Below are 57671 nucleotides of genomic sequence, written 5' to 3' on the forward strand. Positions count from 1 at the left end.
CGAAGCCACGGGAAAGCTCTGGATGCTCGCGCAGAAAACCCGCCGCGCCACGGCCCTGCGGTGGGCGATGGGCCATCTCCTGGAAAAATAACGCCGGCCACGCCCTTGAAAGCGTGGCCGGCGAACAAAAGCCGAAGCGAATTCGGGACGAAACGCACTTCGCGCGCGCCCAGACAGGACGAATCGTCGCATACTCCAGGCCGCCGCAACGCAGGCGAGGGCGAGCGCGGCGAGTGCAGTCGGCGTGAAAGACCGAGGAAGCGTACTTCGGTACGCGACCAGACGGGACGAATCGCGAGATGTTCCAGGTCGCCGCAACGCAGCGAAAAGCCGCCTGGTGCCTTGGATCGGCCCGACTGGCGCAGGGAGCGTGCTTCGCACGTGACCGGAGCACGGAGGGTCGAGACAGGGCGCCCGGCGGCTTTGCAGCGTCGACTCGTTGCGTCGGCCGGAAGGCCGACGCAACTACTAAGCGTACTTCATCATGATCGAGCGCATGATATCGGAAGCGCGCTCGCAGGTATCGGCCGTGTTCTCCATGCGCTGGAACAGCTTGTCCCAGATGAACACGTCGACGGCCTCTTCGCGCACATCATGTGGATCGGCCGACGGAGAAGCATCCTTGCGGGCGCTCGTGTACAGGTCGTGCATGACCGTGAAGAACAGGTCGTCGGCCTCTTCCTCGACGTCGCCCACTTCCACGATGAGCGGCTTGAGCTTCTTGGCGTTCTTGAAGTTTTTGAACTCGCACGTGGCGGCCTTCAGCGCCTCGCAGCCCTTCAGCAGCAGCTTCGCGAAATCGATCGCGCGCGGATGCATGCCCTGCACGTCGAACATATAGAAGCGTTGGATGGTGGCCTCCATGTAGTCGAGGATGTCATCCATGCTCTGCGTGAGCGAGATGATGTCCTCTCGGTCGATCGGCGTGATGAAATCGGCGCTGACGGCGTCGAAGATATCGTGGCACACCATATCGGCCTCGTGCTCGATTTCATGCGCGCGCTTGATATCGTCCAGAAGCGCTTCGGACGTACGGAAGTTCTCGATGATCTCGATCAGCAGCTCTGCCTCGCGGCATGCCAAATCGGCCTGCTTCTCGAACGCGTCGAAATAGTTGAATTTCTGCTTGAGACTCATCGTGGGCCTTTCTCATGTGGCAAACAGCGGCGCATGTGCGCGCCGACGCGCGGTGCGGCGCGCATTTATACGAAGAGAAGGAATAGCTCGGCCGTCAAGAAGCCTATGAGGCCGCATCCGGGGAAGGTGAGCACCCAGGTTTTCACCATGTCGATGGCGACCTGCCACTTCACGGCGCTCTTGCGCTTGGCGGCGCCGACGCCCATGATGGCCGTCGTTTTCACATGCGTCGTGGAAACGGGCATGCCGGTGAACGTGGCGATCATGAGGCACAGCGTGGCGGAAGCGCTTGCTGCGAAGCCCTGGTACACCTCGAGCTTGACCATGTTCATGGCGACGTTTTTGATGATGCGCTCGCCGCCGATAGCGGTGCCCAGGCCCATATTCACGGCGCACAGCACCATGAGCCACACGGGCAAGGCGAGCTGGGCGGGCTGGCCGAGGCCCGAAGCCAGGGCAATGCCCAGCATGAAGATGCTCATGAACTTCTGGCCGTCCTGGGCGCCGTGCATGAACGCAACGCCCGCGCCGGCGATGATCTGGCCCCAATGAAACACCTGGTTGGCCCTGGCGCGCTGCACGTTGCGACACAGCCGCGCGATGACCTTCGACGTCAGCCATCCCATACCGAATCCGAGGAAGGTCGACAACAAGATGCCGTAGATGACCTTCATCCATTCGCCCCAGTTGATGGCGTCGAAACTGCCCACCGCGGCGATCGCGGCGCCCGTCAGGCCCGCGATCAGCGAATGGCTCTGCGACGTGGGTATGCCGAAGAACCAGGCTGCGGCGCCCCAGACGATGATGGCCACCATGGCCGCCGCCAGGGCCGCGAGCGCGGCTTGGTTATCGCCGCCGAAATCGACCATCTTGAAGATGGTGTTGGCGACGGCGCTCGTGAACACCGAAACGACGAGCAGTCCTAGAAAATTGCAAAGCGCCGCCATGATGATCGCGGGGCGCGGCTTCATAGAGCGCGTCGACACCACGGTCGCGATGGCATTGGGCGCATCGGTCGCGCCGTTGACGACGATGACGGCAACGTTGAGCAGCGTGACGGCAAGCATGAGCGGGTCGGACATGACCCCCATCATGAAGGTTCCGAATTCGACGGTCACTTAGATCCTCCGATCGATCGCGTGCGCCTCGGCGCCGCTCCGCTAAAACGCCTCGATGACGCGACGACGCTCCATGCCGATGGTCGTCAGACCCTCGTGGCCGGGATACACGATCGTCGCATCGGGCAGAGCGCTCAGCTTGTTGCGCAGGCTCGCGCGCATCTCGCGCGCGCTGCCGCCTTCGAAATCGACGCGGCCGGTTGCGCCGCGGAACAGCGTGTCGCCCGAGAACAGCAAGCCGGGCTTGCCGTCGAATCCGGGAAGATACAGGCAGATGCCGCCTTTGGTGTGGCCAGGAGTGTGCAGGACCTTGAACTCGAGCGATCCGAGCTTGATCGAGTCGCCGTCTTTGACCTTGCGGTCCACATGCACGGGGGCCACGGCGTCCCAATCGCCGAAATAGCCGGGCTGGCCGGATTCGATGATCTTCGAATCGAGCGGATGGGCGACCACCTTGGCGCCCGTCGCCTTCTGCAGCGCGGGCAGCGCGACCAGGTGGTCGTTATGGTCATGGGTGCAGACGATGTATTTCAGGTCGAGCCAACCGAGCGCCTTCAAAATGGCGTCGGCATCGCCCGCAGGGTCGACCACCAACGCGGGGGCGCCTTCTTCGCGGCCCGCCGACACGATAAAACAGTTGTTGTCCATCATGCCGATGGTCAGGATGGACACAGGAACGCAGCCGTTGGCGTCGGTGACGACGCGTTTGCGATCCGCACGCATCAATATTCCTTTCGATTCCCCCTCGGCCTTGCGCCGAGAGGCTCTTACGCGAAAACACCGCGCAAGCGGACCCCTTCGCGCCAAAGGTCCCGAGCCCGAAAGCGCAGGACCTTTCCCCTTGTTCTATTTCCTTCGATGCACCGCATCGCCCGGAAGCATGCGGCGGGCATCGAACACGCCGTCGATCTTGCGCAACGACTCCAGGATGTTCTCGATGTTGGAAACCTGCGACACCTGGAACAGATACCTCATTTCCACGATGCCGTCTGAATGGCTTGCCGTATTGGAAGTGAGCACGTTGACGCCCGTATCGGACAACGTGTTGATAATATCACGCAAAAGGTTCATGCGGTCGGGCGCTTCAATGAACACCTCAACCTGATACGAACTTGTATTCTCCGCGGTTTCCTCCCACGACACGCCGATGAGACGCCCCTGGTCGCGCATCAGGTCTTTCGCGTTGGGGCAATCGGCCCGATGCACCGAAACGCCGCGGCCGCGCGTGACGAAGCCGATTATCTTGTCGCCCGGGACGGGGTTGCAGCATCGCGAAAGGCGCACCGGCGCGCTGTCGAGGCCCGCCACGACGACGCCGTTGGACGAATGGGCGCGGCGCGGAAGCGGGCGCTTGACCGACGTGATCATGGGCGGCATGACCCCGCTGCTCATCATAGGAATGGCGGGGGTGTCGTCGAGGGGCTCGGGATGCAAGACCTTGAGCAGACGGTTCGCCACGTGCATCACGGTTTCCTTGCCCGCGCCGATCGCCACCAGCATGTCTTCGACGTCTTTGTAGCCCATCTGCTCGGCGATCTGCTTCTGCGCGCGCACCGAGGACGTGGACCCCAGGCCCAGGCCGTGCTTCTTCATTTCGCGGCCGAGCTTCTCGCGGCCCAGGGCAAGGTCGTCGCTGCGGCTCACCTTGGAAAAATAGCTGCGGATCTTGCTGCGCGCCGAAGGCGTCTTGACCATCTTGATCCAGTCGCGCGACGGCGTGGCGCTTTTCTGCGTGAGGATTTCGACGCGGTCGCCCATCTGCAGCTCGTAGGACAGCGGCACGATGGCGCCGTTGACCTTGGCGCCGACGCAGTGATTGCCCACTTCGGAGTGCACGTTGTATGCGAAATCGACCGGCGTCGAACCGCTGCGCAGGCTCATGACCTCGCCCGCGGGCGTGAACACGAACACCTCGGTGGGCGCGAGGTCCACCTTGAGCTCGCTGAGGAACTCGCGCGAGTCCTTGGTCTCCTCCTGCCAGTCGACCATCTGGCGCAGCCAGGCGATCTGGCGGTCGAAGGCGGCGTCGGCCTTGCTTCCCTTTTCCTTATAGCGCCAATGCGCGGCCACGCCGTATTCGCTCATACGATGCATTTCCTCGGTGCGGATCTGCACCTCGAGCGGACGGCCCGACGGACCGATCACCGTGGTGTGAAGGCTCTGATACATATTGAGCTTGGGCATGGCGATGTAGTCTTTGAAGCGACCGGGCATAGGATGCCACAGCGAATGCACCGCACCGAGCACCGAGTAGCAATCCTTCACCGACTTCACGATAACACGCACGGCGATCAGGTCATAGATCTCGGAGAAACCTTTTCCGCGCTTGGTCATTTTCTGGTAGATGGAGTACAGGTGCTTAGGGCGGCCTGCGATATGGCCCTTGATGCCCACCTTGTCCAGCTCGCCCGTCAAAAGATCGATCACGTCGGCCAGGTAGCGTTCGCGCTCCATGCGGCTTTCAGCCACCATGCGGCTGATCTGGCCGAACTTGACCGGGTCGAGGTAATAAAACGACAGGTCTTCGAGCTCCCATTTGATCGAGCCGATGCCCAGGCGGTGCGCGATGGGCGCATAGATTTCAAGCGTCTCGCGCGCTTTGAAAATGCGGCGGTCTTCGCGCAGCGCCGAGAGCGTGCGCATGTTATGCAGCCTGTCGGCGAGCTTGATCACAATGACGCGAATGTCTTTGCTCATGGCGACGAACATCTTGCGGATCGTGGCCGCCTGCTCGTCGGTCAGGCTTTCCACCTCGATGCGCGTGATCTTGGTGACGCCCTGCACGAGCTGGGCCACCTGCGGGTTGAACAGCTCGGACACCTGTTCGACCGTCGTCGGGGTGTCTTCCACCGTGTCGTGCAGAAGGGCCGCGCACAGCGTGTCCGCGTCCATGCGCAGATCGGTCAGGATCAGCGCCACCTCGATAGGATGCGCGACGAAAGGCTCGCCGCTTTTACGCTTCTGGCCGGCATGGACCTCGGAAGCGAAGCGATACGCCTTCTCGAGCATCGCGCAGTCTTCTTCGGGCAAATAGCCCGACGCGATCCTTTTCAGCTTCGCGAAGCGCACTTCGGGCGACTTCGCCTCGGACGGATTGGCCGAGGGGGCGATGCCGCCGCCGAAAAATTCGCCGATCGGCTCGCCGACGGCATTGGCGAGCATCGGCTCGACCTGCATGGCGTCGCGACCTTCCACCTTCGCATCATCGGGCATGGCTATCCCCTTCCCCCGAAACGCCCGCGGGCGCGATCGGTCTGATGATCCTGTCGCGCAGAACGGACGCCGGCGTACGCATCACCCACTCGGTAAAGCGGGCGAACGATTCCGACTCGTCGAGGCCTTCGCGGTAGCGAACGCTATCGGTCAGCTCGACCTTGCCTCCGAAGGCGCAGACATGCACCTCCCGGGTCGGCCCGCCCTGCATCGAGCCCGCGCGCGTGCGCACGAGTCCGAGCTCTTCGAACACCGCCATGCCGCTGGCGCACACATCGGGCGTCACGGAAAAGCGCGGCGTGCGGGCGTTGCAGACGCGAGCCAGCTCTTCGTCGGACATTGTAAAGAAAATATCCTCGCCGCGCACGGATTCGGCGCAGGCGGCGGCACGCGATTCGGCGTCGCGCTGCAGGCAGCGCAACTCGCGATACACCTGGCCCAGCGCATCGTGCTCGGGAGCAGCCTGGCGCAAGACGTCCTGATTGGCGGCGGCGTCGCGGCTGCCGAACAGCAGATGGATGCACGCCTCGCGCCCGTTGCGGCCGGCACGGCCGCTCATCTGGTTGAATTCCACCTCGGAAAACGGCATGCCGTAGAGTACTACGTGACGCACGTCGGGAATGTCGACGCCTTCGCCGAAAGCGGACGTGCACACGAGCACACGCAAGACGTTTTCCCTGAACAGACGCTCGATGCGCGTACGTTCCTCGCGCGAGAGGCCCGCGTTGTAGAAGCCGATCTGCATGGCGATCTGAGGAACCATGCGGCGCAGGCTGCGCGTCAAGTCGACCGACCCCATGCGCGAGTTCACGTACACGATGGTCTTTTCGCCCGACGCGACGATCGACGCCAGGTAGCTGTCTTTATCGCGCAGGCTGCGGCGGTCGTCCACCTGCAGATTGCCGCGGTCGGCGGCGTCGTAGACCACCTCGTCGATGCCGAGCACGTCGGAAATGCACGAGGCGGCCTCGTCGGGGGCGGTGGCGGTGGCGGCCAGCACGACAGGGCCGCCCATCAGAGCCGCGATGTCGCGCAGGCGGTCGTATGCCGCGCGCTTGCCCGAGCCCGCCTGGGCCATATGATGCGCCTCGTCGACCGCGAGAAATCCGATGCGCCCGCAGGCCGCGATGTCGTTCGCATGCCACGCCAGGTATTCGGGAGTGGTGAGCAGCACGTCGATCGAGCCGTCGGCCAGGCCGCCGTACACGTCGACGCGCTCGTCGAAGGAAGTCTCGCCCGTCAGCACGGCGGCGGTCAGGCCGAAGTTCGAAAACAGCGTGGCCAGGTGATACGCCTGGTCGGAAATGAGCGCGCGCAGCGGATACACGAACACGCTGACAAGGCCCGCGGCCAAAGCGCAGCGGGCGGCGTGCACGTGGAAGACGAGCGATTTGCCGCGGCCGGTTCCCATGACCGCGAGCGTATTCTTGCCTCGGGCCAAGCAATCGAGCGCACGGCGCTGCGCATCATGCAGCGAACCCACGCCGATGACGGCTTCGACCAAAGCGTCCGTCAGGCCCTCGGGGTCGTTTGCGGCAAGCGTCTCCCAATGCTCGCGGCGCTCGCGCTTCTGGGCCTCGCAGCAGCACGGGCCGTCGACGCAAGGCTCCCTGTCTTCGCAGCACAAATCGTCGATGAATTCCATGTCTTCGACAGGCAGGCACGCCTTGAGCGCCGGGCAGGCGCTGGCGGGCTCCACCACGTCGAGCATGCACTTCACCGTGCGGCGGCCGCGCCATTCGTCCACCTGGACCTGGAACGCCGCGTCCACCACGCTGCCGCATGCCATGAATTCGCCGATGCCGTCGCAGTGGAACATGATCGCATCGACCGACGACGCGCCGTCGGTGAGCGTGCAGGCCAGATGGTTCTTGCCCGCGCCCACCGCGCGGCAGTTCGACAGACGGATGTTACGCGCCAGGTAGCGCGGCGTGAGGTTCTCCTGGCCGAACGGCGCCAGAGAAGCGAGCGCGTCGACGTTTTCGAGCGTCAGCTCGCCCAAATCGACCAGCGAATCGACCTCGATGAGCGGATGGAAGCTGTCTTCGGGCAGCGTGTCCATGTAGGCGCAAAGACGCTCGGCGAATTCGGGCAGCTTATCGGCGGGCAGCGTCACGCCCACGGCGGCTTCGTGTCCGCCGAAACGCGTGAGGATGTCCGAAGCCGATTCGACCGCCTTGAACAGATTGACCCGGCCGACGCTTCGGCCCGAACCGCGGGCCTCGCCGTCTTCGATCGTGAACAGAAGCGACGGAACGCCGTATGCGTTCACCAGGCGCGACGCCACGATGCCCTTCACGCCCTCGTGCCAGCCCTCGCCCGCCACCACGAGCGCGCGCTGGCCCGTATAGATTTCGTCGGCCTTGCCCTTGGCCTCTTCGGCAAGGTCGGCTTCGATCGCGCGGCGCGCGTCGTTGACCAGGTCGAGCTCCGTCGCCTTGACCTGGGCGGTTTCGAAATCGTCGGCCATCAGCAGCTCGAGGGCCAGATCGGCGTTGCCCATGCGGCCCGCCGCGTTGAGGCGCGGGATGAGCGAAAACGACAGATTGGTGGAGGAAAGCGGCTTGCCCGCCACGTTGCACACGCCGATCAACGCCGCGATGCACGGGCGCGGATTCGCGTTCATGCGGGCGATGCCGTCGGCCACGAGCGCGCGGTTCTCGCCGCGCAGCGGCATGAGGTCGGCCACCGTGCCCAACGTGGCGAAATCGGTGTATTCGCGCCACAGGTGCGGCTGGCCCAGACGGCCGCCGAGCGCCTGCACCATTTTGAGCGCCACGCCGACGCCCGCGAGAATAGAGCTTTCGCATGCAGGATCGCATTTGGGGTCGGCCACGGGAACGCCTTCGGGCACCGATGCGCCCGGCTCGTGGTGGTCGGTGACCACCACGTCGATGCCGTCGGCGAGCACCGCGTTCACTTCGTCTTTGCACGAGATGCCGCAGTCCACCGTGACGATCAGCGACGGCTCGTGGCTTTCGGCGCGGGCGATAGAGGCGGCCGTGAGGCCGTAGCCTTCCTCGAAGCGCTTCGGGATGAGCGGAACCGCATCGGCGCCGAGCGCGCGCAGGCCGCGCGTGAGCACGGTGGTCGCCGAAATGCCGTCGAGGTCGAAATCGCCGAACACGAGAATGCGGCGGCCTTCGCGAATCGCTGCCTCGATGCGGTCGGCCGCTTCTTTCATGTCAGGGATCTCGTAGGGATTGCGCCAGTCGCGCTCCAGGTCGGGCGCGAGAAACGCGCGCGCCTCCTCGACGCTGGAAATGCCATGGGCCGCCATGGTTCGCGCGACGAACCGCGGGAGGCCGAATTCTTGCTGAAAAGCGGATACAAGCGTCGGGTCAGCCGACGCCACATGGAATTGCGCTGCCATAATGTCACGTGCCTTACGTCATACCTTCTTTTTCACGTGCCATTGTCGCATATTTATCCCGATTTCGACGCGCGATCGGCCCGCTCGGCACGGCCGTTGCCGAAACGCGATCGGCGCGACGCGATGCCCACCCGGCATACGCCGGCCGAAGACCGCGGCGAACGCCGTCAGGAAAAGCGGATCGGGAAAACGGCGGGGGCCATACGCCCGCCCCGCGACGTGCGCCGCGGCCGCGCAACGAAAAGGCCGGCTCCCGCGGAACCGGCCTTCGGCGTCAGTTGAATTTCTGCTGGGTCTTTTCGAGCCCGTTATCGAGAAGCGACAGCACCGCTTCGGCCGCGCGATGCGTGGCCTGGTCGAAATCGTCGCGCGCTTCCTTCTTCGGCAGGCTCAACACCCAATCGGCCACCGGCATGCGTCCCGGCGGACGGCCGATGCCGGCGCGCACGCGCGTCCAATCTTTAGTCTGCAGCTTGTCGGCGATCGACTTGAGGCCGTTATGGCCCGCCAGGCCGCCGCCGAATTTCACGCGCACCGTGCCGGGGTCGATATCGAGCTCGTCGTGAATGACCACCAGATCGGCGGGCGCCACCTTGTACGTGGAGCACAGCTGCTTCACCGGGCCGCCCGAAACGTTCATATAGCTTTGCGGCTTCGCCAGAATAAGCTCCTCGCCGCGATATTTCACCTTGGCGGTCAGCGCGCCGCATTCGGTTTTCCAATACGTCGCCCTGAGCTGTTCGGCCAGATCGTCGACGGCGTCGAAGCCGGCGTTATGGCGCGTATGGGCGTATTCGTCGCCGGGATTTCCCAGACCCACGATCAAACGCATGCGTTCCTCCTTGCATTCTTCTGGCCGAAATTGTGCCATGCGGCGCGCAAGGCCGCCCTGAAATGCATAAAACGCGCAAGACGAGGCCGCTATTTCGCCAAATCCGCCTGCCCGCGCCAGGCGCGATGCGCCGCCTCTTCGGCAAGGTCGCCGATCGCGGCCGTCAGGACGGCGCGCGTTTCTTCGTCGCTGTTCTTCGCGGCGTCGCGCAGCAGGCCGAGGGTCTTCGGGCCGAATTTGAGGAACTCCGAGAAATCCTGCGCGCCCGACGCCTTCATGGCCTCGAACAGCGCGTCCACGATTTCGCGCGCCTGCCGTTCGTCGTAGCGCGCCAGCCAACGCTCGATCACGTCGTGGGCGAACTGGGCGGACGACGCCAGCCCGCTGCACCGTTCGAAATCGAAGCCGTCGATCCCCCACGAAAACGGGTCGTGCTGCCACGCGCCCGATTCGCTCGACTGCACCACGGAATACGGCGCGGGGTATTCCATCAGCATGCCGATCAGCGATTCGCGCGGCACGTAGCGGTCGAGCAGATGCGCCAGCGCGGCGCTTTGGGCCGCGTCGAACATGCCGCGGCGAAATCCCGGCGCGTCGAACGAGAACACGCGCGCGATGCGGGCGCGCACCTTCGGGTCGCACTTCGCCGCGGCATACATGGCAAGGTTGCCGCCCTTGGAATGGCCGCCCACGAACAGGCGCTTCGGCAAGCGGGGCGCCGCCGCGTCCAAGTAGCGCACCGCGCTTTCCTGCGCGGGCACGAGGTCCATGTAGGCCATATCGAAATCTTCGCGCCAGCCCGTGAACGAGCAGTCCGTGCCGCGAAACCCCACGAAGGCGAACTCGTTTCTATACGAGAACGAAAGCGCCGCGAACTGCGTGCACGCCCCCTCGTCGAACACGCTCGCGCACTCTTCCATGCGCATGTCGCGAAAGCGCGGGCTGGCCGCGAGGGCGAACATGAGCTCTTTGATCTTTTCGGGAACCAACCCCGTGAACATGTCGGAGAAATGCTCGGCCATCAGGGCGTCTTTGAAGCAGACCCCCCTCTTTCCGGGAAGCAGGGCCTTCAGGCGCGCGGCGGCGCGGCCGCCGATCGTGCTTTCTTCCTTCATGGCGGGCAGGATGCATTCCATGCGCACCATGCAGAACTCGGAAAGCACGAGCGCGTCGACGGCGCAAAACGGCACCTCGTCGAACGTGGCGAACTCCGTCGCCAGGTAGTCCATGATGTTGCGCATCGAGCGCCCTCCCTTTTCGCCGAAGCGAAGGCGCGCGGCGGCGCCTTCCGTACGCGCTACACCTTCTCATACGAACGAACCTCGTGCGGGCCTGGGCGCGCCTTTGATAACGAGACGTCACGCACGCGGGCGGGTCCGAGGCGCATGCAAGACCTTCGCGCGCTCGAAACGGCGCGGGCGCATGGCGCGAAAAAGCCCGTCGCGATGCGGCGGGCTTTCGAACATGCCTCTGTATCCGTCCGGCCGGGCCGCATATGCGGGCACGGCGGGCGGGCGGCGCCTCCCTACTCGAACAGAGAAGCGACGGAGCCGTTCTCGTAGACGTTGCGGATCGTCTTGGCGAACAGCGGGGCCACGGACAGGACCTTGATCTTGCCGGTCTGACGGTCGAGCGGGACGGGGATGACGTTGGTCACCACGACCTCCTCGATGCAGGAGTTGGCGATGCGCTCGTACGCCGGGCCGCTGAAGATGCCGTGCGTGGCGCAGGCGAACACCTGGGCGGCGCCCTTGGCCTTCAGGGTCTCGGCGGCGGCCACCAGAGAGCCGGCGGTATCGATCATGTCGTCGTTGAGGATGCAGATCTTGTCGGTGACGTCGCCGATCAGCGCGGTGATTTCGGCCTGGTTGTGGCGCGGGCGATCCTTATGCATGATCGCGATATCGCTGCCGAGCATGGTCTGGAACTTCTTGGCGGCCTTCGCGCGACCCACGTCGGGAGAGACGACGCACAGCTTCTCGGGATCGAAGCCCTTCTTCTTGAAATAGTCCACGAAGATCGGCATGGCGGTCATGTGGTTCACCGGGCGGTCGAAGAAGCCCTGGATGGCGTCCTGGTGAAGGTCGATCGTGATCACGTTGTTCACGCCGGCGGTCTCGAGCAGGTCGGCGACCAGCTTGGCCGTGATCGGCTCGCGCGGGGCGGCCTTGCGGTCCTGGCGGGCATAGCCGAAGTGCGTGATGACGGCGGAGATGGTGCGGGCGGATGCGCGCTTGGCGGCATCGACCATGATCAGGAGCTCCATGAGCGCGTCGTTGATGTGGGCGCCTGCGACAGACTGGATCAAGAACACGTCGGCGCCGCGCACGCTTTCGAGGTAGCGAGCATAGATTTCGCCGTTCGCGAACTTCTCGAGCTTCACATTGCCCAGAGACACGCCCAGTTCATCGGCGATCTGGTCGGCAAGCTCGGGGTTCACAGAGCCGCTGAAAACGGCCATGCTCTTCTTCATGTCGGTCATGGATATTCGCTCCTTCTCTATTCCCATGAAAACAACCGCATACCATATTACCCCGTTCTTGGGGAAAATGCCCTCCACCTCGCGAAATCACCGGGACGGCGAAGGCGGGCGCGGGCCGCGGCGAACGATGCCCTCGCGGCGAAAGGCCGCGGAAAGGCCGTCTTCGTGCGGCGAACGGCACGGCGGCGCATCCGCGGCGTTCTCGCTGCGGCCCGGTACCTCGGCGTCTTCGCGCAGCGGGGCGCCGCCTGAACGAAAAGCGCCCGCCGGACGACCCGGACGGGCGCTGGAAAACGACGCGATGCGCGGGCTACTCGCCCTTCTTCTGCGCTTCGGCCTCGGCCTTGCGGGCGCGCAGCTTCTCCCTGTGACGGGCGGCCCAGCCGGCGATTTCGCGCTGCTCGCAACGCTCGAGGGCAAGGGCGTCGGCCTCCACGTCGCGCGTGACGCACGACGCCGCGCCGATGATGGAACCGCGGCCGAGCTTCACCGGAGCCACGAGCATGCAGTCGCTGCCCACGAACACGTCGTCCTCGATCACCGTGGGGTGCTTGTTCACGCCGTCGTAGTTGCACGTGATCGAACCCGCGCCGATGTTGACGCCCGAACCCATGGAGGTGTCGCCGATGTAGGACAGATGCGGCACCTTGCTGCCGGCGCCGATCGTGGACTTCTTGATTTCCACATGCGTGCCCGCCTTGGCGCCTTCGCACAGATGCGTGCCGGCGCGCAGATACGCGCGCGGGCCGGACGTGGCGGCGTCGTCGATACGTGCGCCCTCGGCCACCGTTTCGTCCACGCGGCAGCCGCGGCCGACCACCGTGTCGGTCAGGCGGGTATTCGGACCGACCACGCTGTTTTTGCCCACCTTGGTCCGGCCCAGAAGAAACGTCGTGGGCAGAAGCTCCACGTCGTTTTCGATTTCCACGTCGGGGCCGATCCAGACGGTATCGGGGTCCCACATGGTGACGCCCGCGGCCATATGGCGCTCGTTGATGCGGCGCTGCATGGCCTTGGTCGCCTGCGCCAGCTGGACGCGCGAGTTCACGCCCATGGCTTCCTCGGCGTCGTCGGTGGTCAGCGCCAGCACCTCGCGGCCGTCGGCGCGGCAGATTTCGAGCACGTCGGTGAGGTAGTACTCGCCCTGCGCGTTGTCGTTGGACACGCGGGAAAGCGCATCGAAAAGCGCCGGCGCGTCGAAGCAATAGAAGCCGGCGTTGCATTCCGTGATCGCGGCCTCTTCGGGCGTGGCGTCTTTCTGCTCGACGATGCGCGCCACCGCGTCGCCCTCGCGCACGATGCGGCCGTAGCCGAAGGGGTTTTCCATCTGCATGGTAAGCACCACCACGGCGGCATCCGTCTCTTCGCGCTTGGCGACGAGGGCGGCGATCGTCTCGGGGGTGATCAGGGGACAGTCGCCCGAAAGCACCACGAGCGAACCTTCGGCGATCGAGCCGTCGGCGCAGGTCATGGCCTCGCGAGCGGCATTGACGGCATCGCCTGTGCCCAGCTGCTGCGTCTGGATGACAATCTGCGTGTCGTCCTGCACGAGAGGCGCGACGCGCTCGCTCATGTGGCCCAGGACGGAGATGACGTCGGAGATGCCCGCCTTGCGGGCGGCGTCCACCACCCAGCGCACGAGCGGCTTGCCCAAAACCTCGTGGGCCACCTTGGGTTTATCGGATTTCATACGGGTGCCGGCACCCGCTGCAAGAATCAAAGCTTTGGCGTTCATGCGAGAACCTTCTTCGCATCGGCAATAAAGACATGCGAAGTATAACGCAGCCTGCAAGCAGGCCGAAGCCGCAGGCGAGAACCCATGCAATCGGCAGGAACGGCATGCGAAAGCATGCGGCCTGAACCCTCGCCTACCGACCCGGCCACGACGCTAGATGACCGGGCGCGTCCATTCCGGCAAGCCCTTGGCGCGACGGTTCGCGCGGCGGCCGCGCATGTTCTCCACGCAGCCCTGCATGCCGTGCGGCACATAATCGAGGCTCTCGATGTCTTCGGGCAGATAGCTCACCAGGCTCAAAGGCGCGGTCTGCACGATGGATTCGGGGTCGGGGCCGGGCATGCGCGGCGCGGCCTCGAATCCGTACACCGTGGCGCCCTGGGCCACCAGCTTGTTCTCGTAGCCGCTCCACGGCTCGTCGGGAAACATCGCGCGCACGTCGTCGGTGCTCCAACGCAGGTCGTAGCCCGCAAGCTCGAGCTGCGTGAGCGAGAAATCGCGCAACGGCTGGCTGTCGGTGCGCAGGCGCACCATGCCGCCCTCGGCCAAAACGGCGCGATAGGCCATAAGCCTGCCCACATATGTCAGGCGCAGCGGGGCCTTCTTCTTTTTCGGGAACGGCGTGGAGAAGTTGAGCAGGATCGCATCGAGCTCGCCCGGCGCGAACAGCGTGGACAAGTCCAGATCGGGGTTCTCCTCGAACACGAACACGACGTTGGACACGCCTTCGGCCAGCGCGCGCTCGGCGCCGCGCATCACGCAGACGCCCTCGATGTCGAGTCCGACGAACAGCACGTCGGGGTTCGCTTTCGCGCAGGCCACCGTGTATTCGCCCTTGCCGCAGCCCAAATCGAGGCACACATGCGCATAGGGGGTTTCGCGGCGCACGGAAGCGTCACGGCTCGGCCTCGTGCGGAAAGCGTCTGCCGCCGCATCTTTTCCCGATTCATGATTCGAAGCCGAAGCGGCCGATTCTCGCGGCGCCCAGAAACGCCATGCTCCCGCCCACGACGCGGGATCCGACTCCACGGCGTCGGCGCAGGCCGCCAAGCGGTCTTCGAGCGAGAAATCTTTCGGCATACGGGAACGCGCGGTGCGCATAAGACGCTCCTTTTCGATGGAAGAAAAACGAACGTCTATCCTATACCGTCGGGACGCGCTTGGCGAGAGCGCATTCGAAACACCACGCGAAACGAAAGCGGCTGCGAGGCCGGGCCGAAAAGCGCGAGCCGGACGGCCCGCGAGCAACCAAGGCGGCGGCCACACGCGGCGCCCACGACCCGGCGCCCCGCAGGCAAGGCGCGCCCGCAAGCGCGCCCGGGCCGCCGGCGGCTACAGCTCGACGACGCGCGTGGCAATGCGGTCGCGCAGCATGGGCGAATGGGTCACCGTCACAAGCCCCGCGCCCGTCTCGTCGGCCCAACGCAGCAGGCGCTTCCACAGGTCGGCCTGGGTAAGCGCGTCGAGCATGGTGGAAATCTCGTCGCATATGAGGTAGCGCGGCGAACACGCCAGCGCCCGCACGATGCAGAAGCGTTGCAGCTCGCCGCCCGACAGCTCGCGCGGACGCCGGGTCAGCCATTCGTCGCGCACGCCTATCTCCTCACGCAAAGCGGCGAGCGTCGCGGCGTCGCACGGGCATTCCGCCAGGCTTTTCTCCATGGTCATCAGCGGATCGAGCATCCGTTCGGGATGCTGCCAGATCATCTGCACGGGAGAGACGCCCTTGCGCGGAAGCGGCGCGCCGTCCACCGTGACCGTGCCCTTCTGCGGCTCGTCGTAGCCCGACAAGATCTTGCACAGCGTGGTTTTGCCCCGTCCCGACGGCGCGCTCAACGCGACCCGCTCGCCGGGAGCCACGGCGATGTTCACGCCCTCGAGAATGGGCGTTTTGCCGTATGAGAATTCGATATCGCATGCCTGCAGCATGTCGTGCTCCCTTCGAAATCGTGCCATCGAAGCGAACGGCGCAGCGAGACGCCGCTCGTTCCGGCATCAGGCGAATGCGGCCCCGAGACGCGCGCGCCGCGAACGCGCGCCGAGCCTTCCCGGCGCGCGGCACAGGCCTTCGGCTATCGGCCGTCTTGCCTATCGGACCCTTCGAATCCGTGCTCGGGCAGCGCGTGCCACAACGCGCGGCTGAACGGATGGCGCAGCAGCTCGGGCGAGGCGAAGTTCGCCACGGCCGTTTCCTCCACCACCGTTCCGCCCTTGAACACCGCGATGCGGTCGGCCACGCGCAGCACCAGTTCGATGTCGTGCGTGATCAAAAGCACGCCGCCGCCTTCGTCGGCGAACGCGCGGAAATCGTCCATCGCGCGCACGGCCAGATCCAAATCGAGGCCAGGAGTGGGCTCGTCGGCGATGATCAGACGCGGCCTGTTCGCCAGAGCGCACGCCAGCAGCACGCGGCGGGCCATGCCGCCCGACAGCTCGAACGGATACAGGTTCGCCGCGCGCTCGTCCAGGCCGTAGCGCTCGAACACCTCGCGCCTGCGGCGGCGCGCCTCCTCGGGCGTCGCGTCGCGTACGAAAAGCTCGACCTGCTTTCCCACCTTCATCAAAGGGTCGAGCGATTCGACGCTCTGGGGAACGAATGCGATCTCGCGCCCGCGCAGGGCGTCGAGCCTCTCTTCATCGCATCGCTCCCCATCGAACCACACGGTCCCTTCGACCAGGGAGTTTTCGGCCGAAATGCCCAGAATGGCGTCGGCGAGCAAGGTCTTGCCCGAGCCCGACGCGCCCACCACGGCCACGATTTCGCCCGCGTGCACGCCGATGCTCAGCCCGTGGATGGCCTCCACCGTGCGCCGCGGCGCCGAAAGCCACGAGAAAAAGCCCGCGTCGGGCGCGTCGTCGTACATCGAAAACGAGACCGACAGATCTTCCACCTGCAGCAGATGATGGCCGCCCGCATGGCGCGAGCCGTCCGCGTGGGTGTGATGGTGGTGCGCGTGGCCGTCTTCATGCACCGCGGAGTGCTCGGGCGCCTGGGCGCCCGCGGGCGCGTTCTTTTCGATATCCTGCATGCCGCCCTCCTACTCCTGCGCGCTTGCCGGGTCGCTCAGGCGGCGAAGGCCCTGCCCCACCGCATCGAACAGCATGACCACGCCGATGAGCGCCAGGCCGGGAAACACCGCGAGCCACCACATGCCGGCCGACAGATAGCTCATCGATTCGGACAAGATGATGCCGATCGCGGCCGATTCGGGCGAAAGCCCGAACCCGAGAAACGTCACGGACGCCTCGTGCAGCACGGCATGGGGGAACAGCAGGATCGTTCCCACGATGAACTGCGGCAACACGTGCGGCAGCACATGGCGCGCGGCCACCGCGAGGCGCGACTGCCCGAGTTTGCGGGAAAGCGCCACGTACGGCGCGTTTTTGACCTGCAGCACCTCGGCGCGCACCACGCGCGCCAAGCTGGGCCAGTGCGTGAGCGCGATGCCCACCACCACGCCGACGAACCCTTTGCCCATGGCATACGAGATCAAAATGAGCAGCACGATATGGGGAATGCCCAGCATGAGGTCGATCAGCCACGTGATCGCGGCGTCCACCTTGCGCCCGCCGAGGGCCGCCGCGGTGCCGAGCGCCAAAGCGATCAAAGCGCTCGCGCCCGCCGCCAGAAGACCGATCAGCACGCTTTGCGCCAAGCCCGCCACCGTGCGCACCAGCATGTCGTGGCCGAGACGGTCGGTGCCGAACAAATGCTCGAACGAAGGCGCGAGCGAACGCGCGCCCATATCGGTCTGCACCGCTTGGGGCATGAGCGCCACGCCCAGCACCGCCACCGCCAGCAGGATGGCCGCCGCCGCGACCGACGTGGCGAACACGCGGCGGCGCGACGGAACGCGACGGCTCGACGGGCAATGGATGATCGGGCGCTTCATGGCGGCGGTGGAAGCCCGAGCCGCGCATGCGGCGGCGCCGTTCGTCGAAGTGCTAGACCGCATGGGACGCCCCCTTCCTGATGCGCGGGTCGATCACGCCGTACAAGACGTTCGCCAGCAGGTTTCCGCCGAACACGATGGCCGCCGACACGAGCGCGATGCCCACGAGCAGCGGGGCGTCGCCGCCGAGGCCCGCCGTGACGGCCGCCTGGCCGAGGCCCGGATACGAAAACACCTGCTCGACGAGGACCGAGCCTCCGAAAATCTCCGAGATGGACGCGAACTGCAGCGTGATGGCCGGCAGCGCGACATTGCGCAGGCCGTGCAGGCGAAACGCCTTCCACGCAGACTGGCCCTGGGCGCGGGCGAAGCGCATGTAGCCGCTGCCCATCACGTCGATCGTCTTCTCGCGCGTGTGCAGCGCGATGTTCGCCACGCCGAGAAACGACAGCACGATGGCGGGCAGGGCCATGTGGTACAGGATGTCGCCCAGACCCACGTCTTCGGCGGCCATGCCGATCGGCACCGAGAAGCCGATCGGGAACCACCCCAGCGCCACGCCGAACACGATCAGCGCGAGCAGGCCCAGCCAGAACGTGGGAGTGGACGCCAGCACGTAGCAATACACGCGCACGACGCGGTCGAACAGGCTGTCGCGGCGCAGGCCCGACGCCACGCCCAGCACGAAGCCGAGCACGCCCGAGAACGCCCACGCGCAGCCCATCAAAAGCAGCGAATTGCCAGCGCGCCACGCGATCACGTCGGCCACGGGCGCGTTGAAGCGCAGGCTCTGGCCCATATCGCCCTGCAACGCGGCGCCGGCCCATTCGATATAACGCTGCCACAGCGGCGCATCGGTGCCCCAGTAGGCTGCGAGCTGGGCTTTCTTCTCAACGCTCATGGACACGAGCGATGCCTGGCCCATGTTGGCCTGCACGGGATCGATCGGCGACATCGCCACCAGCACGAACGCCACGATGCTCACGGCAACCATGAGCATCGCGAATTTCAGGATATTTCGTACGACGAATTTGACCATGGGTCGATAGTTCGTTCTTTCTCTTCAGCCCGCAAGACGGGCGCGACCCGAGCGCGCCGATTCGGCCGCGCGGGAAACGGACGCGACAAGGATACACGAGCGCGAACGCCTCGCCCGCCGAAACGACACAAGACGGGCGAGGCGGAAAGGCCGTGCGGAAAGCGCGGCCGGACGAAAGCGGCGAAGCGCGCCGACTTCCGAAAACGGCAGGCGGCCGTCCGCTGTCGCCGGGACGCGCCGCCTGCGCGAAGAAAGCCGTAAGCTTACGCCCACGTCCATTCGTCGACGTTGTTCACGATGGACCAGCCGTGGCCGTGCGGATGCGGCTTCTGGTCGGCCACCTTGAGGCCGTCGCGCGTGAAGTACAGATGGTCGGCATTGGCGAGCCACACCCACGGCGCGTCGGTATCGGGCGTAACGCCCTCGGAGCCGTCGAACTGCGCCTTCTGATACAGCTCGTAGGAAGCCTCGATCGTCGGCGTGGAAACGGCCTGCTCAAGATACTCGTTGGTGGTCTCGTTGTCGCGGCAGGCGAAATCGGACGAGCCCTCGGAATAATTCAGGTTGTAGACCTCGATGGGCGAGTTGGAGCCCCAGCCCCACAGCTGGGCCTCGCTGTACGACATGGGCTCCAGGTCGTCCCACGACTTGCCTTCGACGTTCACCTTGATGCCCAGCGGAGCCATCTGCTCGGCGAAATCGGCCGCCATGGCCTGGCGCATCATGTCGTTGGTCATGTAGTAGAGCTTGAACTCGGCGCGCACGCCGTCTTTGACCAGCACGCCGTCGTCGCCCGCGACCCAGCCGCCGTCGGCCAGGATGCCCTTGGCCTTTTCGACGTCGGTCGCGATCTTCATGTCCTTGCACGCCCACGGCATGCCGTCGGAGGGACTGAACGCAGGCGTCGCATGGCCGCTCAGCGAACGGTCCACCAAAAGCTCGCGGTCCACCGCGTAGTTCATGGCGCGGCGCAGGGCGAGGTCGCAGGTCACATTATTGCCCGCATCGTATTCCACATCGCCCGCCAGGCGCTTCGCGCCCGCGGGAACCACGGGAAGGGAAATGCCGCGCGAGTCGACCGTCTTCACCGAAAGCAGCTCATAGCCCGCGGGCAGAGCATCGGCCATGGTGGCGGAGGTGTAGGCCACGTCCACCTGGCCTGCCTGGGCGGCGGCGAGCGAGGCGTCTTCGTCCATGAACACCACCACGACGCGCTTCATCACGGGCGCTTCGCCGTAGTAGTCGGGGTTCGCCTCGAAAATGACCTGCTGGCCGCGATCCCACTGGGCCAACTTGTAGCGACCGGAGCCGATGGGATTGCTGCCGTAATCGTCGCCGTGCGCATGGGCGGGGCAGATGCCCACCGTGGCAAGCGTGTACATAAGGATGTTGAAGGGATGCACCATGCGGATCTCGACCGTCTCGTCGTCGAGCGCCACGGCCTCGGACACCATGGACAGATCGACCTCGGACGCCGGGGCGTCTTTGATGCCGTTGATGGTGAAGGCCACGTCTTCGGCGGTCAAAGGCTCGCCGTCGGTGAACTTGACGTCGGTGCGGATCTTGAACGTCCACACCATGCCGTCCTCGCTGCATTCGTAGGACGTTGCCAGGTCGTTATGCAGGCCCATGTCGGTGTCGGTCTTGACCAGCGTCGACTGGATGAGCGGCTCGTGCACGTGCTCGCCGCAGCCCCATGCGACGAACGGGTCGAAGCCCGCCTCGGGCTCGGCGTTCGTGGGCATGGACACGATCACCTGCTCGGGCGCACTCTGCTGTTCGGCGGCGGCATCGGGCTCGGATGCCGATTCGCCCGAAGAGCACGAGGTCAGAACGCCTGCGAAGGCCGCCGTGGCGCCACCCGCAGCCAAGATCTGCGAAAAACGACGACGCGACATGAACATGGATTCCTGCATGGTGGTCCCCTCCCTGGTCGGACGAGAAGCGAAGCGCCGCGCCGAAGCGCGTCGGGGCCATCGCCCCATCCGCGCCGCGGCAGGCCGCTTCGTCGCATCCTGTAGTGTTACCTTTTTTGGACTCGTAACACCATAGAGCATTGATGTTACCTATTCAAGATTCGTAACACCAGTGGCGCGAAACGCCCCGGAACCGGCAGCCGGAACCCATTCGATGCAAGGCATGCCGTCAGAAGTCGAAAAGATGCGCAGAAATTGCAGTTGGCGGTCTTTTCGACGCCGCAGCGTCGTGGACGAGAGAACAAAACCCCAGGTGGCAGAAATCAGACCACGCCGAGCCGCGCGACATGCCGCCGCACGGAGCGAAAACCGGCCCGCAAAAGACCGCCTACGGCAAAAAATATGCAAAGCCGCAACGGTGTCGAGCGGCGACGATGGTCGACCGCGCCCTATGCGCGGTCGACCATGCTACGGCACCGACTCTTAGCGCTGCTCCACCGGGATATAGGGCACGTCCCCGTAGCCGAACGCCTGCGGCCCCACCACGGCGAGACCCTCGGGCGTGCGCCATTGCGGGGCGCACGGAATGCCCACGATCATGACGCGGCATCCGTATTTGAGCGCCTCGCCCGTGATCGGCGTCAGCGTTTCCACATCGAACGCGGCGATCAGGTCGGGCGCCGTGCACACCGGAGCGCCGTCGCGCTTGGCCATGAGGAACTCGTTTTGGAACTCCATCGTGAACGAGCTGCCGCGATACGCGTCGAACCCTTCGAGCGCGGCGACGCCGCGGGCGAAGCCGCCCGTGGTGCGGCGCTCCACGTCTTGCACTTTGCCGCGGAACAGCTCCACCGCGCCCAGGCACTCCATGATCTTGTCGTAAGCGTCCACCCTGTTCGTGCGCGCGTAACGCAGCAGGGCGCCCACCTCTTCGCACAGCGTGTACGTTCCCGCGACGCTGTTGGCCTTCGCCTGCGCGCCCGTCATGCCGTAGCATGCCAGCGAAATGTTGCCGCCCATCATGACCGTGGCGCCGCGGCACAGATCCTCGGCACGCTTGTTGTCGTCGGTCTCGATCAGCATCTTGTTGCCGCGCTCGTCGGCCACGCCGATAGGGCTTGCGCTCTGCCCGAACACCGACCACGTGACCATCTGCAGCTCGGGAAACGCGCGGCCCATGCCGTCGCCGTCGAGCAGCGGAAGGCCGCGACGCGCGGCGGGAAGCATGGGGTGCAGCGAATTCCAGCCGCCCGCCTCGGAGGGAAGCAGCATGTCGAAACGATAGCCGCACGCATCCTCGAGCGCCTCCAGCGCGAACTCGGGCTCGGTGCCGCGCGGCACCTTCTCCACCAGCACCGTCGGCGCGCCCAGGCCCATCGACACCGCGATACGGGCGTCATCAGGCACTTCATCCAGCTCGAGCAGCTCGATGGCGCCGAACTCCTCGACCGTCTGACGCGCGACCACCATGCCCAGATACGGGTCGCCGCCGCCTCCCGACGCGAGCACCGCCGCGCCGCGCGCGATGTCTTCGACCGCTTGGACTCCCAATTTCCTCATACCGCACCCAACCATCTTTCCTCACCGCTTCGTCGCACGAAAACGCGAAGCGCCCATTGCCGAAAACGCAGGACGCACGGCGCGCCCCGCCCCTGAATTCGCGCGGGCCGAATAACGCCGGCCAAAGGCGGACCGGACAGCCGCCGCACCGGACGAAAAGCGCCCGGCTACGCTGAACGCCGCACGGGCGCCGCCGATGCGCCCTTCAGCGCGCACGCGAAACCCGCGGCAGACGGCGATGCGCCCCGCACCCGAACGAAGCCGGCGCGGCCGCCGCAACACCGCCCGCCGCTGCCGCGGCCTACAGCTTCAAGCTGCCGACCGCCTTCACGCGCACGCGCGTGGCATTGCCCGGCAGATACGCCAGCGGCACGTCTTCCACGTCGATGATCTCGATCGTCTCGGGATCGGCTCCCGCCTTGACGGCTTCTTGTCTGGCGAGGTCTTTCGCCTTGTCCAGCGCCTCGGCGCGGCCCATCTCGTCGAGCGAGAAGATGCGCTCGATCTGGCCCGACACCTGGGAAATCGCGCTGCCGATAGCGTTGGCCACGCCGAAGTTCTCGGGCTTGTGGACCTTGCTCACGCCCTTGAGCTCGCCGGGAATCAGGATGGAGCCGCCGCCCACCAGGATGACGTCGATATCGCCCGCGCTCGTCTTCATCTTGTCGACGCATTCCTCGACCATGCGAGCCATTTCGGCGGAAGCCGCCTGCACCAGCTCGGGGTCGAGGTCGGCCACCTTCGACGGGTCGCCCACGCCCTCGGCCGCGCCGGACGCCACGGCGATATCGGTCGCCGTCAGCACGTCGCCGCCGAAGCACAGCGCGCGCGTCAGCACCTGATAGCCCACCGAATCAGGGCCCACGGTAACGCGACCGTCTTCATGCTTGCGCACGATCGATCCACCGCCCAGGCCGATCGAGATGATGTCCGGCATGCGGAAGTTCGTGCGCACGCCGCCGATTTCAACCGCAAGAAGGCTCTCGCGCGGGAAGCCGTGCGTCAGGGCGCCCAGATCGGCCGTCGTGCCGCCCACGTCCACCACCACGGCGTCTTTGAGGCCCGTCAAAAACGAGGCGCCGCGGATGGAATTCGTCGGGCCGCAGGCGATGGTGAGGATCGGATAGCGCATGGCGTACGCCGCGCTCATCAGCGTGCCGTCGTTTTGGCACAGATACACCTCGGCATGTTCGATGCCTTCGGCGGCCAACGCGGACACGAAGCTTTCCGACGTGGTTTTGGCAACCGTGACCAGTGCCGCGTTGAGAATGGTGGCGTTCTCGCGCTCGAGCAGGCTCACGCTGCCGATCTCGCTGGAAATGGAGACCGGGAAATCGGCGCCCAGGCGGGCGCGCACGATTTCGGCGGCGCGCTTCTCGTGCGACGCATCCACCGGCGAGAACACACTCGAGATGGCCACGCTGTCGCAGGCGCCGTCGATTTCGGCGGCGATGCGCTCGAGCTCCGCCTCGTCGAGCGGGGCGATCTCGCGGCCGTCGAATTCGTGGCCGCCGCGAACCAGATACCAGCGGTCGCTGATGGCCTCGCGCAGGTCGGCGGGCCAATCCACCATGGGCTTGATCGCCGCGGTGGCGGGCGCGCCCAGACGGATCACCGCCACGCGGTCGAGGCGCTTGCGCTCCACGATCGCGTTCGTGCAGTGCGTGGTGCCGAGCATCGCGTAGCCGATGCGCTCGCGCGCGCCTTCCACCTGGGCGAGCGCGGAGGCCATCGCCTCGCGGATGCCGCCCATCACGTCTTCGGTGGTGGGGCATTTCACGGCCGCCACCAGGTTCAATTCGTTATCGAGAACGACGGCGTCGGTGTTGGTGCCGCCGACGTCGATGCCAATGCGCCAATCCTTCATATATTCCTCCTGACGTACGCCTCCGACGGCAGTCCGGGTTTGCAAACCGCGCTCCGGCGCAGGCGGCTTCGAAGCCGCGCCGCCGCCGGAGCAAGGCCGTCGCGCCTGCCCGGCCCGTCGGAAACGCCCTTGCGTTTCCCGGGTTGGAACGTACCTGCGCCTTAGCGCTCTTCCACCGGCACGTAATCGATGTCGTAGCCGAAATAACGCGGACCTGCGATTTCGAGGCCGCGCGGGGTGCGCCAATGCTCATGCACGGGAATGCCCACGAGCACGCCGCGGGCGCCGTACTTCAGCGCCTCGGTGGTGATGGGCAGCGCCGTTTCCGCATCGAGCACGGCGATCAGATCGGGGGCGCTGCAGAGCACTTCGCCGTCGGAGCGCGCGATCAGATGCTCGTTCTGGAACTCGATTTCGCAAGTGCGGCCGTGATAGCCCTCGATGCCTTCGAAATGCGCATAGCCGCGCACGAACCCGCCCACCGTGCGGCGCGACACGTCGTCGAGCTTGCCGCGGAAAAGCTCCTTGCCCTTCAGCAGGTCCAAGATAACGGGAATGGGGTCGCCGCCCGCCTCGTGGGCTTCGCGAATGGTGCGTCCCACCACCTCGCAATACGTCGACGTTCCAGGAATGCTGGTCTTTTTTGCCTGGGCGCCCGTCATGGCGTAGTCGGCCATGAACACGCTGCCACCCGTAGTGATGGCCACGTTGCGTGCCAGTCGCTCGGCCCATTCGTTATCGACCGCCTCGATAACCACGGTGTCGCCCTTTTCGTCGCACACCGCCGCAGGGCATGCGGGCACGTCGAACAAAGTCCAGGTCACATGGCGCAATTCGGGAAACGCACGGCCCATGCCGTCGGCGTCCACGATCGGCACGCCCTTGGCCGCAGCCACCTGGAACGGTAGAAGCGAATTCAATCCGCCCGCCTCGAGCGGCATGATGGCGTCGAACTTCTTGCCGAAGCGAGCCTCCAAGGCGTCCACGGCGCCGATGCCCTCAAGGCCGTTGGGGACCTTCTCCACCAGCACCGTGGGCGCGCCCAGCATATGCGACGCGCACACCCAGGCGTCGTCGTCCAGCTCATCGAGCGTCACCATCTCGAACGGTCCGTACTCCTCGATGGCCTGCAGGGCCATGAGCTTGCCGATATACGGGTCTCCGCCGCCGCCCGAGGCAAGAACGGCCGCGCCGACGGCCATATCCTCGACTTCCTGCTTGCCGATAATACGCACGGCAACCTCCTTCTTTTTCGCAAAGAAGCGCCTGCCCTTTCGCGGGCGGCGCCTTGATTCCGAATGGGGGCGCGAACCGCAGGCATCGCAGCGCGGGCGCCCCGTACCGGCCGCATCCGCGACGGCCGGCGAAGCGCATGCGCGCCGCGACGCAGCGGGCATGCGCGCCCAAGCGACGCGCTACGCCAGCTCGTCCACCGGCGGCAGCGCGCCGAAGCCCTGCAGGCCGGCCATGTCGCCGTAGCGCGCGACGAACGCGCGATATTCGGCTTCGTCGCAGAACGAGCAGGCGCCGGCGCCGAACGCCTTGGCGGCCTCGATCATGAACGTGCCGGCCTCGTCCAGATCGCCCAGACGCGTGGCGCCGGTGGCGCAGCCCGCCACGGCGGTCTCGGTGGTGATGGCCACGCCCACCACGGGGGCGTCGGTGCAGGTGCACGGCTGAAGAATGCTGTTGAGATGATACAGGCCGTTGCCGTACGGCGTGATATCGGCCATCGAAAGCGCGAAGACGTGCGGCAGGCGGCCCGTGGCGGTCTGCGCCAGGTCGAGCAAATCTTCGCTCACGCGCATGATGACGCCGCGCTTGACCGTGGGGCTGATCGCGAAGCCGCGCGCGTTGATGATGCGGTTGCCCTTGGTGGTGTCGCACACCAGAATGGCGTCGAGCTCGTCGGTCACTTCTTCTTTGTTGATGGCGGCCGTCGACGTGGGCGAGCCCATGAACGGCACGGGGTCGTGCGGGAAGGTGGGCGCATGCGGGCACACGTGCGTGGAAACGAACACGTCGCCCGGCAGCACGTCGCCCTTGCGACGCATGTCGATGAGCTTCGCGGCGCACGCGAGCGCCGTGAGCGCGCCGTCGCCGTCGGACACGAAGCCGATGCGCTCGGGCCTGGCGCCCAAGCCGCCCAAACGGCCCAGCAGGCCGATCGTCGGCGCCTGGCCGCCCGCGGCCTTGCCCTGCGCGCCGGGAATGCGCACGCGCACCATGTCGGTCGTACCCTTAGGGCTGGCCAGCGCATACGTCTCGACATCGCATTCGGGATCGATGCCGCGCAGATAGCTCGCCACCGCCTCGCCGCTCGCCTGCGGGGAATCCAAAACGTCGTACAGGTCCATCAGGTATCGCAGCAACATGGGGCGGTCCTTTCGTTTTGCGATCGAACAATATCCGCCCCATTGTAGCGTCAAGCCGGCCCGTCTGCAGCACGGCGGCGCGCTAAAGCGCAACCCCTCCGTCAGCCGCGAACGGGCCCTTCGCCGAGCTCCTTTTCCAGATAGCGGCCCGTCACGCTTTCCGCGCACGCCGCCACCTGCTCGGGCGTGCCGCACGCCACGATGCGCCCGCCGGCCTCGCCGCCGCCGGGACCCATGTCGATCACGTGGTCCGCGTTGGCGATCATGTCCAGGTCGTGCTCGATCGCGATCACGGTTGCGCCGTTGTCCACCAGGCGCTGCAGCACGCCGATGAGCACCTCCACGTCCAAAGGATGCAGGCCGATGGTGGGCTCGTCGAACACGAACAGCGCGTTTTCCTGGCTGCGCGTCATCTCGCCCGCCAGCTTCAGACGCTGTGCCTCGCCGCCCGACAGCGCGGGCGTCGCCTCGCCGAGAGTCAGATACCCCAGGCCCAGATCGCTCAACACGTCGAGCTTGGCCTTGGCCGTGCGCAGCCCGCCCACGCAGGCGCGGGCCTCGTCCACCGTCATGGCGAGCAGCTCAGGAAGCGAAACGGCCGCAGGATACAAGGCGGCGCCTTCACCGGATGCCGGCACCGCACGCTTCACCTGATAGGCCTCGCGCGCATACCGGGCGCCGCCGCAGGTCGGGCACGGCACGTCCACATCGGGCAGAAACTGCGCGTCGAGCGATATCTGGCCGGTGCCGTCGCAGGTGGCGCAGCGCAGCGATCCCGTGTTGTACGAGAAATCTCCCGCCTTGAGGCCGCGATCGCGCGCGTCGTCGGTCTTGGCGAAAGCGCGGCGCAAATCGTCGAGCACGCCCGAATAGGTGGCCACCGTCGAGCGCACGTTGGCGCCGATGGGACTCGCGTCGATCAGGTGGACGCGCTCGATGCCGTTCGGGTCGAGGCGCGCCACGTGCGCGGGCAAAGCAGCGCCCTGGGCGGCCGCTTCGAGCGCGGGCACCAGGCTTTCGAGCACCATGGTGGTCTTGCCCGAGCCCGATGCGCCGGTCACCGCCGTCAGACGGCCGCGCGGCACGCGCACGCTCAGCGGCTTCACCGTATGGATGGCCCGCGTCTCCATAGCCACGGCCCCGTGCGCGAACACGTCCTGCGCCGCGGCGCGCTCGCGGGCGCGAATGCGACGCTCTCCCGAAAGGAAGGCGCCCGTGCGGGAGCGTTCGCATCGCGCAAGCTCGGCAGGCGCGCCCTGCGCCACCACCGTTCCGCCCGCCGCGCCCGATGCCGGCCCGATCTCGATCACGTGGTCGGCATGGCGCAGCACGCGCACGTCGTGATCGACCAGCACCACCGAATTGCCGTCGGCCAGAAGGTCGCCCATCACGCCGAGCAGGCCGTCAACGTTCGACGGATGCAGGCCGATCGAAGGCTCGTCGAGCACGTAGAGCACGCCCGTCGTGCGCCCGCGCACTGCACGCGCCAGCTGCACGCGCTGCCGCTCCCCCGTGGAAAGCGACGAGCTCGCGCGGTCGAGTGCAAGGTATCCCAGCCCCAGCTGCTGCAGGCGGCGAATGGGCTCGGCCATTTCGTCGACGATGGCGCGCGCCATGGGGCGCAGCTCGTCGGGCACGAACCCTTCGACGCCGCCGACCCACGCCGCCAGCTCATCGAGCGTCAGCGCGCTCGCCTGCGCCAAGCTCACGCCGCCGATCTTCGGAGCCCGAGCCCGCGCGCACAAACGCGACCCGCCGCAATCGGGGCACGTTCCCTCGCGCAAGAACTTCGCCACGCGCGCGAGGCCCTTCTCGTCTTTCGCCTTGGCAAGCGAATTCTCCACGGTGTACACCGCGTTGTAATACGTGAAATCGAGCTCGGCAACCTGGCCCGTTTTGGGCGACTGGTAGATGATGTGGCGCTTTTCGGCCGGGCCGTGGAACACCATGTCGCGCTCGGCCGCGGACAGCTCGCGAAACGGCACGTCGATCCGTACGCCCATCTCCTGCGCCACCTGCGGCATGAGCGACCACATAAGCTGGCGCCACGACGCCACCGCCCCTTCCTGGATGCTCAGCGACTCATCCGACACCAACGTGCTTTCGTCCACCTGCCGCACGATTCCCGTGCCCGAGCACGTCGGGCAGGCTCCCGCGCCGTTGAAAGCCAGTTCTTCGGCGGAAGGCCCCATGAATTCCACGCCGCATTCCAGGCACCGAAGCGGCCGCTCCAGCGCCACGTTCATCGAAGGCGCGACATAATGCCCGTTCGGACACGCATGGCTCGCCAGGCGGGAGAACATGAGCCTCAGCGCGTTGAGCAGCTCGGTCGACGTGCCGAACGTCGAATGGACGCCCGGAATGCCGGGGCGCTGGCGCAACGCGATGGCGGCGGGCACATGGCGCACGTCGTCGACCTGAGGGCGGGCCGCCTGCGTCACGCGGCGGCGCGTATAGGTGGAAAGCGCGTCCAGATAACGGCGCGACCCTTCGGCGTAGAGCACGCCCAAAGCCAGCGAGCTTTTGCCCGACCCCGACACGCCCGCGATGCCCACCAGCTTGCCCAGCGGAACGTCCACGTCGATGTTCTTCAGATTGTGCACGCGCGCGCCGCGCACTTCGATGCGATCCGGGGCGCCGAAGCGCCCGCTGCCCTGCTCCACGAAAGCCGCCTTCCTTCCGACGAATGCCGTAGTGCATCCTAGCATGCCGGGCGAACGGGGCCGAAGGACGCGCGAGCGCGCCTCGCAAGAAGCCGCTACAATAGCCGAAACGAAAGGAAGGTGCCTCATGAAGGACATGAAGATCGCCCTCGTGCAGTTCGAAGGCGAACTCGGCGAAGTCGAGAAAAACGTCGCCGACGCCTGCGCGCTGGTCGCCCAGGCCGCAGAAAACGGAGCCGACCTGGTGGTTCTGCCCGAGCTGTTCAGCACGGGCTACCACCTGGACACCATCGGCCCGCGCATCCTCGAACTGGCCGAGCCCATCGACGGCCCCACCGTGCGCGCCATGCGGCAGGCGGCGCGCGAGGCGGGCTGCTACGTTGTGGCGCCGATCGCGCTTATCCGCAATGTGGGCGGCGTGCCGTTCAACAGCGCCGTGCTGATCGACCGCGAAGGCAACGTGGCGGGAAGCTACGACAAGGTGCATCTGTGGGCGCTCGAGCGCTTCTATTTCCGTACCGGCGCGACCTACCCCGTGTTCGACACCGATTTCGGCCGTATCGGCATCATCATCTGCTACGACATGGGCTTCCCCGAGGCGGCGCGTTCCATGGCCCTGCAGGGCGCCGATTTGATCGTATGCCCGAGCGCCTGGTGCGCCGAAGACATGGACGTCTGGGAAATCAACGCGCCCGCACGCGCGCTCGAAAACACGGTGTTCCTGGCGGCATGCAACCGCTTCGGCCGCGAGGGCGGCGATCTGTACATGCCGGGCAAATCCATGGTATGCAACCCGCGCGGCACGAAGATCGCCCAGCTTGAAGACGAAGCGGAGGGTATCCTCTACGTCGACCTCCGCGCGGCCGACATCGATACCTACCGCGTGAAAAGTCCCTACCTGCGCGACCGTCGCGCCGACACCTACGAAGGCGTGGCGCGCTGGTAGAACGCGAGCAACAAGAAGCGCCGCGGCCGTATGCGGCCGCATGAAGAAGGGCCTGCGGGCCCTTCTTCATATTCGGACGGAAGTCGCAGCAAAAGAGCCGGCCGCATGCGTCGAACCGCGCGGAGAACGCATGCTGGGCGACCGCGGCCGGCGGCGAGCACGATCAGGCGGGCCGGCACGCAACCGCGCTTCGCCGACGCGCGCCGGCCCGAACGCGAGAAAGGGGCCCGAAGGCCCCTTTCGTTCTGTATTATCGCCGGTCGAGCTTACGCCAGCTCGGCTTCCACCACGTCGGCGATGGCGCGGGCATGGCCGTCGGCCACGTCCTGCGTTTCCGCCTCCACCATCACGCGGACCAACGGCTCGGTGCCGCTCGTGCGCACCAGTACGCGGCCGGCATCGCCCATGGCCTCCTCGGCGGCGCGCACCGCGCCCCAGATGGCCTCGTTGCCGTCGAGCGCATGCTTGTCCTGCACGCGCACGTTGATCAGCGTCTGCGGGAAGCGCGTCATCACCGTGATGGCCTCTTCCACCGGCTTGCCGCTGCGGCGCACCGCCGCCAAGAACTGGCAGGCCGTCATAAGGCCGTCGCCCGTGGAGTTGTGCTCGAGCAAGATCATGTGGCCCGACTGCTCGCCGCCCAGGGCGTAGCCGCCCTCGCGCATGGCCTCGAGCACGTAACGGTCGCCCACCTTGGTCTGCAGCACCTCGATGCCGGCGGCGCGCATCGCGCGCACGAAGCCCAGATTGGTCATGACCGTGGACACGGCCACGTTGCCGGGCAGGCAGCCGCGCTCTTTCAGATCGACCGCCAGCACGGCCTCCATGACGTCGCCGTCTATCTCGGAGCCGTCGGCCGCGAGCATCATCACGCGGTCGGCGTCGCCGTCATGCGCGATGCCCACATCGGCGCCGCTTTCGGCCATCAGCTCGCGAAGCGGGCCCAGATTGGTGGAACCGCAACCCACGTTGATGTCGTTGCCGTCGAAATCGTCGTTGATCACGGTGACCTCGGCGCCCAGGCGGCGCAGCGCTTCGGCGCTGGTCAGAGACGATGCGCCATGGCCCGTATCGAGCGCCACGTGCAGGCCCGAGAAATCGATGCCCTGCGCCTGGATGGATCTCACCACATGGTCGACATACATCTCGCACGCGTCTTCGACTTCCACCGCGACGCCCACCATGGAACCCGCAGGCATGCAGGCCTCTTCGCCTGCCTCGACCGCGCGGGCCACGACGCCCTCGAGGCCGCCTTCCACGATGAATTTCTCGATATCGTCTTCAACCGCGTCGGGCAGCTTGAAGCCCTGGCCGTCGAAGAATTTGATGCCGTTGTACTCGGGCGGATTATGCGAGGCGGAAATCACGATACCGCCGTCGGCATGCAGCTCGCGCGTAAGCAGCGCGACCGCAGGCGTAGGAATGACGCCCGCAAGAAGCGCGTCGCCGCCGGCGCTCGTGATGCCTGCCACCACAGCCGCTTCCAGCATATCGCCGCTTTTGCGCGTATCCTTGCCCAGGACCACGGTCGCGCCCATGAACGCCACCGCCGCCTGGCCCAGACGGTATGCCATCTCGCACGTCAAATCGACGTTCGCGACGCCGCGCACGCCGTCGGTTCCGAAAAGTCGAGCCATAAACGCCCCTTTCAATGGTTGAACTTCCATATTTTACCACTCGCCGCGCGCGGCCTTTCACAGCCGGGCGTCCGACACCCTTCTGTGAAAAACGCCGAGCGCTCGGCGAGCGCAGGAATCAGGCGGCCGCCTCGCGCACGGGCTTCGGCGCATCGAAGCGCGCCAGCAGAAACACCGTGGCCATGATGAGCGCGAATCCGACGAAATCCATGGGCGCGAACGGCGTGCGGAGCCACAGCGCGGCGAACGCCGTGGCCGACACGGTCTCAACGCTAGCAAGCAGGCTCGCCTTCGCCGCGCCCAGATCGTTGATCGCAGTCAGATACGCGGCGAACCCCAGCAACGTGCCGATGCCCGTCAGGCCGCCGAACATGGCCAGCATGCCGGAGCCGTCGAGCTGCGGGGCACGGGCCCACGATCCCGTGACCAAGTACAACACGACACCTCCCAGCAAAAGGCCGCTGCTCACCACGGCAAGGCTGCCATGCCGCTTCATAAGCGAGCCGGGCAGAAGCGAATACAGCGCCACCGACACCGCGGCCGCAAGGCCCCAGAACATGCCTTCGGGCGAAAGCGCCATCGTGGAGGGGTCGCCGTGCGTCGCCAGAAGAAACGTGCCCGCGACCACGCAGAGCACCGCGACGGATTCGCGGCCGCTTGGAAGACGGCGCGCCGCGAAGCACGACGCCGCCACGATCAGCACCGGCCCGACGTATTGCAAAACCGTGGCCGTTCCCGCATTGGAATACTGGATGGCCAGCAGGTACGTGACGCGGCACAGCGTCAGGCCCGCGAGGGAGAACAAGACCAAACGCCCCACCGACCGGGGGCTGCGCCAAAGGGAAAGCAGCGCGTCGCGACGTGCGACCAGCATGTATGCGACCAACAAGGCGCCCGCGACCGCCATGGCCACGGCCGACGCCCACAGCGGATCGACGCCCTGGCCGAACAGGTATTGCGAACACGCTCCCGAAAAGCCCCAGCCCGTGCCGCCGACCAAAGCCAGCACGACGCCCCGCCTCCGCCTATCGGCCATACGAACCTCGCTTAGAAAAAACGCCTCTGAACAGCGTGGAAAACAAATCATCCCATTGTATCGCGAAGGCGGCGGCATGCCCGCGCGAACCGGTTTCGCTATGAAGCCGGGAAAACGCCGACACGCGAAGATGCGCGGCCGGGCGGGCTTGCGCTATGCTATCGGCACCGACGAACACGACGGCGCGGCGACCGAACGCGCCGTCCGCCATACCGAACAGGAGCACCCATGGAACTCAAGCAGATCGCCAGCTTTCAGGTAGACCACACCAAGCTGGTCCCCGGCATGTACACCTCGCGCGTCGACGGCGACATCACCACCTACGACATCCGCATGGTCAAGCCGAACTGCGGCACCTACCTGCCCTACGCCGCCATCCACACCTTCGAGCACCTCTTCGCCACCTACGCGCGCAGCACCGAGCTGTCCGACCAGGTGATCTACGTCGGCCCCATGGGCTGCCGCACCGGCTTCTATTTCCTCGTGCGCGATATGGAGCCCGCCGTGGCCATCAAGCTGGTCAACGATATGCTGGCTTTCGTGGCCGATTTCGAAGGCGCGATTCCCGGCGCCACCGAAGTCGAATGCGGCAATTACCGCGAGCAGGATCTGGAGGGCGCCAAAGAGATCGCACGCACGATGATTCCCATTCTCAAAGACTGGACCGTTGAGAAACTTGCCTACTAAAAGATTGCATATAGATTTTAGTAGTGTTGATTACTTTTAGAAACCTAAAGGTAATGAATCTTAATAAGCGAAATGCATACCTGGTATCTTTAAGTAATATTTAGATTAACCTGGTTTATCTTCGAACTTCATTCCATATAGAAACCCTCTTACTAAAAGTAACTAATATCCTTTAAGTAAGAGGGTTTCTTTTATTGCTCCTGCTTTCTAAAAGCTTTCTTCAGTAGAAAAGAAATCACTACTTCTTGAACCTGATGGAGAAATTCACAGGCAGCAGGTATTCGCCGTCTATTTTCTCGATCAGGCTCCAGCCGTATTTCTTGGCGCTCACGTATTCGAACACCGTATTGCGGAAAAGGTATTCCCTGAATTCCTCGCGGTCGTTAGCGTGATAGCACAGCACGTCGCCATCGGGCTTCACCACGATGTAGCCGCCGTTGACCTGCTCCACGCCGTCCCACGGCTTGGTGGCCGACATGCCCGAGAACGCCGCGTAGAGAAAGTCCTTCATGGCCTTCTCGTACACTGCCGAGGCCACGGCGGGCGGGTAGCGCATCGGATTCTGCTCGGCGACCGATGCCGTGACGGCCGCCACGTCGGACGTCGGCGCGCCGCCGATGAAGCGCTCGCGCACGCATGCCGCGATGATTTCAAGCATGCCTTCGCGCACGAACAGCAGATTGCGCTCGAACGAGCCCGCATTGCGAGCGCGGGCGAAGCTGACGCGCAGCCCGTGCCGATCGAAAAACGGCTGGCAGCACGCGAACCATCCCCGGTTGCCGCGCGCGTCGTGCAATGCGTTGAATTCCTTCATCAGCGCATCGTCGCAATGCGCAACCCAATACAGAAGCGGCGCGGAGGGGCTTGCGTTGAACAGCGTGGCGGGGCTGCCGAACTGCGATTTGACCGAGAACCCCATCCTGTTGACCAGCGCATTGCGGCCGTCGCGCGTCTCGATGACGATGTCGGCCTTGCCGCCGTAAGCCTTGTCACGCCCCTGCACGCCCGGCGCCTTCGGATTGCGCACGCCGATCGAATCGACGAAATCGCACACCTCGGCAGGCGCATGCATGGTTTTCGCGCGCGACTCGGATGAAACGAGATGCCGGAACAGCCCGTGCGCCGCGCGTTCGCAATCGGCCATGGAAACCACCCGTTCGCAGCAACCCTCGCCATCGACGCGTTCGAGCGGCGCGTCATCGGTGCCGGCGGCAAGCGTCGGCGCCGCCCCGTCGCAGGAAAACAGCGACGCCTGGGGGAATTCCCCCTTGCAGGCGGCCATGCCGCGCTCGGCGGACTTCGGCGTCTCGCCTGCGCCGCAGCCGCGCCGCACCGTGACCGTTCCGGCCACGGAATCGACCTCGTACGCAAGCGGTTCGCCCGACGCCTCGCAGCGCAGGACCTTCGACACTTCGAGAAACGAATCGGGCTTACAGTCCAGTTCGCTATCGGCCGCATGCAGCCGCCCCGTGCCGAGCAGGCGCAAGAACACGTAGAGCTCGGCCCATTCTCCCCTGTTGTATTCCTGGTCGTGAATGCGCTTGCTCACGCGTCGCCCCTTTCCCCGCTCCGTCAGTCCTGCGCCTCGAGCACCGCGCGCACCTCGCGCGCGATGGCCTCGATCACCGGCACCGTGACGCTGTTGCCGAGCTGCTTGTACAGATGCGTGTCGGACAGCGGCAGCTTGTACGAATCGGGAAAACCCTGCAGGCGCGCCCATTCGCGCGGCGTGAGCTTGCGAATGTCGGCGTCGTTGATCTTGCCCTTGATCGCCGTGGTGGGCACCATGCTGTGCTCACGATGGTCGGCGATCAGATTGCGCTCGCGGCCCATGCCGCCGCACACGATGGCGCCCGATTTCCCGTCCAGGGGGCGCACCATGTAGCCGAAGCCGTTGCCACGCGAACGATGACGCTGCTTATGGCGCTCCAGCGTTGCCAGATACGTGTCCGAAAGGTAGTAACGCGAAGGAACGGGCGCGTCTTCCAAAATGTCGGCCAGCACGACGCCTGCATCGGTAGGTTCGGGGAAGCGAAACGAGCTCGAGTCCACGTCGTTGCGAAACGCCACGATGTAGATGCGCTCGCGGTTCTGCGCCACGCCGTAGTCTTTGCTGTTGAGCACGGCGTCGTACACGGTGTAGCCGATCTGCTCGAGCGCGCCCCTGATCACCTTCAACGTGCGGCCTTTATCATGCATGACCAGGCCTTTCACGTTTTCGCAGAAAATGACGCGCGGCTTGTGGCGCTCACAGATGCGCAGCACGTCGAAAAACAGCGTGCCGCGGCTGCGGCCTTTGAAGTTGTCTTCGAAACCCATCTTCGAGCCGGCGATGGAAAACGCCTGGCACGGAAAGCCCGCCAGGCAGATATCGAACGCGGGAATGTCTTCGGCCGAGACCTGCGTGATATCGCCGTACACGTACGGAGCGGTGCACATGGGCTCTTTCGACGAGCACGGCACGGCCGGCGTGTCGAAGTTGGCCGCGTAAGTCTTCACCGCATGTTCGTCGAACTCGCTTGCGAACACCGTCTCCACGTTATCGCCGAACGCGCGCTCGAACCCCATGCGAATGCCGCCGATGCCGGCGAAAAGGTCGATCGTTTTCAGGGTCTTAGAACTCAAAGCGCTCCTCCCGATGAACTGTCGGCATGATGGAAAACGCCGACGCGACAGGCCGGCGTGAAGACACGAACTATGTATTGTAATGCGTCGCGCCGCGCGATGAAACAAGAAGCGGGCCGCTCCGAAAAACAACCCGATACGCAGCATGGCACGCCATCGATGCGCCAGGTTCGCGCTTCCGACGACCTCTCCGCATCGGAAGCGCGTCTCCGACGACGTGCGCGATCGAGCGCGCGGCCGCAACCGCGAACCCGAAAGACACACCCGCATCGTGCGAACCCGCCTTGCGCGACGCGATAGAAAAAGAAAGCCCGCCTCCGAAGAAGCGGGCTTTCGAACCGACGTGAATAACGCGGTAAGCTTAGCGCTTGCTGAACTGCGGGCGCTTACGGGCCTTCTTGAGGCCGTACTTCTTGCGCTCGACCATACGAGCGTCACGAGTCAGGAAGCCAGCCTTCTTGAGCTCGGGACGGTACTCGCCAGCCTGGAGCAGCGCACGGCTGATGCCGTGACGCAGAGCGCCGGCCTGACCGGAAATGCCGCCGCCATTGCAGCGAGCGATGACGTCGAAGTGACCCTGGGTGTCGGTGACCTTGAACGGAGCCATGGCGTAGTTCACCAGAGCCTCGCGACCGAAGAACTCCTTCGCGTCGCGGCCGTTGACGGTAACCTTGCCGGTGCCGGGGACCAAACGGACGCGAGCAACGGCGTTCTTACGACGGCCAGTGCCGTAATACAGAGCTTCAGCTGCCATTGTTAGTTCTCCTCCATCTTGATCTCGCGGGGATTCTGAGCAGCATGCGGATGCTCAGAGCCGACGTACACCTTCAGCTTCTTGCCCTGGGCGCGACCAAGCGTGTTCTTGGGCAGCATGCCCTTGACAGCGTGCTCGATGACGCGCTCGGGATGCTTCTGCATAGCCTCGGCGAAGGTTTCCATCTTCAGGCCGCCGGGATAACCGGAGTGACGGTAGTATTCCTTGCTGGTGGCCTTGGTGCCCGTCATGCGGATCTTGTCAGCATTGAGAATGATGACGAAATCGCCGGTGTCGACATGGGGGGTGTACTGCGGCTTATGCTTACCCTTCAGAATGTGGGCGGCTTTGGCAGCAACGCGACCCAGCACCTGGTCAGTGGCGTCAATGACGAACCACTCGCGCGCAACCTCCTGCGGCTTTGCGTAATACGTCTTCACTGTATCCTCCAATAGATTTCTTTTTGTTCTAGTTCAAAAGTGCTGGCAACAAGACTGCTCGGGTTCCTACGCCAAGCCGACGCTTCCGGATCTGGACTTCCATTCACGTCGTGTCCCGTTTTTGCGCAGCAAGTACGGGGCTTTTGAAAGCGAACTTTTACAGTATAGGAATCGTATTCGCCTCCGTCAATACGGCTTCATGAAAAATCGACCGCGTTTTTCGGCTATGACGTGCGGTTTCTTTTAGTAACTAGGGTGCGCACGCAACCGTTTCGAGCAAGGCCGCGACAAGAGGGCGACCGCCTCGCGCGCATCTCCTTCCGCAGAAAAAGAGACCGGAGGCGAACTCCGGTCTCTGAAAGGTCGAATGCCGCCTTCGTTCTTTTCCGCCTACATCACGAAGGTCAGCGGCACGGCGGCCATCACCACCAAGTAGCGCAGCATAAAGCCGCCGACCAGAACGCCCGCATCGGACGCGAAGCTGATCCAATGCGCCTTGCGGCTTTCCTCGAACTCCTTCGACGTGAAGAACAAAAGCCACGTCTCAAGCACCGTGGGAAGAATCAGACCCACGAACACCAAGCCGAGCCAGAACCAAACGGCCCACTCGCCCGCCACCAGGCTCGCAACCGATTCGAAGCCTGCAGTGGAATTGAACGCCGTGATGAAGCACAGCGAAGCCACCAGCAGCATCTCGATGATCGGCAGGCAGAAGTGAAACTTCTTCAGCACACCCGCCTTGTTGAACTCGTCGGCATGACGTACCACGGCCGCCAGCAAGACCGACGCTGCACCTGCGGAAAGGGCCGACACGGTGAACAGCACAGGCAGAAGCGCGTTGTTCCACAAGGGATAGGTGTTGCACACGCCCAGCAGTGCGCCGGTATAGGCCGCCACGCACAGCGCCACCACTGCCCCTGCCATCTCGAGCCAGCCCGGCACCTTCTTCTTCATAAGGTCGAGCGCCGCCGTAATCAGGGCGACCGCCATGAAGACGCTCAAGAAGACCACGCCCCACGTCATCACCGAGCCGAAGTTGCTCAGCAATAGCGCGAAACGCAGGGGATTATGCAAGCCGGCCTCGGCGTCCACCATCAAAAGCACCAATCCGATCGCCACCGCGATAGGCGCGATGACGTGGCCGGCGAGGCGCATGCCGCAAGCCTCGGGGTGGCGCCAGCGCAGAAACGCCGACGTGATATAGGCGCCTGCGCCCAGGCCCGCAAGGAACAGATACCACGCGATCGGCGCGCCCCATACAGGTTCGATAGACATCCTTCATCACCTCACGTAGTAGATCTTGGACTTGGTCAGATCGCCCGCGATGGGCTGAGCATTCGTCTCGACGATGCGCTTGGAGATATCGGACTCGGGGTCGTCCAGGTCGCCGAACATGCGCACGCCCGCGGGGCAGGCCGTCAAGCACGTGGACATACCCTCTTCGAGCGGCGCATACAGCGTGCAGAAACGGCACTTGCCCACCACGCCCGTACGATGGTCCACAACACGCGCCTGATACGGGCAGGCGGCCATGCAATATTTGCAGCCGATGCACTTTTCGGAGTCGATGCGCACGATTCCGTCGGGGTCGGTATAAGTCGCCGCCGTCGGGCACACCGCCTGGCACGGCGCGTCTTCGCAGTGCATGCACTGGGTCGGAACGGTTTCCACGCGCACGCACGGCTGGGCGCCGCGCTCGAACTCATGGAAATCGATCAGCGAGACATCGGCGGGAAGATGGTTCTGATTCTGGCACGCGATGCGACAGGCATAGCAGCCGATGCACCTCGTGGTGTCGATAAGCATTCCGTAACGAGCCATTAGGCACCCACCTTCTTCACGTTCACGAGGACTTCCTGCAGCATGCCGGAGCCCGATTCGGGCTCGGCCTGGCGCGTGACGAGCGCCTTATGCGACGCGCCGAACCCGAATGCCGCGCGAATCTCTTCCGATTCGCAGCCGTAATGCGGCGGCAGATACACGGCGTCGGGATGAATGCGGCCGGTCACGCGAACCTTCGCCTGCACCGATCCGCTGTCGTTCGAAAGCTCCACCACGTCGCCGTCCTCGATGCCGAGCTCTGCTGCGCGCGACGTCGCCATCCAAACGCGGTCGGCTTCGAAATCCTTCGCGAGCTGCGCCAGCTTATCGCTTGCCATGGTGTAGGTCTTGCTCTGGAATACCTGGTCGCCCGTGATCAGACGCAACGATTCGCCGGAAGCGGACACGGCCGGCTCGATCCATGCGGGAACGGCAGACATGCCGCCCGTCGCGTAGGCCTCGCACGCGAACTCGATTTTGCCCGACTTCGTAGCGAACGCCGGAACGTTGCCGAATTCGAGCTCGCAACCGGGGATAGGAGCCAAGCCGTCGGATTTCAGCGCGTCGTAGGAAACGCCGTAAGCCGCGCAATACGTCTCGTTGAGCTGGTCGAGCGTGAAAGAGAAGTATTCGCCCAGACCGCATGCCTCGGCCAGGTCGACGATGATTCGATACGTCGGCTTGGTCTCGGGATGCACCTGGTCGATCACGGGATTGCGCAGCGTGGCCACGGTCGCAGGAGCGGTAGCGGTGCCTACGATGCCGCGACGCTCGAGATAGGTCGTCTCGGGCAGCACATAGTCGGCCGTCTTGGCGGTTTCGGTCATAAAGCTGTCGACGACCACCTTGAAGCCGATTTTTTCCACATCCTGCGCAGTCATCGCGGCCTGAGGATAGTCGGCAAGAGGATTGCTGCCGAAGAACAACGCCACGTCGAGCGCGCCCTCGGCGGCCGCGGCCATAGCGGCCTGGCAATCGTTTGCATACATATAAGCAAGAGGATGCACGCCCGCGCCGATCGCATAGCTTTGCGGATAGCCGACGGGCTTGAACACCGTCGGGTCGAACGCGCTGTCGTCGACCCACGGACCCAGCGGGAATACCCAGCCGCCCTCCTGGTTGAAATTGCCCAGCATCGCATTAAGCAAAATGATGCAGCGCACGGTTTCGGCACTGTTGCGGTAGCCGCTTCCCACGGTGCCGGCCCACTGCATGTCCACATAGCAATGCGGCGCGGCGGCGGCCAGGCCTTCGGCGATCTCGGCGATTTTGGCCTCAGGAATGCCGGTCTTCCCGCTCGCCCAGGCGGCATCATAGGAGCGCACGCTTTCGGCGAAAGCCTCGAATCCCGTTCCGTTGGCCTCGACGAACGCCTTATCGTAGAGGTCGTTGTTCAACAGATGCCCCATCACGCCCAGGAGGAACGCAAGCTCGAAGCCGGGGCGGACGCACACCCATTCATCGGCCAATGCACCGATGCTCGGCAAACGAGGGTCTACGACGACCACTTTTCCGCCGTTTTCGCGCACGCGGATCACTTCCTCGGTCTCCGCAGGGCGCACGCCTTCGTAATAGCTCTTGTCCAGAAGGACGATATATTTCGATCCCTCGGCATGCGGCGCGGGGAACACGCCCAGGATATTCGTTATGCCGGTAAGGATGTCCATATCGGTCAGCACGGTATCGGTGTAGTAGTTCGCCGACCCCAGCGCATTCATGAAGCGCTGGGTGTAATACTGGTCGGTCGCTCGGGAATCCTGGAACAACGCCACGCGCGACGGTTCGGCCTCCTTGATGCGGGCCGCGATATCGACGATCGCCTCGTCCCACGATACGGCGGAGAAATTGCCCTGGCCGTCGTTTTTCAGCGGCGTGGTCAAGCGGTCTTCGGAATAAGCGACCGCCGTGTACCCCAAGCCGCGCACGCACAGATGCCCATGCGCGAACGGATGATCCTCGAGTCCCATGAAGCGCCACAGGGCGCCGTCCTGCGTCCAAGCCCCCATGCCGCATTTGTTGCCGCAACCATCGCACGTCGTCGCCGCGTATTCCACGACATGGTCTTCGCCCCATGCGAAAGCCTCGGAACGTCTGCCGCCGACGCCCACGCCGCCGAACGCGACCGCCGCCCCGGCTGCAGCGCCTGCAGCGAAAAACGAACGTCTCGTAAGAGCACTACTCGGCATAAATCGATCCCCCCCTTGCGTTGTCGGTTGATTGGTTCGCGCTGCATCGCCGGACAGGGCCATGGGCCCCGCCGACGCGGCGCAAGCGCATTATCACCGGTCGAAAACCGTCTTCGCATGCCCCATTTGAGGGAAAATAGCGACTCTACCCCCTTAGGGGGTATGCATTTGTACTGGGGTTTTAAGAAAATAGCACTTCGCATCCGCAATAAAATGCAGTCGGAATCGCCCTTGATATACTTGACCGCCGCCACGACCGTCGAAAGGAAATCTCCGTGCATTCGCCTCTTCCGAAGCTTCGTTCGCTCACGGCCTACGCCGCGCCTATCCCGATCATCGCAGGCCTGGCTCTTTCGCATATCGCAATGATCGTGTCGGGGCTCAGCGGGCTCACGAGCGGGTTCGAGGTGCTGAGCAACGGACTCGGAACGGGCATCGCCTCCGTGCCGATATTCATCGCCATGCTCGCGCTTTACAAGGCGCACAACCCCCTTTCGAAAAGGTCCGTCGATGCCGCATTCTTCATATCGATCGCCGTGCAGTGCGCATCCATCGCGGCGCTCGGCCTCCTTGCGGCGAAAGCGCCCTCCGCATCCATCGGGCTTTCCGCGATAGCGTCGCTTTCCAGCTGGATATCGATTCTCTCATGGCTGCGCCGCATGCAAGCGGCATCGTCGATCGCCGCCGTCATCGTGACGTTCGGCGCGCTCAGCATCGCAGAACCCGTCGTGTACGCATTCGTGCTCATGCCCTCCGACGATGCGTGCCTGGTCGCCGGCCTGCTCGCTCCCCTGCAGCTGCCCTTGGCGTTTTACGCCTCCAGACGCGATCCGTCCGCATGTCCCGTCGAGATGCCGGATACGGGCTATTTCGGATTCGAAAGCGCCAAAACCGACAATCCGCGCCTCTTCCTCACCATGACGGTCAGCATATCCGCCCTTTCGTTCGCCATGGGCGTCGTCGAGGGGTCCCCGTTCCGTTTCGTCGAAGGCGGCGCTCCGTTGCCCGACGCGAGCTATCTCTTCGTGACGACCGCCGTCACCGTAGGCATCGCCGTCGGCGCGATATTGCGGCCGCGCACGATGATGACGACCGGAATCTGGATTCTCATGCAGGGCCTGGGCATCACCGCGTTGCTGTTCTACGCGGCTTTCCCGGAACGGCTCTCGATCGGAGCCGCCGTTTCCACTACGCTCAGCGCGGTCATGACGGGCTTTATCTGGTATTTGATCATGGCTTTTTCCCACTACGGAACCAAGGACCCCTTCTTCTACGGGCTGGCCGGATGGCTCGCCTATCTCCTTCCGCGCGCGCTTGTGCAAATCGTCGTCGGACACACCCCCGGCCCGTTCCTCAGCGACCCCACTCTTTTGGCGGCGCTATCGGGAGCCATGATTCTGGCATCGACGCAATTCGTCTTCATCAGGCTGTTGAAGACCGCATACAGCGACACCGACGCGGCTCAAAAGAGCACGCAGCGCCTCGAAAAGCTGCTCGGCCTGAAGGGCGCGCAAATGAGCGGTGCCTCCATGCGTAAAGAGCTGATTTTGCACGATGCGGAAAAGCTGCAAAAGGAATTCGGACTGTCCGACCGTGAGGCGGAGGTGATCGGCTTGTACGCCCTCGGCAAGACGCAGCAAGCGATTGCCGAAGACCTCTGCATCACCCCCGCCACGGTACGCGTGCATATCAAGCATGTTTACGCGAAGACCGACCTGCATTCCCGCCAGGAAATCATCGATCGAATGAACAGCTTTTAACAGCGGCGGCGCGATGCGACGCGCATGCCGAGACGCACGCCCGCCCCTTTTCAGCCCCTCAACGCAAAGCGGCCCCCGCTCCGGTCGAAACCGGAACGGGGGCCGATGCAGTTACGCATGACAAAAGGAGGGGAACGGCGTCTCAAACGACGCCGAATCGGGCGGGCGGCGAGCCTCAGGCTTGGGGAGGGATCGATGGCCCGCCGCCGCATGCCCCGCTTCGGAAGGATAGCCTGAAAGGCTAGATCACTTCGAACGTCAGGCTAGCCTCGAGAGGCGACACCATGCCGTCGGCCGTACGGGCACGAACGGTGAGCTGGTACTCGCCGGCCTCCTCGAAGGAGGTCTCGAACTGCCAGTTGACCCACTTGTCGGCGGTAGCGCCTTCGGTCAGGCACTCGGTCCAGGTCTCGCCGCCGTCGAAGGAGAACTCGATGGCCTCGATGGCGCTGCCCAGGTCGTCGGCCACGCCCTCGAAGGTGATCGCGTCGCCGGCGAAGAACACGCAGCCGTCGGCGCTGTTCATGATCTCGATCTTGTTGCGGTACGCCGGATCGACGGACTGGACGTCGGGAACCTGGTCCTCGGCGGTCAGCTTGATGTCGACGACGTTGCGCGTGAAGTAACGGGCGACGGTCTCGGGCATCCACAGCTGGGCGGAGGGACCGACTTCGCTCTTGAGCTTCTCGCCGTTGACCTCATAGACCAGCAGCGCATCGCGGTCGAGGCAGTACTGCAGCGGCAGGGCCTGGCCGAAGCCGTCGGCGCCGTAAGCCGTCACGGTGTTCACGCCGTCCTCGAGGTCGGCCATGTCCACCACGGCCGCCAGAGGCACGCCCACGACGGCAGCCTGGCCGAACGGAGCGCCGGTCGCGCAAGAGCACACCATGGTCTGCTCTTCGGACTGCTCTTCCATGTCCTCGAGGTTCACGGAGAAGCTCTCCTTGATGTTGCCGCCCACGTTGATGTAGTAGGTCGCAACGCCCTCGGCGGCATCGCCCACGACAAGTTCGTTAGCGGGCTTGGAGCACATCGAGGTGATCGTCGTGCCGAACACGTTGAACAGATCGTCGTTGGGGGTCACGCCGTCCTGGTTGAAGAAGAACGTGCCCTCTTTGTCGGCGACCTTGACATAGTCGCTCTCTTCGAGCTGCAGCGTGTGCGAGTCGATGATGTAGCCGTTGTTCTCGTGCGTAGCGCCCTCGGGTGCATCCTGGCCGCCCAGGATCGTCGGGCCGCCCGCGGCGACGGCAACGCCGGTCATTCCCAGCAGAAGGGCGCCACCAGCCGCTCCTGCAGCCATTGCTTTCTTCTTATTCATAAGAAAACGCTCCTTCGTGTCGACTATTCGTTCTCAAGACCGGTCGAGAACATCAGAGGCAGGTCGGAATCGGGACCGCCGGCCTTGATGACCTTGTCCTCGGCAGGCAGCTGGTCCATAGCGTTGACCATGACCTCATGCTCGCGGAAGCTCACTTCGCCCTGATCGGTGGTTGCGCGAACGCTCAGGCAGTAGGCGCCGTGCTCAGGCGGGGTCCACTCGAAGGTCCACCAGATCCAACGCTTGTTGTCGGTATCGCCCAAATCGTAGGTCGTCCAGGTCTCGCCATGGTCCATGGAGAACTCGAGCGTCTTGGCCTTGTGGTCGAAAGCGTCGACGTAACCCTGGAAGGTGTAGGGCTTGCCGGTCTCGATGATCAGGCCCTCAGGCGTGCCGCAAATCGTCGCGTTCGGGCGATTGACATGAGCGTCTTCCTGGTTCACCTGACCGCACACGCGCTCGTCCATAACGTCGGAGGAAACGATGTAGCCGGAGGGCTGCTTGGAGAAGACCTGAGCGTCATAGCTCTCGACCCAGTTGATGCAAGGGAAGCCGCGACGTGCGTCGAGGTACTCGCCGCCCATCTTGTAGACCAGATACTCGTTCTCGAGCATGGAGACGTCGATGCCGTTCTTGGAAGAACCGTCGGCACGGACGCAGCGGATGGAGTTGGTACCGTCGGTCATGCCGCCGGCGCGCTCGATCAGCCAGCTCACGGGAATGCCCGTGATCTCGGTCTGGCCGATGCCGCCGCCACCGGTCGGGTTAAGCTCGCAGACCATCTTGGAAGCCTTGGTCACGACGGCGCCTTCGGCCTCGGCCTCGGCGATCAGGTCGACCAGCTTAGCGGTGTAGGGGTTGGGCACGTTGCCCTCGATGGTGATCTCCCACTCGTCCATCATGCTCTGGGGCAGGTCGAGGTCGAGAGCGGCATCGGAGCATGCATAGCGCATGTGGTCGTAGTAGCCGTGAACGAAGTCGTAGCTGTACAGCTCGTCCATGGTCTGGACCTTATCCTGCGTGAAGTCGAAGTTGCCCTCGACGTTCTCGACCGTGGTGATGCTGTCCTTCAAGGCGTCGTATTTCACGTTCTCCCACAGCTGCAGACCGTTGCCGTCGCCCGTGGCGGTGTGGCAGGACTCGCACGTGCCGTCGAAGCCGTCCTTGAACTTCTCGGAGTTGCGGCTGTTGAAGTGGATGCCGTGCATCAGACGACCGAACTCGTCGCCGTTGTCGCGATGGCAGGTGATGCACTGCTCGACGTCGCTGTAGGTCTCAAGATCTTTGTTGGGAAGCACAGCGTGGCGGTATTCCATGTTCATGACGGTCTCGTTGAGGTCGGCATGGCAGGAGTTGCAGCCCTTCTTGTCGGCATCCAGGTAGTAGGTGTTGTACGAAATGGTCCAGCTTTGCTGCATCCAGTGCGGGCACTCGTACTCGGAAGGAGTGCGCTGAACCAGCTTGCCGTTAGGAAGCTGGCGAATCTCAGGAGCGTACTCCTCGGCGATCTGGTCCCACTTCTCGTAGTTCTCGATGATGTACTCCTTGCCAGGATACTGCACATCGCCGTCGGGCTCGCCGCCGCGGACGATCTCTGCCGCGGTAGAAGCCGAATCGACTGCGAAGGCAGGCACCATGAGAGCCGACGCCGCAAGCACGGTTGCTATGCCTGTTACCATGGCAGCGCGCTTCGTCACCTTCTTCATCATTCCCCCTTCTTCATTGCGACGGTCGCCGTTTCCTACCCGAAAACGATCGCCGCCGCCCCCTATCGGACCCCTCGGGTCCATCTGACAGACTCGAGATTAGCCCTCCGCAAGGCGGGCGCGCATCAACACATCCGCGCTAAATGCCTGATAAAGGGCATAGACCCTTTTGGTTGATGGGTGAAATGACCAGTACTGAGCCAATAGCGAGCCTTTCTCCGTAGACAGACGGGGACTTTTCACGGACAATGAAGGAACAGGTGATAAGACGTCCGCTCCCCGCGGTCGGAGAGAGCCGTACGACCGCAAAAACATGCAATATACCGAAGGAGAGGGAATGCTCGCATCCTTTAAAGATGCCGGCCTTTGCGCGCTATTCGCCGCCATCGGCCTTACCGTCAACCTAACCTGGTGCACGCTCGCAGGGCACACGCCGGGGTTCACCGACGCCCTGTCAGGGTTCGGCGTGCCCGTCAACCAGCGCGCGTTCTTCCTCATGGGCATCCTTGCCATGAGCGTCGTACTCGCCGCGTTGCCGCGCAAAATGCGAGAGATGGAATCGTCGCTATGGCCCGTGGTCACGCTGCTGGCATCGGTCGGAACGGCATGCTTCGCCATCGCTTCCAGCCAGAGCGCCTTCCCTCCCGTCGCGCTCGCCGTCGGAGGCCTGCTGCTTTTCGGCGTGGGCTACTTCTGGCTCACGGCGCGCTTCGTGCTGCTGCTCGCGCGCACCCAGAGCTTCATGCCCACCATGATGTGTCTCGCCATATCGCTGATCGCCGAGCCCGCCTTGGTCTCGCTCGCCGAGCGTCTTCTCAGCACCGACGTGCAGGTATCCGCCGTCGTGCTGATGCCCATTCTTTCCACGGTGTTCTTCCAGTGCGCCCGCAGCGCGGCGTTCAAGCAGCGCAGCAGCGAAAAAACCGGCCGCACGGTATTCGGCGTGCCCTCGCGCCCGCGCGCTGAGCAGAAAAAAGGCATGCGCGACGATATCCGCGACGCCATCATCCTGATCGCCGCGGCGTCGCTGCTGCTGGCCACTGTGCGCAGTCTGAGCTTCGTCGGCCTGTGGGGCGAAGGCCACATCGACGAGTTCGACCACCCGTCCATGACGTCGAGTCCGCTGCTTTTCCTGGCCTACTGCCTCGGCCTGGCGGCGTTTTCCTATCTCGCCCTCGGACGCACCGAGAACTGGCCGCTGCGCCTGCGTTTCCAGCCGTCGTTCATCACGATCATCATCACGCTGTCCGTGTCCATGATCCTCGCCGGCGACCAGAACGCCAACCCCGCCGTGCTCGACACGCTCATGAGGCTCAACGACTCGTTCTCGCACCTGATGTTCTGGGCGGTGGTGGCCATCCTGCTCGACCTGTCCACCATCCCCTCGTATCGCGTCATCGGCACGGCTACGGCGCTTTACGCTGCAGGGTCGATCGTCTGGGTGCTCTTCCTGGGCAAAGCCGACGCAGTCGAAAACCTCATCGTGATCGCTGCGATCTACGTGCTCTCCATCGCCTCGATGTATTACAGCTGGAACAAGCGCGAATCCGCGCCGAGCGACGCCGCCGCCGTGGTGACCGACGCCCTGGAACGCCGCTGCGCCGAGGTTTCCAAGAAATACAAGCTTTCGCCGCGCGAGAGCGAGATCTTGGTCCTGCTGGCCCAGGGCCGCACGCGAACCTACATCCAGGAAGAACTGGTCTTGGCCGAAAACACCGTGAAGTCGCACGTCGCGCACATCTACACGAAACTCGGCATTCGCGACCGCCAGGACATGATCGACATCGTCTTGGACATCGCCGACGCGAAAGACGACAAGCACGCCAAAGACTGACGCGCATTCCCCATATCTCGCGAACACGAAGCGCGCCTTCGCCCCTGCGGCGTGGCGCGCTTTTCCTATGCCGCGCTATTCCACGACCGCCAGCATCTCCTCGATGCGCTCACGCGGCACATAGCCCGTCACGGCATCGACGCGGCGGCCGCCCGAGAACAGCAGCGTAGAGGGCGCGGCGGCCACGTCGAACGCCCAAGCCGCATCGGGGAACCGCACGATGTCCATGGCGGCGAAACGGATGTGCGGATGCGCGTCCGCCATGTCCTCGAGCACGGCGGCAAGCGCATGGCACGGCCCGCACCCGGGGCTGAAGAATTCCACCAACACCGGCTGCTGCGCATCGGTCACCATGGCATCGAAGTTATCTTTGTCGAGTTCGATCAAACGCATGGCGCATCACCTCCGTATCTGCGGCGCAGAGACCGCATGAAGCCTTTCGCCGCATTGTCGGACGATGCGGACGGCCGTCAAGCGCAAGCGCGGCACGCTTCGGCGGCTGGAAAGCCATTGCCGGCGAACCGTACGACGAGGAATGGAATCGGGTCCGCCGCTCCCCCGCGCTGCTTCGCCCGCAAAAAAGGGAACCCTCGCGGGTTCCCTTTGCATTCATATGTTCGCACGGATGCGAGGGCCCGAAGGCTCCTTCTACATGCGCTGCGGAGAGGAGATGCCCAGGATGCCGAGCGTCGTGGAAAGCACGATGCGGGTGGCGTCGCACAGGGCCAGACGGGCCTGCTTGACCTTCTCGTCCTCGACCTTGAGCACCGGGCAGTTCGTATAGAACTGGTGGAACAGGCTGGCCAGGTCCTGAGCGTAGTGCGTCAGGCGGAACGGAGCGCGGTCGCGGGCGGCCAGGGCGATCAGATCGCCGAACTCGCTCATCTTGCGCATGAGGGCGAACTCGGAAGGATCGGTGAGCACGCTCAGGTCCACGTCGGCCGGGATGCACTCGGCGGCAACGGCGTCCATGTCCAGATTGTCTTCGCCCGAATGGCCGGACGCGTCGCGCAGCAGCTTGCAGATGCGGGCGTGCGCGTACTGGTCGTAGTACACCGGGTTGGAGGAGTCCTGCTTCTTGGCGACGTCGATATCGAAGTCGATCGGCTGCTCGCTGGAGCGGCTGAGCATGTAGTAGCGCGTGGCGTCGATGCCGACCTCGTCGATGAGCTCTTCGAAGGTGATCATTTCGCCGGTACGCTTGGACATACGGACGGGCTTGCCGTCGCGGAACAGGTTGACCAGCTGGCCGAGCATGATCTCGAGCGCGCCGGGATAGCCCATGGCGGACAGAACGGCGGCCACGCGGGCGATGTAGCCGTGGTGGTCGGCGCCCCAGATGTTGATCAGGTGGTCGAAGCCGCGCAGCTTCTTCCAGTAGTGGTAGGCCACGTCGGAAGCGAAGTAGGTGTAGTCGCCGTCGGCCTTGCGCACGACACGGTCCTTCTCGTCGCCGTACTTGGAGGAGCGGAACCACACGGCGCCGTCCTGGTCGTAAATGTCGCCCTGGTCGCGCAGGTTGCCCAGGCAGAAGTCGAACGGGCTCTTGCCGTCGAACTCGTCGGAGGGAATGTACATCTCGCGCTCGGACTGCCAACGCTCGAAGTGGTTGCCGAAGCGGTTGGTGATGTCGCGGAACATCTTCATGATGTAGGCGTAGCCGTACTCGCGGAACTCGACCATGCGCTCGTTCTCATCGGCGTCGACCCACTTGTCGCCGTCGCGGTCGATGATTTCTTTGGCGATGTCGTTGACGTACAGGCCGTTGTAGCCGCCCTCGGGCACCTCGACGTCTTCATGGCCGAGCTGCTGCAGGTAACGGGCGGCGATGGACAGGCCGAACTTGTCCATCTGGACGCCGTGGTCGTTGATGTAGAACTCCTCGAACACGTCGTAGCCGGCGTGGCGCATCAGGTTCGCCGTGGCGGAACCCAGCGCGGCCCAGCGGCCGTGGCCCACGTGCATGGGGCCGGTGGGGTTGGCGGAGATGTATTCGATGTTGACCTTGCGCATGCCCTCGGGCACGGTGCCGCGGCCGTAATCGCCCTTCTCGGAGCGGACCTTGGTCACGACGTCCTGCAGGGCGTCGTTGTTCAGGTAGAAGTTAATGAAACCGGGGCCTGCGATCTCGACCTTGTTCACCAGCGTGTTCTCAGGGATGGCGTCGACGATGACCTGAGCGATTTCGCGGGGATTCTTCTTAGCGAGCTTCGCGCAACGCATAGCGGCCGTGCATGCCCAATCGCCGTGACCCTCGTCTCGGGGTCGCTCGAGCGTGATTTCGGGAGCGTTTTCCATCTGAAGTTTGCCGGATGCGATGGCCGCGTCCAGCGCAGCGCCGATAAGCTGCGTCAGTTCCTCGCGAGGTTGCATAGGTTCCTTCCCTTTCGTTCGAGCTGAGACCGCATGCCGCACCGGACGGCATGGGCTGAAAATACCTATAAGCTTTCTGATTGTACCATGCAGGGCACCAGGCGTTTCCCGCGCGTCCGAAAAGGGAGGAACGCCCGTTCTTGGACAGCTGCACAAAAATAGCCGACATCTTGGCCGCTTGAAATAATGCATTTGCATGCATATATCTTCATAAAAAGGCTTTTTTGAGGAATATCGTAAATTTATTCGGTTAAAAACCTCGCGAGTATGCACAAACTTAGCATCACACGAACTTCACATTTAATGGACTGCATAAGGAATATACCTTTATGCATCGCGTTTCCGAGCCTCGCTGCACGAGCGGTCGCGCGCTTCGACGCTTCGCGTTATCATGTCCGAGAATAATGCACATACCCCGGATTCCGGCCCGCTCGCGACCGGCGGGGTCGCCGCGACACGTCGCGCCGAACGCAGGAGGGTCCATGATCGACTTCGAAAAAGAATGGGAGCTCGTCCAGCAAACGCGCCCCAAGCCCAACGACGCCCAGGGCTGGAACAAGCGTTCCGCGCGCTACGACAACAAAGACATGAAGAACGCCTACGCGGAAGACTTCCTGAAGCTCGCCGACATCCGCCCGAACGAATCGGTCTTCGACATGGGATGCGGCACGGGCACGCTGGCCGTCATGCTGGCCGAGCGCGGCTGCGACGTGCATGCGGCCGACTTCAGCGACGGCATGCTGGCCAAGCTGGCTGAAAACGCCGCCGTCCGCGGCGTCGATGGCATCGACGCCTTCAAGATGAGCTGGGAAGACGACTGGTCCGCCTTCGGTATCGAAGACGACATGGTGGACGTGGCCATCGCGTCGCGCTCCATGTCTGTCGCGCGATTGGACGAAGCGATCGACAAGCTCACGCACGTCGCGCGCCGCAAGTGCTGCATCACCATGACCACAGGCACGGCGCCCTATGTGGACAGCCGCATCCTTTCGGCGATCGGCGTGCCCGCGGCCTCGACGAAAGACTACCTGTACGCCTTCGGCATCCTGGCCCAGAAAGGCCTCGAGCCCAAGGTCGACTACATCTATTCGACGCGCAAAGACACCTTCGACTCCCACGCCGACGCCATGGCCGACTTCACGCGCATGATCGACCGCTGCGGCACGCCTTTGACCGACGCCGAACGCGCCGCGGCATGCGAGCGCCTTTCCGCCTGGCTCGAACAGCACATCGTGGAAAACCCCGACGCGGGCAAGCCCGACCGCAAGGGCGTGCCCGAAGGCCTGCTGTGTCTCGACGTGCTGCGCACCGTGTCGTGGGCCTTCATTTCCTGGAACACCCGCCCTCAAAGCGCTTATTAACCGGCGCGTGCCGTCCGCGCAGCAGCCGGACGGCACGCGCCGCCCCTCCATCCGCCGGCGCCTCCGCGCCGCGACCAGCGCCCATGCACATGGGCCCGAAAGAAAGGACCGCTATGTCGGACATCCCCTCCATGATCTCACTCGAAGAGGCCCGCGCGCTCGTGGTCTCGCACGTGAGCGTCCTGCCCGCCGAAACCGTGCCGCTGCTCGACGCGATCGGACGCGTCGCCGCCGCCGACGTGAAAAGCGATATGGACGTGAGCCCCTTCGCCCACGCCGCCATGGACGGCTTCGCCGTGCACGCGAGCGATCTGGCCGAAGCGTCCGAGCAGTCCCCCGTCGAGCTCGACGTGATCGCCGACGTGCCCGCAGGCAGCACCTACGAAGGCCCGATCGCCCCCGGCCGCTGCGTGCGCATCATGACGGGCGCGGCCCTTCCCGCCGACGCCGATTCGGTCGTGAAATACGAAATCGTCGAAACCGTTTCAGGCGACGGCAAAACGGGAAGCCGCGTGCGTTTCAGCGAGCCGTGCAAGCTCGGCAACAACGTGCGGCAGCCCGGCGAAGAGGCGCGCGAGGGCGAGACGATCGTGCATGAAGGAGAGGTCATCCATCCGGCGGGCATCGGATTTCTGGCCGGATGCGGCGCGCTCGAAGTGGCCGTGCGCCGCCGTCCGCGCGTGGCGGTTATTCCCATCGGCAGCGAGCTGGTCGAGCCGCCCGCAAAGCCCGGCCCCGGACACATCCGCAACTCGAACGGCTACGCCATGGCGGCGTGCGCGATCGATGCGGGCGCGACCTGCGATATCCTGCCCATCGTGATCGACGACGAAGACCTGCTTGCCCAAGCGGTCGAACGCGCGGCGGCCGAATACGATTTCGTCGTGACCACCGGCGGCGCCTCCAACGGCGATTTCGACTTCATCAAGCCGGTCGTCGAGCGTCTCGGCACGCTCTACATGACCACCGTGAACATGCGTCCTGGCAAAGCCCAGACGTTCGGCCTGGTGAACGGCACCCCCGTGTTCGGCCTGCCCGGCAACCCCGCGGCCGCCTACATGGGCTTCTCGCTGATCATCCGCCCCGCGCTGCGCGCCATGCAAGGCTATGCGGCCCTCGAGCACCCGTGCGTCAAGGCGCGCATCACCTCGTCGAAGAAAAAGAAGGATCCGCGGCGCATCTTCTCGCGCGCCACGATCGCGCGCGGCGCCGACGGAGAGCTCGAGGTGACGCCCGCCAAAAACCAGAGCTCCGGCCTGTTCGGCGTCATCCAGAAAAGCAATTGCGTCGCCATCATGCCCGAAGGCCTCGACCCCGTGCTCGAAGGCGACATGGTAGAGTGCATTCTGCTCGATGCGCCCGAGGACATCGTCCTGTAGGGCCGTCGGCCCGTCCTTTGGACGGATGCGGGAAGATATCACGGAAAGAGGAATCCATGTCTGAAGAATATCGGGAGCCCTGCCCCACGTTCGCCATCATCACCTGCTCTGACACCCGCACGCTCGAGACCGATTCGGCCGGCGCCGCGCTCGAAGAGCTCATCGCCGCGCGCGGATGGACCTGTCTCGAGCGCGTCGTGGTGGAAGACGACCGCCCCTTCATTTCGGGCGCGCTGCTCCACGCGATCCAGGACCTCAACGCCGATTTCGTGCTGACCTGCGGCGGCAGCGGCCTGTCTCCGCGCGACGTGACCCCCGAGGCCACGCGCGACGTGTGCACGCGCGACGTTCCCGGCATCGCCGAGGCCATGCGCGCCTACAGCATGCGCATCACGCCGCGCGCCATGCTCTCTCGCGCCGTGTGCATGCAGCGCGACGGCAGCATCGTGATCAACCTCCCGGGAAGCGAGAAAGCCGCGCGCGAGAACTGGGAAGGCATCGTGGACGTGCTGCCGCACGCCGCCCTCATGATGCAGGGCGCCGGCCACTAGAACCGACAGAGCAAAAGAGGTCGCGATCGCGACCTCTTTTCGTTTCCGCCCGAATAAGCAGGAATGCGAGCGAATCGCCCGCATTCCTCAAGTTGAAATTAAAAAACCGCGCATGCGAAACGAAGCGCATAGGCCTTCGCGGAAAGACGCTCGCGCAACGGGCGGTTTACTCGCACTCCTGCGAGCGCTCCCACAGACCCGTTTTTCCGCCGTCTTTTTTCAGCAGCCTCACATCCATGATCTGCATGCCGCGGTCGACCGCCTTGCACATGTCGTACACGGTCAGGCACGCCACGCTTGCGGCCGTAAGCGCCTCCATCTCGATGCCGGTCTTGCCGGTCACGCCGCACGTCGTGGTGACGTGGATGCCCACCAGGCCGTCGGCGCGCTCGCCCGCGCGCACCGGGTCGCACGACACCTTCGCCTTCGTGATATTGAGCGGGTGGCACATGGGAATGAGGTCGCTCGTCTTCTTGGCCGCCATGACGCCCGCCACGCGCGCGCAGGCGAGCACGTCGCCTTTCGCGGCCGAACCCGACGCGATCAACTCCAAGGTTTCGGGCTTCATGGCAATGAAGCCTTCCGCCACGGCGACGCGCTCGGTGTCGGCCTTCTGCGACACGTCCACCATGCGCACGTCTCCCTGTTCGTCGATATGGGTCAACGTATCCGTCATTGCTCTCTCCTATCCGCCGATCTGGCTCATCCCGCGCTGGGTTCCCACCTTGTCGTGGTGCTCGTCGGGCTTGGCGCCCAACGCTTCGTACAAAACGGCGCGCACGTCATCGTCGGTTCCGCCCGAGCGAAGCGCCGCGCGCACGTCGAATTCCTCGTCGGAGAACAGGCACGGTCTGATTTTGCCGTCGGCCGTCAGGCGCAGCCTGTTGCATTCGCTGCAGAAGTGGCGCGAAAGCGGCGAAATGAACCCGACCGTTCCCTGCGCGTTCTCGAACTCGTAATAGCGCGCGGGACCCCATCCGGAAGGCCTATGCTTCGCCGCCGGCACCAGACGACCGAGACCGGCCGCTTCAGCCTGTTCATCGATCATCGCATGCAACTCGTCGCTCGGAATGACATCCTCCTTGCCCCATCCGCAGCCGCACGCGCCGGCGCTTTCGCCCACCGGCATATATTCGATGAAGCGAACATGGAGCGGACGGTCGATCGACATGCGCGCGAACGACAAAACGTCCTGATTCAAAGAGCGCACCACTACGGCGTTCAGCTTCACAGGCGAAAAGCCCGCCTCAAGAGCGGCGTCGATACCCGCCATGGCGTCATCGAACGAACCGCAGCGCGTGATGGCGCCGTATTGCTCGGGGTCGAGCGTGTCGAGCGAGATGTTCACGCGCGAAAGGCCCGCTTCCGCCAACTCGCCCGCCATGCGCGGCAGCAGGATCCCGTTCGTGGTCAGTGCGACGCTCTCGATGCCGGGAATGTCGTTCAGCGCACGCACCAGGCCGGTCACGCCGCGGCGCACGAGCGGCTCGCCGCCCGTCAGCCTGACGCGCGTGATGCCCATATCGGCGGCGACGCGCACCAGGCGCTCGATTTCCTCAAGCGTCAGAATGTCGTCGTGCGAAAGCGCATGCACCCCTTCTTCCGGCATGCAGTAGATGCATCTGAGATTGCATCGGTCCGTCAAAGATATGCGCAGATAATCGATCGTGCGACCGTGAGAATCCTTCATGGAGGCCCCTCCCCCTTTTTATACTCATACGCGGATAGTATAGAGCATGCGAACGGCCCTGAACGAAAAACGGCACGCGGGCACGCGTCGCGCAACAGCGCGGAGTCGGATCGAGCCCCTGCGAACCGCGCCGCCTTTCAAGGGGAAGTCGATCCGGCCGGCGCGGCCGAGGCCGCGAGCGCGGCTCGTTCGCTCAGGCCGGCCTTTTCGCTAGCGCGTGACCAGATACATGCTGCGCGAGGGAATCTCGATCAGGAACTCGTCGCCTTCTTCGGGCAGCGGGCCCGCCGAGGCGGCAAGCTTGTCCACCCTCCACTGAATGTGGTTCTTAAGAAACTTCATCGTGCTGTCTTCCTCGGCCGCATCCTTGGCCGCCGCCTCGCCCTGCGCGTCGAGAAACGACAGCATCACGGTGCGCTCGAAGCGCGAATCGCTCACGCGGTCGGCGCGGACGCGGAACACGTTGACGCCCGGCTCGCTCGCGCGGCGCAGCATGAACGCGCGCACGCCGAACCATTTCACATCACGCGGCACCTGATCGGCCGCATGCACCGAAACGCCCCATTCGGGCAGGCGCACCTCGTGCTCGCCGGCGTACACGGCCGACGTGGTGTTCTTGCAGCCCGACAGCTTGACCGCCGCAAGGCTCGACGGATGGTGCACCACCTGGTCTTTCGGGCCGATCTCGTCGATATGGCCCGCATCCACCACGGCGATCCGGTCGCAGAAGCGATACGCCTCGTCGATATCGTGGCTCACATACAAGATCGTGCCCTCGAATTCCTCGAACAGGCCGATGAGATTCTGCTCGAGCGAGCTTTTCAGGTGCGCGTCGAGCGCCGAGAACGGCTCGTCGAGCATCAGGATGCCGGGGTTCGCCGCGAGCATGCGCGCCAACGCGACGCGCTGCTGCTGGCCGCCCGAAAGCTGGGCGGGGTAACGTCCTTCCAGCCCGACCAGCCCGAACCTGCGCACCTGGGCCTCGACGATGCGGTCGCGGCTTTCGGGCTGCATGCCGCGGTCCATGCCTGCCATCACGTTCTGGCGCACGGTCATGTTGGGAAACAGCATGTAGTTCTGGAACAGCAGGGCGGTCTTGCGCTGCTGAGGCGTCAGGTCGACCTTCGCGCGGCGGCCGGGCGCCTTGTCGAAAAACGTCGTGCCGTTCACCACGATGCGGCCGGCATCGGGCTTTTCGATGCCGGCGATGCAGCGCAACGTCAGCGACTTGCCGCAGCCGGACGCGCCCAGAAAACCGAGCGTCTCGTTGCCCGCGGCGAACGCCGCCTCGAGGCGGAACCCGCCCATCGACTTCTCGATATCGACTTCCAGACTCACAGGCCTGCTTCCTTTCTCCGAAATGACGAATGCCCCGCCACGGGGCCCGAACGCGACGTCTGCAGCCCGGCACGGGAGCCGGAGCCCCGCGCAAGCCGGTCGCGCTTCGCCCGATGCGAGCGAAGCGCGAACCCGTCGAAAAGCGCGGGCGAATGCAGTCGCGCAGCGGCCGAACCCTGAAGCGCCCCCGAACCGATTCGGTAGAACACGACCGCAAGCCCGCTTTCCCCCGAGGCCGCGAATTCCTCGCGCCATGAAGGCGCGCAATCGCCCGCATAGCTCGCGCCGATGCGGGAGCACAGCTTGCCGCAAACGGGCTAGGCGTCCTGCGTGCGGCGCCTGTAGCGCGTGGTTCGGCGGCTCCACAGGTTGATGAACAGGATGACCATGAAGCTGAACACGATAATCACGCCCGTCCAGAACAGAGCGACGTCGGTATTTCCATTCATCCATTCGAAGTAAATCGCGATCGGCACGGTACGCGTGACGCCCACATAATTGCCCGCTAAAAACAATGTGGCGCCGAACTCGCCGAGCGCGCGGGCGAAAGCGAGCACCGTTCCTGCCGCGATCGACGACCAGGCCAGCGGCAGCATCAGCCTGAAGAATATCCTGCCTTCGCTCCATCCCAGCGTGCGCGCGGCATCGAGCATCGTGCGGTCGATGCTTTCGAACGCGCCGCGGGCGCTGCGATACATCAGCGGGAACGACACCACCACGGCGGCAAGGACGGTTGCGGGCCAGCTGAAGATCAGCGGGAACCCGATGTCAATGAACCACTGGCCCACCGGCGTGTTCTTGCCCAGCAGAAGCAGCAGCACGAAGCCGCACACCGTGGGCGGCAGCACCATGGGAATGGTGAAGATGGAATCGGCGATATCCTGCGCGCGCGAAGGGATGCGCAGGCTCCACCACGCGGCCAGAAGGCCCAGGATGAACACGATAACGATGGCGGTGCCCGTGGTCTTGAGCGTCACCCACAAAGGGCTCCAGTCAAGGTCGTCTAGGAACCGTCCGAACGCG

At 64.5% G+C, this 57671-nt stretch carries 46 protein-coding genes (2 of these 46 only partly in view); 9 read left to right on the top strand and 37 right to left on the bottom strand.

The window, feature by feature from the left end:
* Positions 1-91, top strand: the end of a protein-coding gene (locus DMP07_RS04675) for a SurA N-terminal domain-containing protein (RefSeq protein ID WP_161957026.1). Its footprint begins 887 nt before the window's first position; the window shows 91 of its 978 coding nt (coding positions 888-978); its start codon lies beyond the left edge, outside the window; it ends in the stop codon at positions 89-91.
* Between the two features lie 377 nt (positions 92-468).
* On the opposite strand, the gene DMP07_RS04680 is transcribed toward DMP07_RS04675, so the two are convergent.
* The 5 genes from DMP07_RS04680 to recJ form a co-directional block, all read right to left on the bottom strand.
* A complete protein-coding gene (locus DMP07_RS04680; protein ID WP_123197975.1) occupies positions 469-1137 on the bottom strand; it encodes a DUF47 domain-containing protein in 669 nt (222 codons plus the stop codon).
* 65 nt (positions 1138-1202) lie between these two features.
* The gene (locus DMP07_RS04685) at positions 1203-2255 is read right to left on the bottom strand and encodes an inorganic phosphate transporter (protein WP_123197976.1); all 1053 of its coding nucleotides are present in this window, start codon (positions 2253-2255) and stop codon (positions 1203-1205) included.
* A 42-nt stretch (positions 2256-2297) separates the two neighbouring features.
* Positions 2298-2978 carry an MBL fold metallo-hydrolase gene (locus tag DMP07_RS04690; RefSeq protein WP_123197977.1) on the bottom strand — a complete coding sequence of 227 codons (681 nt, stop codon included), beginning with the start codon at positions 2976-2978 and terminating at the stop codon, positions 2298-2300.
* Positions 2979-3101: 123 nt separating this feature from the next.
* A complete protein-coding gene (locus DMP07_RS04695; RefSeq protein ID WP_425303983.1) occupies positions 3102-5417 on the bottom strand; it encodes a RelA/SpoT family protein in 2316 nt (771 codons plus the stop codon).
* Positions 5418-5457: 40 nt separating this feature from the next.
* Positions 5458-8841 carry a single-stranded-DNA-specific exonuclease RecJ gene (recJ, locus tag DMP07_RS04700; protein ID WP_123197978.1) on the bottom strand — a complete coding sequence of 1128 codons (3384 nt, stop codon included), beginning with the start codon at positions 8839-8841 and terminating at the stop codon, positions 5458-5460.
* Between recJ and DMP07_RS08910 the strand changes: the two genes are divergently transcribed.
* Entirely contained in the window at positions 8737-9123 is a 387-nt protein-coding gene (locus DMP07_RS08910) for a hypothetical protein (protein ID WP_211324512.1), read from the top strand. The two genes, recJ and DMP07_RS08910, sit on opposite strands and share 105 nt — an antisense overlap.
* Here DMP07_RS08910 and pth read toward each other — a convergent pair.
* The 15 genes from pth to DMP07_RS04770 all read right to left on the bottom strand — a co-directional run bounded on the left by pth (position 9116) and on the right by DMP07_RS04770 (position 29203).
* Positions 9116-9673 carry an aminoacyl-tRNA hydrolase gene (gene pth / locus DMP07_RS04705; RefSeq protein WP_123197979.1) on the bottom strand — a complete coding sequence of 186 codons (558 nt, stop codon included), beginning with the start codon at positions 9671-9673 and terminating at the stop codon, positions 9116-9118. The two genes, DMP07_RS08910 and pth, sit on opposite strands and share 8 nt — an antisense overlap.
* Before the next feature lie 89 nt (positions 9674-9762).
* Positions 9763-10914, bottom strand: a complete 1152-nt coding sequence (locus DMP07_RS04710) for an Mbeg1-like protein (protein WP_123197980.1) — start codon at positions 10912-10914, stop codon at positions 9763-9765.
* Positions 10915-11198: 284 nt separating this feature from the next.
* Positions 11199-12155 carry a ribose-phosphate diphosphokinase gene (locus DMP07_RS04715; protein WP_123197981.1) on the bottom strand — a complete coding sequence of 319 codons (957 nt, stop codon included), beginning with the start codon at positions 12153-12155 and terminating at the stop codon, positions 11199-11201.
* Between the two features lie 310 nt (positions 12156-12465).
* A complete protein-coding gene (glmU, locus tag DMP07_RS04720) occupies positions 12466-13890 on the bottom strand; it encodes a bifunctional UDP-N-acetylglucosamine diphosphorylase/glucosamine-1-phosphate N-acetyltransferase GlmU (RefSeq protein WP_123197982.1) in 1425 nt (474 codons plus the stop codon).
* 153 nt (positions 13891-14043) lie between these two features.
* Positions 14044-14991 (bottom strand): tRNA (guanine(46)-N(7))-methyltransferase TrmB, encoded by a 948-nt coding sequence (gene trmB / locus DMP07_RS04725; RefSeq protein WP_123197983.1) that lies wholly within the window; start codon positions 14989-14991, stop codon positions 14044-14046.
* A gap of 231 nt (positions 14992-15222) precedes the next feature.
* Positions 15223-15846: an ABC transporter ATP-binding protein gene (locus DMP07_RS04730; protein ID WP_244594859.1), complete on the bottom strand. Its 624-nt coding sequence runs from the start codon at positions 15844-15846 to the stop codon at positions 15223-15225.
* A 116-nt stretch (positions 15847-15962) separates the two neighbouring features.
* The gene (locus tag DMP07_RS08965) at positions 15963-16919 is read right to left on the bottom strand and encodes an ATP-binding cassette domain-containing protein (RefSeq protein ID WP_244594860.1); all 957 of its coding nucleotides are present in this window, start codon (positions 16917-16919) and stop codon (positions 15963-15965) included.
* A gap of 9 nt (positions 16920-16928) precedes the next feature.
* On the bottom strand, positions 16929-17846 hold the full coding sequence (locus tag DMP07_RS08970; protein ID WP_244594861.1) for an ABC transporter permease: 918 nt from the start codon (positions 17844-17846) through the stop codon (positions 16929-16931).
* Positions 17836-18822 (bottom strand): ABC transporter permease, encoded by a 987-nt coding sequence (locus DMP07_RS04740; protein WP_123197985.1) that lies wholly within the window; start codon positions 18820-18822, stop codon positions 17836-17838. The genes DMP07_RS08970 and DMP07_RS04740 overlap by 11 nt, the downstream gene beginning before the upstream one ends.
* A 263-nt stretch (positions 18823-19085) precedes the next feature.
* Positions 19086-20738, bottom strand: coding sequence for an ABC transporter substrate-binding protein (locus DMP07_RS04745; protein WP_244594862.1), 1653 nt, complete (start codon positions 20736-20738; stop codon positions 19086-19088).
* A gap of 483 nt (positions 20739-21221) precedes the next feature.
* The gene (locus tag DMP07_RS04750) at positions 21222-22298 is read right to left on the bottom strand and encodes an S-methyl thiohydantoin desulfurase family protein (RefSeq protein WP_123197986.1); all 1077 of its coding nucleotides are present in this window, start codon (positions 22296-22298) and stop codon (positions 21222-21224) included.
* A 301-nt stretch (positions 22299-22599) separates the two neighbouring features.
* Positions 22600-24165 carry a hydantoinase/oxoprolinase N-terminal domain-containing protein gene (locus DMP07_RS04755; protein WP_123197987.1) on the bottom strand — a complete coding sequence of 522 codons (1566 nt, stop codon included), beginning with the start codon at positions 24163-24165 and terminating at the stop codon, positions 22600-22602.
* 161 nt (positions 24166-24326) lie between these two features.
* Positions 24327-25400: an S-methyl thiohydantoin desulfurase family protein gene (locus DMP07_RS04760; protein WP_123197988.1), complete on the bottom strand. Its 1074-nt coding sequence runs from the start codon at positions 25398-25400 to the stop codon at positions 24327-24329.
* Positions 25401-25580: 180 nt separating this feature from the next.
* Positions 25581-26540, bottom strand: a complete 960-nt coding sequence (locus tag DMP07_RS04765) for a DUF1177 domain-containing protein (protein ID WP_123197989.1) — start codon at positions 26538-26540, stop codon at positions 25581-25583.
* A gap of 101 nt (positions 26541-26641) precedes the next feature.
* Complete coding sequence (locus tag DMP07_RS04770; RefSeq protein WP_123197990.1) at positions 26642-29203, bottom strand: excinuclease ABC subunit UvrA; 2562 nt, start codon at positions 29201-29203, stop codon at positions 26642-26644.
* A 127-nt stretch (positions 29204-29330) separates the two neighbouring features.
* Between DMP07_RS04770 and DMP07_RS04775 the strand changes: the two genes are divergently transcribed.
* Positions 29331-30149, top strand: coding sequence for a nitrilase-related carbon-nitrogen hydrolase (locus DMP07_RS04775; RefSeq protein WP_123197991.1), 819 nt, complete (start codon positions 29331-29333; stop codon positions 30147-30149).
* 266 nt (positions 30150-30415) lie between these two features.
* Here the strand turns inward: DMP07_RS04775 and glmM are convergent, their stop codons facing one another.
* Together glmM and DMP07_RS04785 are read right to left on the bottom strand one after the other, a co-directional pair.
* Positions 30416-31786, bottom strand: coding sequence for a phosphoglucosamine mutase (glmM, locus tag DMP07_RS04780; RefSeq protein WP_123197992.1), 1371 nt, complete (start codon positions 31784-31786; stop codon positions 30416-30418).
* A gap of 118 nt (positions 31787-31904) precedes the next feature.
* Positions 31905-32822, bottom strand: coding sequence for a DMT family transporter (locus tag DMP07_RS04785; protein ID WP_123197993.1), 918 nt, complete (start codon positions 32820-32822; stop codon positions 31905-31907).
* Between the two features lie 228 nt (positions 32823-33050).
* Here DMP07_RS04785 and DMP07_RS04790 point away from each other — a divergent pair, with 228 nt between their 5' ends.
* Positions 33051-33509, top strand: a complete 459-nt coding sequence (locus tag DMP07_RS04790; protein ID WP_123197994.1) for an S-ribosylhomocysteine lyase — start codon at positions 33051-33053, stop codon at positions 33507-33509.
* Between the two features lie 238 nt (positions 33510-33747).
* Here the strand turns inward: DMP07_RS04790 and DMP07_RS04795 are convergent, their stop codons facing one another.
* The 7 genes from DMP07_RS04795 to DMP07_RS04825 form a co-directional block, all read right to left on the bottom strand.
* Positions 33748-35058, bottom strand: coding sequence for an HpaII family restriction endonuclease (locus tag DMP07_RS04795; RefSeq protein ID WP_161957028.1), 1311 nt, complete (start codon positions 35056-35058; stop codon positions 33748-33750).
* 23 nt (positions 35059-35081) lie between these two features.
* On the bottom strand, positions 35082-36134 hold the full coding sequence (locus DMP07_RS04800; protein ID WP_211324505.1) for a DNA cytosine methyltransferase: 1053 nt from the start codon (positions 36132-36134) through the stop codon (positions 35082-35084).
* A 361-nt stretch (positions 36135-36495) separates the two neighbouring features.
* Positions 36496-36888 (bottom strand): 30S ribosomal protein S9, encoded by a 393-nt coding sequence (gene rpsI / locus DMP07_RS04805; protein WP_123197997.1) that lies wholly within the window; start codon positions 36886-36888, stop codon positions 36496-36498.
* A 2-nt stretch (positions 36889-36890) separates the two neighbouring features.
* Positions 36891-37328: a 50S ribosomal protein L13 gene (gene rplM, locus DMP07_RS04810; protein WP_123197998.1), complete on the bottom strand. Its 438-nt coding sequence runs from the start codon at positions 37326-37328 to the stop codon at positions 36891-36893.
* A gap of 390 nt (positions 37329-37718) precedes the next feature.
* Complete coding sequence (nrfD, locus tag DMP07_RS04815; RefSeq protein WP_123197999.1) at positions 37719-38603, bottom strand: NrfD/PsrC family molybdoenzyme membrane anchor subunit; 885 nt, start codon at positions 38601-38603, stop codon at positions 37719-37721.
* Positions 38604-38609: 6 nt separating this feature from the next.
* Entirely contained in the window at positions 38610-39149 is a 540-nt protein-coding gene (locus DMP07_RS04820) for a 4Fe-4S dicluster domain-containing protein (RefSeq protein ID WP_123198000.1), read from the bottom strand.
* A complete protein-coding gene (locus DMP07_RS04825; RefSeq protein ID WP_161957029.1) occupies positions 39149-41335 on the bottom strand; it encodes a molybdopterin-containing oxidoreductase family protein in 2187 nt (728 codons plus the stop codon). The genes DMP07_RS04820 and DMP07_RS04825 overlap by 1 nt, the downstream gene beginning before the upstream one ends.
* 275 nt (positions 41336-41610) lie before the next feature.
* Between DMP07_RS04825 and DMP07_RS04830 the strand changes: the two genes are divergently transcribed.
* Positions 41611-43095, top strand: coding sequence for a helix-turn-helix transcriptional regulator (locus DMP07_RS04830; protein ID WP_123198002.1), 1485 nt, complete (start codon positions 41611-41613; stop codon positions 43093-43095).
* Positions 43096-43336: 241 nt separating this feature from the next.
* Here the strand turns inward: DMP07_RS04830 and DMP07_RS04835 are convergent, their stop codons facing one another.
* Together DMP07_RS04835 and DMP07_RS04840 are read right to left on the bottom strand one after the other, a co-directional pair.
* Positions 43337-44416: a molybdopterin-dependent oxidoreductase gene (locus DMP07_RS04835; protein ID WP_123198003.1), complete on the bottom strand. Its 1080-nt coding sequence runs from the start codon at positions 44414-44416 to the stop codon at positions 43337-43339.
* Positions 44417-44439: 23 nt separating this feature from the next.
* Positions 44440-46125: a molybdopterin-dependent oxidoreductase gene (locus DMP07_RS04840; protein WP_244594863.1), complete on the bottom strand. Its 1686-nt coding sequence runs from the start codon at positions 46123-46125 to the stop codon at positions 44440-44442.
* 334 nt (positions 46126-46459) lie between these two features.
* Between DMP07_RS04840 and DMP07_RS04845 the strand changes: the two genes are divergently transcribed.
* On the top strand, positions 46460-47956 hold the full coding sequence (locus DMP07_RS04845) for a helix-turn-helix transcriptional regulator (protein WP_161957030.1): 1497 nt from the start codon (positions 46460-46462) through the stop codon (positions 47954-47956).
* 75 nt (positions 47957-48031) lie between these two features.
* On the opposite strand, the gene DMP07_RS04850 is transcribed toward DMP07_RS04845, so the two are convergent.
* Both DMP07_RS04850 and argS read right to left on the bottom strand, forming a co-directional pair.
* Positions 48032-48349, bottom strand: coding sequence for a thioredoxin family protein (locus tag DMP07_RS04850; RefSeq protein ID WP_123198005.1), 318 nt, complete (start codon positions 48347-48349; stop codon positions 48032-48034).
* A gap of 255 nt (positions 48350-48604) precedes the next feature.
* Complete coding sequence (argS, locus tag DMP07_RS04855) at positions 48605-50329, bottom strand: arginine--tRNA ligase (protein WP_123198006.1); 1725 nt, start codon at positions 50327-50329, stop codon at positions 48605-48607.
* A gap of 482 nt (positions 50330-50811) precedes the next feature.
* Here argS and DMP07_RS04860 point away from each other — a divergent pair, with 482 nt between their 5' ends.
* The 3 genes from DMP07_RS04860 to DMP07_RS04870 all read left to right on the top strand — a co-directional run bounded on the left by DMP07_RS04860 (position 50812) and on the right by DMP07_RS04870 (position 53620).
* The gene (locus DMP07_RS04860) at positions 50812-51690 is read left to right on the top strand and encodes a class I SAM-dependent methyltransferase (RefSeq protein ID WP_123198007.1); all 879 of its coding nucleotides are present in this window, start codon (positions 50812-50814) and stop codon (positions 51688-51690) included.
* Positions 51691-51803: 113 nt separating this feature from the next.
* On the top strand, positions 51804-53069 hold the full coding sequence (locus DMP07_RS04865) for a molybdopterin molybdotransferase MoeA (RefSeq protein WP_211324506.1): 1266 nt from the start codon (positions 51804-51806) through the stop codon (positions 53067-53069).
* Between the two features lie 56 nt (positions 53070-53125).
* Positions 53126-53620: a MogA/MoaB family molybdenum cofactor biosynthesis protein gene (locus DMP07_RS04870; RefSeq protein ID WP_123198008.1), complete on the top strand. Its 495-nt coding sequence runs from the start codon at positions 53126-53128 to the stop codon at positions 53618-53620.
* A 166-nt stretch (positions 53621-53786) separates the two neighbouring features.
* Here DMP07_RS04870 and moaC read toward each other — a convergent pair whose 3' ends face one another.
* The 4 genes from moaC to modB form a co-directional block, all read right to left on the bottom strand.
* On the bottom strand, positions 53787-54296 hold the full coding sequence (moaC, locus tag DMP07_RS04875; RefSeq protein ID WP_123198009.1) for a cyclic pyranopterin monophosphate synthase MoaC: 510 nt from the start codon (positions 54294-54296) through the stop codon (positions 53787-53789).
* Between the two features lie 9 nt (positions 54297-54305).
* The gene (gene moaA / locus DMP07_RS04880; protein WP_123198010.1) at positions 54306-55310 is read right to left on the bottom strand and encodes a GTP 3',8-cyclase MoaA; all 1005 of its coding nucleotides are present in this window, start codon (positions 55308-55310) and stop codon (positions 54306-54308) included.
* A gap of 210 nt (positions 55311-55520) precedes the next feature.
* Entirely contained in the window at positions 55521-56648 is a 1128-nt protein-coding gene (locus DMP07_RS04885; RefSeq protein ID WP_123198011.1) for a sulfate/molybdate ABC transporter ATP-binding protein, read from the bottom strand.
* 317 nt (positions 56649-56965) lie between these two features.
* Positions 56966-57671, bottom strand: partial view of a molybdate ABC transporter permease subunit gene (gene modB / locus DMP07_RS04890; protein WP_244594864.1) — the 3' portion only. 671 nt of this gene lie beyond the right edge of the window; the window shows 706 of its 1377 coding nt (coding positions 672-1377); its start codon lies beyond the right edge, outside the window; it ends in the stop codon at positions 56966-56968.

It is taken from the genome of Slackia faecicanis (genome assembly GCF_003725295.1).
Lineage (GTDB): Bacteria > Actinomycetota > Coriobacteriia > Coriobacteriales > Eggerthellaceae > Slackia > Slackia faecicanis.

Bases quoted from the DNA above. Each gene is read 5' to 3' on its own strand.
- DMP07_RS04680 (WP_123197975.1), bottom strand. From the start codon at position 1,137: ATGAGTCTCAAGCAGAAATTCAACTATTTCGACGCGTTCGAGAAGCAG.
- DMP07_RS04690 (WP_123197977.1), bottom strand. From the start codon at position 2,978: ATGCGTGCGGATCGCAAACGCGTCGTCACCGACGCCAACGGCTGCGTT.
- DMP07_RS04695 (WP_425303983.1), bottom strand. From the start codon at position 5,417: ATGCTCGCCAATGCCGTCGGCGAGCCGATCGGCGAATTTTTCGGCGGC.
- DMP07_RS08910 (WP_211324512.1), top strand. From the start codon at position 8,737: ATGGGCCGCCATGGTTCGCGCGACGAACCGCGGGAGGCCGAATTCTTG.
- recJ (WP_123197978.1), bottom strand. From the start codon at position 8,841: ATGGCAGCGCAATTCCATGTGGCGTCGGCTGACCCGACGCTTGTATCC.
- pth (WP_123197979.1), bottom strand. From the start codon at position 9,673: ATGCGTTTGATCGTGGGTCTGGGAAATCCCGGCGACGAATACGCCCAT.
- DMP07_RS04710 (WP_123197980.1), bottom strand. From the start codon at position 10,914: ATGCGCAACATCATGGACTACCTGGCGACGGAGTTCGCCACGTTCGAC.
- DMP07_RS04715 (WP_123197981.1), bottom strand. From the start codon at position 12,155: ATGACCGACATGAAGAAGAGCATGGCCGTTTTCAGCGGCTCTGTGAAC.
- glmU (WP_123197982.1), bottom strand. From the start codon at position 13,890: ATGAACGCCAAAGCTTTGATTCTTGCAGCGGGTGCCGGCACCCGTATG.
- trmB (WP_123197983.1), bottom strand. From the start codon at position 14,991: ATGCGCACCGCGCGTTCCCGTATGCCGAAAGATTTCTCGCTCGAAGAC.
- DMP07_RS04730 (WP_244594859.1), bottom strand. From the start codon at position 15,846: ATGGCACGATTTCGAAGGGAGCACGACATGCTGCAGGCATGCGATATC.
- DMP07_RS08965 (WP_244594860.1), bottom strand. From the start codon at position 16,919: ATGCAGGATATCGAAAAGAACGCGCCCGCGGGCGCCCAGGCGCCCGAG.
- DMP07_RS08970 (WP_244594861.1), bottom strand. From the start codon at position 17,846: ATGCGGTCTAGCACTTCGACGAACGGCGCCGCCGCATGCGCGGCTCGG.
- DMP07_RS04740 (WP_123197985.1), bottom strand. From the start codon at position 18,822: ATGGTCAAATTCGTCGTACGAAATATCCTGAAATTCGCGATGCTCATG.
- DMP07_RS04745 (WP_244594862.1), bottom strand. From the start codon at position 20,738: ATGCAGGAATCCATGTTCATGTCGCGTCGTCGTTTTTCGCAGATCTTG.
- DMP07_RS04750 (WP_123197986.1), bottom strand. From the start codon at position 22,298: ATGAGGAAATTGGGAGTCCAAGCGGTCGAAGACATCGCGCGCGGCGCG.
- DMP07_RS04755 (WP_123197987.1), bottom strand. From the start codon at position 24,165: ATGAAGGATTGGCGCATTGGCATCGACGTCGGCGGCACCAACACCGAC.
- DMP07_RS04765 (WP_123197989.1), bottom strand. From the start codon at position 26,540: ATGTTGCTGCGATACCTGATGGACCTGTACGACGTTTTGGATTCCCCG.
- DMP07_RS04775 (WP_123197991.1), top strand. From the start codon at position 29,331: ATGAAGGACATGAAGATCGCCCTCGTGCAGTTCGAAGGCGAACTCGGC.
- glmM (WP_123197992.1), bottom strand. From the start codon at position 31,786: ATGGCTCGACTTTTCGGAACCGACGGCGTGCGCGGCGTCGCGAACGTC.
- DMP07_RS04785 (WP_123197993.1), bottom strand. From the start codon at position 32,822: ATGGCCGATAGGCGGAGGCGGGGCGTCGTGCTGGCTTTGGTCGGCGGC.
- DMP07_RS04790 (WP_123197994.1), top strand. From the start codon at position 33,051: ATGGAACTCAAGCAGATCGCCAGCTTTCAGGTAGACCACACCAAGCTG.
- rpsI (WP_123197997.1), bottom strand. From the start codon at position 36,888: ATGGCAGCTGAAGCTCTGTATTACGGCACTGGCCGTCGTAAGAACGCC.
- nrfD (WP_123197999.1), bottom strand. From the start codon at position 38,603: ATGTCTATCGAACCTGTATGGGGCGCGCCGATCGCGTGGTATCTGTTC.
- DMP07_RS04820 (WP_123198000.1), bottom strand. From the start codon at position 39,149: ATGGCTCGTTACGGAATGCTTATCGACACCACGAGGTGCATCGGCTGC.
- DMP07_RS04825 (WP_161957029.1), bottom strand. From the start codon at position 41,335: ATGCCGAGTAGTGCTCTTACGAGACGTTCGTTTTTCGCTGCAGGCGCT.
- DMP07_RS04835 (WP_123198003.1), bottom strand. From the start codon at position 44,416: ATGAATAAGAAGAAAGCAATGGCTGCAGGAGCGGCTGGTGGCGCCCTT.
- DMP07_RS04840 (WP_244594863.1), bottom strand. From the start codon at position 46,125: ATGATGAAGAAGGTGACGAAGCGCGCTGCCATGGTAACAGGCATAGCA.
- DMP07_RS04845 (WP_161957030.1), top strand. From the start codon at position 46,460: ATGCTCGCATCCTTTAAAGATGCCGGCCTTTGCGCGCTATTCGCCGCC.
- DMP07_RS04850 (WP_123198005.1), bottom strand. From the start codon at position 48,349: ATGCGTTTGATCGAACTCGACAAAGATAACTTCGATGCCATGGTGACC.
- argS (WP_123198006.1), bottom strand. From the start codon at position 50,329: ATGCAACCTCGCGAGGAACTGACGCAGCTTATCGGCGCTGCGCTGGAC.
- DMP07_RS04860 (WP_123198007.1), top strand. From the start codon at position 50,812: ATGATCGACTTCGAAAAAGAATGGGAGCTCGTCCAGCAAACGCGCCCC.
- DMP07_RS04865 (WP_211324506.1), top strand. From the start codon at position 51,804: ATGTCGGACATCCCCTCCATGATCTCACTCGAAGAGGCCCGCGCGCTC.
- DMP07_RS04870 (WP_123198008.1), top strand. From the start codon at position 53,126: ATGTCTGAAGAATATCGGGAGCCCTGCCCCACGTTCGCCATCATCACC.
- moaC (WP_123198009.1), bottom strand. From the start codon at position 54,296: ATGACGGATACGTTGACCCATATCGACGAACAGGGAGACGTGCGCATG.
- moaA (WP_123198010.1), bottom strand. From the start codon at position 55,310: ATGAAGGATTCTCACGGTCGCACGATCGATTATCTGCGCATATCTTTG.